39 protein-coding genes and 6 pseudogenes are annotated in these 44,397 nt (G+C 55.5%); 13 read left to right on the top strand and 32 right to left on the bottom strand.

The features are described from left to right. Positions 1-15 precede the first annotated feature (15 nt). A complete protein-coding gene (locus HDF09_RS15430) occupies positions 16-390 on the top strand; it encodes a transposase (protein WP_311719677.1) in 375 nt (124 codons plus the stop codon). 1,326 nt (positions 391-1,716) lie between these two features. Here HDF09_RS15430 and HDF09_RS15425 read toward each other — a convergent pair. From HDF09_RS15425 to HDF09_RS15375, 15 genes and pseudogenes are all read right to left on the bottom strand, one after another. Continuing rightward, positions 1,717-4,272: an MGH1-like glycoside hydrolase domain-containing protein gene (locus tag HDF09_RS15425; protein WP_260181344.1), complete on the bottom strand. Its 2,556-nt coding sequence runs from the start codon at positions 4,270-4,272 to the stop codon at positions 1,717-1,719. Positions 4,273-4,637: 365 nt separating this feature from the next. Then, positions 4,638-5,027 carry a CehA/McbA family metallohydrolase domain-containing protein gene (locus HDF09_RS20520; protein ID WP_221270161.1) on the bottom strand — a complete coding sequence of 130 codons (390 nt, stop codon included), beginning with the start codon at positions 5,025-5,027 and terminating at the stop codon, positions 4,638-4,640. Next, on the bottom strand, positions 5,024-6,100 hold the full coding sequence (locus tag HDF09_RS21170; protein WP_221270160.1) for a CehA/McbA family metallohydrolase: 1,077 nt from the start codon (positions 6,098-6,100) through the stop codon (positions 5,024-5,026). The genes HDF09_RS20520 and HDF09_RS21170 overlap by 4 nt, the downstream gene beginning before the upstream one ends. A 596-nt stretch (positions 6,101-6,696) precedes the next feature. After that, a complete protein-coding gene (locus HDF09_RS15415; RefSeq protein WP_183767867.1) occupies positions 6,697-7,386 on the bottom strand; it encodes a hypothetical protein in 690 nt (229 codons plus the stop codon). A 378-nt stretch (positions 7,387-7,764) separates the two neighbouring features. Further along, a complete protein-coding gene (locus tag HDF09_RS15410) occupies positions 7,765-8,280 on the bottom strand; it encodes an RNA polymerase sigma factor (protein WP_183767865.1) in 516 nt (171 codons plus the stop codon). Between the two features lie 216 nt (positions 8,281-8,496). After that, positions 8,497-9,528, bottom strand: a pseudogene (locus tag HDF09_RS21475) (outer membrane beta-barrel protein). Further along, positions 9,474-9,860 (bottom strand): TonB-dependent receptor plug domain-containing protein, encoded by a 387-nt coding sequence (locus HDF09_RS20900; protein ID WP_260181343.1) that lies wholly within the window; start codon positions 9,858-9,860, stop codon positions 9,474-9,476. The pseudogene HDF09_RS21475 and the gene HDF09_RS20900 overlap by 55 nt, the downstream one beginning before the upstream one ends. Positions 9,861-9,906: 46 nt before the next feature. Then, positions 9,907-10,137, bottom strand: a pseudogene (locus HDF09_RS21385) (carboxypeptidase-like regulatory domain-containing protein); the annotation flags it as partial. 268 nt (positions 10,138-10,405) lie between these two features. Continuing rightward, positions 10,406-11,518 (bottom strand): outer membrane beta-barrel protein, encoded by a 1,113-nt coding sequence (locus HDF09_RS20895; protein ID WP_260181342.1) that lies wholly within the window; start codon positions 11,516-11,518, stop codon positions 10,406-10,408. Positions 11,519-11,549: 31 nt separating this feature from the next. Continuing rightward, positions 11,550-12,434 (bottom strand): TonB-dependent receptor domain-containing protein, encoded by an 885-nt coding sequence (locus tag HDF09_RS20890; protein ID WP_260181341.1) that lies wholly within the window; start codon positions 12,432-12,434, stop codon positions 11,550-11,552. After that, the gene (locus tag HDF09_RS20885; RefSeq protein ID WP_311719665.1) at positions 12,361-12,702 is read right to left on the bottom strand and encodes a Plug domain-containing protein; all 342 of its coding nucleotides are present in this window, start codon (positions 12,700-12,702) and stop codon (positions 12,361-12,363) included. The genes HDF09_RS20890 and HDF09_RS20885 overlap by 74 nt, the downstream gene beginning before the upstream one ends. 65 nt (positions 12,703-12,767) lie before the next feature. Continuing rightward, the gene (locus tag HDF09_RS20880) at positions 12,768-13,055 is read right to left on the bottom strand and encodes a carboxypeptidase-like regulatory domain-containing protein (protein ID WP_260181339.1); all 288 of its coding nucleotides are present in this window, start codon (positions 13,053-13,055) and stop codon (positions 12,768-12,770) included. Positions 13,056-13,447: 392 nt separating this feature from the next. After that, complete coding sequence (locus HDF09_RS15385; protein ID WP_183767857.1) at positions 13,448-14,206, bottom strand: LytR/AlgR family response regulator transcription factor; 759 nt, start codon at positions 14,204-14,206, stop codon at positions 13,448-13,450. After that, positions 14,203-15,300: a sensor histidine kinase gene (locus tag HDF09_RS15380; protein WP_183767855.1), complete on the bottom strand. Its 1,098-nt coding sequence runs from the start codon at positions 15,298-15,300 to the stop codon at positions 14,203-14,205. The genes HDF09_RS15385 and HDF09_RS15380 overlap by 4 nt, the downstream gene beginning before the upstream one ends. Before the next feature lie 116 nt (positions 15,301-15,416). Next, positions 15,417-16,559 carry a tetratricopeptide repeat protein gene (locus HDF09_RS15375; protein WP_183767853.1) on the bottom strand — a complete coding sequence of 381 codons (1,143 nt, stop codon included), beginning with the start codon at positions 16,557-16,559 and terminating at the stop codon, positions 15,417-15,419. An 849-nt stretch (positions 16,560-17,408) separates the two neighbouring features. On the opposite strand from HDF09_RS15375, the gene HDF09_RS15370 reads away from it, so the two are divergent. Beyond that, a complete protein-coding gene (locus HDF09_RS15370; RefSeq protein ID WP_183767851.1) occupies positions 17,409-20,903 on the top strand; it encodes a TonB-dependent receptor in 3,495 nt (1,164 codons plus the stop codon). 118 nt (positions 20,904-21,021) lie between these two features. Here the strand turns inward: HDF09_RS15370 and HDF09_RS15365 are convergent, their stop codons facing one another. Then, positions 21,022-21,549, bottom strand: a complete 528-nt coding sequence (locus HDF09_RS15365) for a TetR/AcrR family transcriptional regulator (protein WP_221270159.1) — start codon at positions 21,547-21,549, stop codon at positions 21,022-21,024. A gap of 127 nt (positions 21,550-21,676) precedes the next feature. Beyond that, the gene (locus tag HDF09_RS15360; protein WP_183767848.1) at positions 21,677-22,006 is read right to left on the bottom strand and encodes a DUF1330 domain-containing protein; all 330 of its coding nucleotides are present in this window, start codon (positions 22,004-22,006) and stop codon (positions 21,677-21,679) included. A gap of 266 nt (positions 22,007-22,272) precedes the next feature. Between HDF09_RS15360 and HDF09_RS20875 the strand changes: the two genes are divergently transcribed. From HDF09_RS20875 to HDF09_RS20860, 4 genes and pseudogenes are all read left to right on the top strand, one after another. Further along, positions 22,273-22,437, top strand: coding sequence for a nuclear transport factor 2 family protein (locus tag HDF09_RS20875; protein ID WP_260181337.1), 165 nt, complete (start codon positions 22,273-22,275; stop codon positions 22,435-22,437). 510 nt (positions 22,438-22,947) lie between these two features. Then, a complete protein-coding gene (locus tag HDF09_RS15350) occupies positions 22,948-24,531 on the top strand; it encodes a SpoIIE family protein phosphatase (RefSeq protein WP_183767846.1) in 1,584 nt (527 codons plus the stop codon). A 102-nt stretch (positions 24,532-24,633) separates the two neighbouring features. Further along, positions 24,634-25,098, top strand: a pseudogene (locus HDF09_RS21165) (Tll0287-like domain-containing protein); the annotation flags it as partial. A 155-nt stretch (positions 25,099-25,253) separates the two neighbouring features. Next, positions 25,254-25,436, top strand: a complete 183-nt coding sequence (locus HDF09_RS20860; RefSeq protein WP_311719658.1) for a HAMP domain-containing protein — start codon at positions 25,254-25,256, stop codon at positions 25,434-25,436. Here HDF09_RS20860 and HDF09_RS15340 read toward each other — a convergent pair. The 4 genes from HDF09_RS15340 to HDF09_RS15325 all read right to left on the bottom strand — a co-directional run bounded on the left by HDF09_RS15340 (position 25,433) and on the right by HDF09_RS15325 (position 29,776). Continuing rightward, entirely contained in the window at positions 25,433-26,065 is a 633-nt protein-coding gene (locus tag HDF09_RS15340; RefSeq protein ID WP_183767844.1) for a serine/threonine protein kinase, read from the bottom strand. The genes HDF09_RS20860 and HDF09_RS15340 overlap by 4 nt on opposite strands. A gap of 215 nt (positions 26,066-26,280) precedes the next feature. Then, a complete protein-coding gene (locus tag HDF09_RS15335) occupies positions 26,281-27,396 on the bottom strand; it encodes a beta propeller repeat protein (protein ID WP_183767843.1) in 1,116 nt (371 codons plus the stop codon). Between the two features lie 806 nt (positions 27,397-28,202). Further along, positions 28,203-28,991 carry a tetratricopeptide repeat protein gene (locus HDF09_RS15330; RefSeq protein ID WP_183767841.1) on the bottom strand — a complete coding sequence of 263 codons (789 nt, stop codon included), beginning with the start codon at positions 28,989-28,991 and terminating at the stop codon, positions 28,203-28,205. A 2-nt stretch (positions 28,992-28,993) separates the two neighbouring features. Beyond that, on the bottom strand, positions 28,994-29,776 hold the full coding sequence (locus tag HDF09_RS15325) for a coiled-coil domain-containing protein (RefSeq protein WP_183767839.1): 783 nt from the start codon (positions 29,774-29,776) through the stop codon (positions 28,994-28,996). 454 nt (positions 29,777-30,230) lie between these two features. On the opposite strand from HDF09_RS15325, the gene HDF09_RS15320 reads away from it, so the two are divergent. Further along, positions 30,231-30,638: an STAS domain-containing protein gene (locus HDF09_RS15320; protein WP_183767837.1), complete on the top strand. Its 408-nt coding sequence runs from the start codon at positions 30,231-30,233 to the stop codon at positions 30,636-30,638. Between the two features lie 23 nt (positions 30,639-30,661). On the opposite strand, the gene HDF09_RS15315 is transcribed toward HDF09_RS15320, so the two are convergent. Both HDF09_RS15315 and HDF09_RS15310 read right to left on the bottom strand, forming a co-directional pair. Continuing rightward, positions 30,662-31,093: a hypothetical protein gene (locus HDF09_RS15315; RefSeq protein ID WP_183767836.1), complete on the bottom strand. Its 432-nt coding sequence runs from the start codon at positions 31,091-31,093 to the stop codon at positions 30,662-30,664. Between the two features lie 262 nt (positions 31,094-31,355). Next, positions 31,356-31,918 (bottom strand): annotated as a pseudogene (locus HDF09_RS15310) (DUF4188 domain-containing protein). Positions 31,919-32,120: 202 nt separating this feature from the next. Between HDF09_RS15310 and HDF09_RS15305 the strand changes: the two are divergent. Continuing rightward, a complete protein-coding gene (locus HDF09_RS15305) occupies positions 32,121-32,414 on the top strand; it encodes a DUF1330 domain-containing protein (RefSeq protein ID WP_183767834.1) in 294 nt (97 codons plus the stop codon). 278 nt (positions 32,415-32,692) lie between these two features. On the opposite strand, the gene HDF09_RS15300 is transcribed toward HDF09_RS15305, so the two are convergent. Beyond that, the gene (locus tag HDF09_RS15300) at positions 32,693-33,232 is read right to left on the bottom strand and encodes a PEP-CTERM sorting domain-containing protein (RefSeq protein WP_183767832.1); all 540 of its coding nucleotides are present in this window, start codon (positions 33,230-33,232) and stop codon (positions 32,693-32,695) included. 128 nt (positions 33,233-33,360) lie between these two features. Here HDF09_RS15300 and HDF09_RS20855 point away from each other — a divergent pair, with 128 nt between their 5' ends. Further along, entirely contained in the window at positions 33,361-33,786 is a 426-nt protein-coding gene (locus HDF09_RS20855) for a hypothetical protein (protein WP_260181335.1), read from the top strand. A gap of 37 nt (positions 33,787-33,823) precedes the next feature. On the opposite strand, the pseudogene HDF09_RS21380 reads toward HDF09_RS20855, so the two are convergent. From HDF09_RS21380 to HDF09_RS15270, 6 genes and pseudogenes are all read right to left on the bottom strand, one after another. Further along, a pseudogene (locus HDF09_RS21380) lies at positions 33,824-34,465 on the bottom strand (HTTM domain-containing protein); the annotation flags it as partial. Between the two features lie 245 nt (positions 34,466-34,710). Further along, a complete protein-coding gene (locus HDF09_RS15290) occupies positions 34,711-35,241 on the bottom strand; it encodes a hypothetical protein (protein ID WP_183767821.1) in 531 nt (176 codons plus the stop codon). A 43-nt stretch (positions 35,242-35,284) separates the two neighbouring features. Continuing rightward, a complete protein-coding gene (locus HDF09_RS15285) occupies positions 35,285-36,085 on the bottom strand; it encodes a hypothetical protein (RefSeq protein ID WP_183767819.1) in 801 nt (266 codons plus the stop codon). Between the two features lie 173 nt (positions 36,086-36,258). Continuing rightward, positions 36,259-36,999: a hypothetical protein gene (locus tag HDF09_RS15280; protein ID WP_183767817.1), complete on the bottom strand. Its 741-nt coding sequence runs from the start codon at positions 36,997-36,999 to the stop codon at positions 36,259-36,261. A 287-nt stretch (positions 37,000-37,286) separates the two neighbouring features. Next, entirely contained in the window at positions 37,287-38,135 is an 849-nt protein-coding gene (locus HDF09_RS15275; RefSeq protein WP_183767815.1) for a hypothetical protein, read from the bottom strand. Between the two features lie 223 nt (positions 38,136-38,358). Then, entirely contained in the window at positions 38,359-38,835 is a 477-nt protein-coding gene (locus tag HDF09_RS15270; RefSeq protein ID WP_183767813.1) for a nuclear transport factor 2 family protein, read from the bottom strand. Between the two features lie 507 nt (positions 38,836-39,342). Here HDF09_RS15270 and HDF09_RS15265 point away from each other — a divergent pair. Then, a complete protein-coding gene (locus HDF09_RS15265; protein ID WP_183767811.1) occupies positions 39,343-39,522 on the top strand; it encodes a hypothetical protein in 180 nt (59 codons plus the stop codon). Between the two features lie 441 nt (positions 39,523-39,963). Here the strand turns inward: HDF09_RS15265 and HDF09_RS15260 are convergent, their stop codons facing one another. Continuing rightward, complete coding sequence (locus tag HDF09_RS15260) at positions 39,964-41,376, bottom strand: ATP-binding protein (RefSeq protein ID WP_183767809.1); 1,413 nt, start codon at positions 41,374-41,376, stop codon at positions 39,964-39,966. Positions 41,377-41,760: 384 nt separating this feature from the next. On the opposite strand from HDF09_RS15260, the gene HDF09_RS15255 reads away from it, so the two are divergent. Beyond that, entirely contained in the window at positions 41,761-42,285 is a 525-nt protein-coding gene (locus HDF09_RS15255; protein ID WP_183767807.1) for a carboxypeptidase-like regulatory domain-containing protein, read from the top strand. 93 nt (positions 42,286-42,378) lie between these two features. Here HDF09_RS15255 and HDF09_RS15250 read toward each other — a convergent pair. Beyond that, a pseudogene (locus HDF09_RS15250) lies at positions 42,379-42,566 on the bottom strand (IS110 family transposase); the annotation flags it as partial. A gap of 174 nt (positions 42,567-42,740) precedes the next feature. On the opposite strand from HDF09_RS15250, the gene HDF09_RS15245 reads away from it, so the two are divergent. Together HDF09_RS15245 and HDF09_RS15240 are read left to right on the top strand one after the other, a co-directional pair. Then, the gene (locus tag HDF09_RS15245) at positions 42,741-43,313 is read left to right on the top strand and encodes a TetR/AcrR family transcriptional regulator (protein WP_183767805.1); all 573 of its coding nucleotides are present in this window, start codon (positions 42,741-42,743) and stop codon (positions 43,311-43,313) included. Between the two features lie 78 nt (positions 43,314-43,391). Beyond that, positions 43,392-44,252, top strand: coding sequence for an SDR family NAD(P)-dependent oxidoreductase (locus tag HDF09_RS15240; protein ID WP_183767803.1), 861 nt, complete (start codon positions 43,392-43,394; stop codon positions 44,250-44,252). Positions 44,253-44,397 lie beyond the last annotated feature (145 nt).

Here is a 44,397-nt window from a genome sequence, read left to right as displayed (position 1 = left end):
CCCTGGCGATAGAAACTGCTGCGCAAGCACACCAATGCCAAAGATCGTTACACCATGTATAAGGCTTCGTCCGTCGACTGCGGCTCCTGCTCGCTAAAGTCACGCTGCACTCAGGCTCCGAGACGTGGCTTGGCTCGACATTTGTACGAAGACGCGTTGAACCGGATGCAGGAGCGGGTGACACCGGAAGTGATGAGACTACGCCGATCCACCGTCGAGCATCCCTTCGCTATTATGAAGTACCGTATTTTTGGACATCCTCGTCTGCTGATGCGTGGGTTGTCCAGTGCAAAAGTCGAAATCGGCCTCGCGACGATGGCATACAACCTCAAGCGCATCACGAACGTGCTCGGCGCAACCAAAGTTCCGGAAGCCCTTCATAACGCCTGATAGAGCGCAGCCACGAAACGTAAATCCCGAATCCTGACCGCTTCAGAGAGAGCATCTGCTTCGCTCCTCTGCGATCTCCTGATCTGAGTTTCGAAACGACCTCGTAAAGCGCCCTCCTCAGGTGACAATCGCGCGCAAGCGCATTGAACTGGCACTAGGAGCGATCCAAGCCGTGAATGGCATACGATGAGTGTATTCAGCTAACACCTCGGCATCTGCCGCATCTGTTTTCGACCGCCGTATGGTGTGAGCACGGTCAGCAAATGGGGCTACCTTGCCCTGCAATCACGCCATTGCTAGACACCTGTTTGGATGACCTTCCAAGTTATTTAGACCGAAAACAGGTTGGAAGTCCATGCCTTAACAGACCGTTTTGCTACTCCCTGTATTTACAAGACTCCGGCCGCTTCAGCCGCCAAATATGCGCGATTCTCCTGTTCGTGACGGAATCTAGGGTGCTGAAGAGGGTGCTGAAAACTGGCTTTTAGATACCGAAGTGTGCTTTTGAGTGCTTTTCTTAGCCAATCGATGCCCATATTTTCAATAAGTTACAAGCCTTCATTTGGTTCGATCCCGATCAGGTCCACCAACTAACCTCAATAAAATTCATAGACTTACGGCAGGTCCCCAACGTCTGCCTCAGACGGTTTGGCGCCAATTGAAATGAGTCGGTTTTTCCGTTCTTGCGGGACTGGCCTTGCGATTACCGAACGCATTGTACGGATGTACGGCGGAAGCGTGAGCGCAACTAATGCCGCGGACGGTGGTCTCATCGTGAATTTGGAATTGCCACTTTCTGAGTGAATAATCCCAGTGCCATGAGTGCCTCGTAAAGTGACCGCTCCGGAGCCGGTTGGGGCTGCGGTTTGTGCGATTGTGGGAGCGTGACGGGCAATCCGGAAATTGACTCATTTGTCGATAACAGGCCGCGTTCTGCTTCGGCAGCCGGGGGGTTCGCCAAACGAGAAGAGTCCCTCGGTCGACAATTTCGGTGCATCTATTTAGGAATCACACCGAGTACCGATGGTATCCCGATGGTTGTATCCATAAACGCGCGCGCACTCTGAGACACGCGCACTCTGGGTGAGCTGTCTTGATACGAGCTCGGTGCCGGTTGGGGTTCGAGAGGAGAGTCGATGCTGCCATCTCTCAGAAACTCGGTGGAGAGCAGCTTGCGGCGCAACACAAACCAGGAGCAAAAACCCTGATAAGAGAAGAGCAGCTATCAATCCTTGACACCAGTGACCTGCTCATAGAAAGCGCGTTTAGCGTTATCCAATCTTGTGGCTCAGAGTTCACCAGGTACCCAGGGAACGGTCGAGAAGTCTACTGCGCGCGGTTACGTATCTCGCGACGTGTGTAGAGGGCATGGATGAGCGTGGCGGCAAGCGCGGTCCAGCCCGTCTGGTGCGAGGCCCCAAGACCGCGTCCCGTGTCACCATCGAAGTACTCGCTGAACAGGATGAGGTCTTTCCAATAGGGATCGGTAGCGTAGCGTTCTTCTCTGCCGTGGCTGGGTCGGCGGCCATCCTTATCGGGCAGAAAGAGGCTCACCAGTCGGCGTGCAATGTCTTCAGCGATCTCGACAAGTGTGTGCTGCTGGCCGCTGCCGGTGGGATATTCAAGCTTGTAGTCATCCCCGTAGACCAGGGAATAGCGCTCCAATGCATTGATCAACAGCATGTTCATAGGGAACCACACGGGACCGCGCCAATTACTGTTGCCGCCAAACATGCCGCTATCTCCCTCCGCCGGCGTGTAACGAACGGTAAAGCGCTGTCCCTGAAGATTGGCTTCGAACGGATTCTGATGATGATGCCGTGACAGTGCGCGTATGCCGTGTGGTGAGAGAAACTCTGACTCATCGAAGACTCGCTGCAGAATGCGCTGGAATCGGTCGTGTGGAGCAATCGCAATCCACTGCGAACCGTTAATCTCGGCGTCGGAAACCTCGGCCTTGCTGACGTACTCGGAGAGCTTCTCTTTGTGCATCAAGAACCAATTCGTGCGCTTCTCAAAATCCGTCAAGCCTTCCACGGTTCTTTTCTTCATGATGCACACCGCAAAGAGTGGAGCGAGGCCAACCATGGAACGCACCTTCAACGAAATGCTGCGCCCGTCGTCGTGCTGCAGCTGATCGAAATAAAATCCATCTTCTTCGTCCCATAAGCCGGTGCCTCCAACGGAGTTGATGGCATCGATGACCGCTATGTAATGCTCGAAGAACTTGCTGGCTATGTCCTCGTAGGCCGTTGACCGCTGCTGGGCGAGCTCGAGTGCAATCTGCAGCATGACGGAGCAATACAGTCCCATCCACGCTGTTCCGTCCGCCTGGTGCATGGACACGCCATTGGGTAGAGTGACGGAGCGATCGAAGACGCCGATATTGTCGAGTCCTAAGAAGCCGCCGCCGAAGAGATTGTGTCCCTTCTCGTCGTTGCGGTTCACCCACCAGGTAAAGTTTAACATGAGCTTCTGGAAGGCGCGCTCGAGAAAGTCTAAGTCCCCAACGCCGTTCTCATCGACACCTAGACGATAAACATGCCACACTGCCCATCCATGCACTGGAGGATTGACATCGCCAAAAGCAAATTCATATGCGGGCATCTGCCCGTTGGGGTGCATGTACCATTCGCGGAGAAGGAGAAGAAGTTGATTTTTCGCAAACTCCGGATCGATTCTTGCCATGGGAATCATGTGAAACGCCGTGTCCCAGGCAGCGAACCACGGGTACTCCCATTTATCGGGCATTGAAAGGATGTCACGACAGAAGAGGTGCCGCCACTCTTCCGACTTTTTCATGCGCTCGGCTGGCGGTGCAATCTGTGTAGGGTCACCCGTCATCCATTGTTCAGCGATGAAATAGTAAAACTGCTTACACCACAGCAGGCCGGCGAAGGCTTGGCGCGAGATGTTGCATTCCTCTGCTGTAGCCTCCTGTGAGATGTGCTTTGCGTAGAAGTCATCTGCCTCCGACTTGCGTGTTGCGAAGACCTCTTCGGCACGGGTAACGTCCATCACCGCTGGTTCGACGTCCAATGAGTGCTCGGCGCCTACGCGAACAAGACGAAGGTAAAGCATCTGGCTGCTACCTGGCTCCAGCATGAAGCGGTATAAAAACGCGCACTTTGTGCCGCTGTTCTCCTTCACCGCGTTCTGGTCGCCATGGACGAGATAGCGATCGAAGCCGTCTTTGCTGAAATGGTCCGGGCCATCATAGTTTGGATCCAGGCGGCGCATGTTGCTGTCGTTTTCAGTGAAGAGAAGACGCTCCGGCAAAATCGCACCACCATCCACCGGTTCAAAACGATAAGCACCCAGAATCTTGTGGGCTGCTTGTACACGGAATGGGCCGGTCTGCGAGATGATGGGTTTTGTCTTTCCGGTCGCCTCCAGATTTGTCCACGACCAGTTGTTACGAAGCGTTAGTTGAGGCAGTATGGTGAGCGGCGCCACATCAGGTCCACGATTGTGTGCGGTGATGCGGATAACCGTATCCTCCACGTCGGCCTTCGCATACTCAATGAAGATGTCGAAGTAGCGGTTGTCGTCGAAAATTCCGGTATCCAGCAGTTCATATTCCGGCTGGTCGTAACCACGCCGCTTGTTCTCCTCACGAAGCTGGTCGTAAGGGAAAGCAGTCTGCGGGTATTTATAGAGCGCTTTACAGTAGCTATGTGTCGGAAGTGCGTCCAAATAGTAGAACTGCTCTTTGACGTCTTCACCATGATTCCCTTCGGGGTTGCCGAGGCCAAAGAGGCGCTCCTTTAGTGTGAGGTCTCGCCCGTTCCATAGAACGGTGCTAAAGCAGAGACGGCACTGGCGGTCAGTCCATCCGAGCAGGCCATCCTCACCCCAGCGGTAGGTTCGGTACTGAGCCATCTCATAAGGGAACGAGTTCCACACATCGCCGTTGTAAGAGTAATCCTCACGAACGGTTCCCCACTGACGCTCCGGCAGATACGTACCCCATCGCTGCCAGTTCTTGGTGCGAGACTTATTTTCAATAAGGCGCTGGCCTTCTGCGGTCCTCGGGGATGTATCGCGCATAATCCACCTTACTTCAGGAGCGTTGCCGATAAAAGCTCGCCCCGAGCTAGAGTCTCACGGAAAGCAACGAATAAGCGGTGGGCTTCAAAAAAATGGGGACCACACTAACTCAAGGACATACATCTCCGCTATACGGAATCGCTTCACGACGTATCAACAGAATAAGTCCAACTAAATGGAATGAGAAGGGTGCCTCCCTAAAAGTTCAAGTAAATAGGATTTCCCAAGACCAATAGAGTTCCATCCGCTGATCGGATATTCACTCGAAGCCAGTGGCGCTTGCCATCGCTTACATAGTCGAAACTACGCGTCTCTTCTGTTGTCGATATCGGAGAAGCGCCGACGAGCACGGCGAGGTCACCATCGCGGATGATTTCGGGATGAGCATTTTCGAGACCGAGCATCCTGACGGTGAAATGAATCTGTTGACCTATGGGAGAAGCTAGAGAGTCGCCCATCGATGCGGTCGTTCCGCCGGCGTTCGCGGAGAATTCGAGTGTGCGGTCAGGTGTCCCCTGTATGTCGATGAAGACGTGTCCGGCTCGGATGCCGTTCAGGATCGCCTCTTCTGTAAGGGTTACCGTCACTGCGGCGTCTCCGCTTTTGCAAGCTGAGGACGCGTCAATCGGGCAGACGATCGGTCACCAGACCTTGGACCGTCGAGTGAACCGCCGTTGATGGCTTCGATTGCGTTGACGCGGCTGAAGTCGGTGTCGGGGGCCGTCCAGCCGCAGCCCATGCAGGCAGCGCCAGATGGTGAACCTGGATGATTGAGAGAGATGACGCCGTGAAGGTCCTGCACTTGTTGTAGCAGTTTGTTCACCGTGGGGACGTGGGGGCTGGTGAGTCTGAAGTCGATGAAGGCGGTTGTGCCAAAGACGTTGGCGTGTCCCTGAAAAGTTGTGACCTCACGTCCGGGCATGAGCAGAAGCTTGTCGAAGTATGGTTGCAGCTCCCGCATATCGTTGTACTGTGACATCGTGTTGTGAGCGGTGATTGCGATGAAGTCGAGTTTTCTGTTTGCTGCGTCCTCTACGGTCTTGTAGAGTGGGCACGGAACCTTCTCCCCGGATTGGCTCTTGCAGGAGCCATCGCTGTGCGCGTTGTGCATGTGCAGGTCTCCTCGATACCATGCAGCTCCGTCGCGCAGAAGCTTCTGGCTGAAGGTCGAGCCTTCGAGAGGATCGTTCCGATGAGAGAAATAGATCTTCGCTTCATAGTCGGAGCGCACACCTTTTTCGATGTTCGGGAAGCCAAGGATCAACTTCCACTTTCCGGGGACAATCACACCGGGGAGATAGGAGGGTGTCGCGTCGGTCTCGGAGATAGTGAAGAAGCTTTTGTTGCCTCCGCTCCAGCCACGGAACCGTTCGGTATCGAAGACGCCCAGATCAATATTGGTGTGCTTGTCGCGTTGCGTGTACGAAAGCTCCACGGAGAGTCGAGTGACATCCTTGCCGACCGCGAAAGGTAACTCGAGATAGGTCTGTCGATCGGCGTAGGTCACTGTTCCACGTAAAACGAGATCAGGTTTTCCCTGTTGGGCATGTCCATAGGTGCTCGTGAAGGCGCAGAGGAGCAGAACGGAGATGATGGTCAACCGAAGGAGCCTGGACGAAACATGACGCAGCGCGGACAGAACGATCACAATACCTGGCACTCGAAAATTTCCACTGGGCAACGCTGAATTTTGTCGTTCCCACTTTTGCTCCGCTGGGACGGATGGGAGACGCATTGCCCTGAATTGAAGACAGAGGGATCGTGCCCGAGTTGTCAACGCCGGATGAATTTACTTCTTCGACAGGAGAGAGCGAATGTGCTTCTGTGTCTGCTCGAGGCTTGCGGTCCGTTCAGGCGCAGCGTTGACGAGCGATAGAACCGCCGCATCTAGCTGCCGGGCCTCAGCGTAGTCCAATGGTACGTGGGAGACACGGCTTTGCCCAGGTTCGAGTATCGGTTCAAGCAGGTCAGACAACCGTGCGGTTGCCGCCAAGACGTCAGCTCGTTCCTCTTCAATGAGAGGAGTGAGTCCGTGCGCGGAAGCGCTGTTCTGAAAGGCATTGCGGCGTGCAATGAGCTGGTCGCACAAGAATGCTCTTCCGACGATCGCTCGCGAGGCATCGGCTATCTCAGTGACTCGTTCGCCTCTTTGATGAGAATCTGGAATCAGTCGTTCTAAGGTTCTTTCAGCCAACGGCTGGCCTTCTCCGTTGCTTCCCCTTTTCGGTAGAACCTCCGGCCGTTTTAGATCGGAGCTCACACCATGGAGAGCAGAGAATGCTCCTCGAACTTGTCTCTTCGAGACTCGTCATCGATAAAGCCTACCACCTGCACCTCAGCACCTTTTCGCGTGATCGTAGCCTCCCATCCCGAGTCGCCGCCCAAGGTGCGCAACAGGGTCCAGGCTTGCGCTTCAATTGCGTCTTCAGGTTGATCGACATGCTGGAGACTCTCAGTCTTTACCGACATGTCAGTTTCCACGGCGGGCACGTATACATGCCGCTCCGTTGGTTCGTTTTCTACCACGGAGACTGACTCCAGCGCTGCAAACTCAAGCGTCAGCCGGACCGGGCGATAGTCCGAGGAGCGAACCCTTAGACTGGCGGAGCGAAGAAGTCCCTCGTCGGTATCGGTCTTAACTGTCCAATACGGCTCCTGATGTGAGACGGAGTCTCTGCGCAGTGAGAGCGAATCGTGCCACTGCCGATAGCTTCGCGCAGACAACATTCGCCGATCATCCCAATGCGTCTTAAGGAGTTGACCGTGCAGTCGGCCACACAGACCCGGCCGCGACCAGGTTGCATCCGTCGTAAGGCAGGTAGCCGCTCCCACCTTCAACCGGTAAGAGTGCTGACTGGCATCCGCGGTTTCCTGCGCCGCCTCCGCCCGTGAGAGGAGTTCGGCCGCACTGACCGTCTGAATGTGTCTCGGCCACGCAGAGATCATGATGAGCACGATCGCGGCAATCGCGACAATCGCGATCCTGGCTGCAATTGCCTTCGCAGTCGCTCTCTTGGGAAAAGCCAGCGACTTGGGTTTAGCTTGCGTCTGCTTTGATGGAAGAGAGAGCTTGCTACACGCGCCGAGTTCCCGAAGCAATAGGCCGTGGCGCTCGGAGACAACACTGCACCGAGGGCAGACTGCGATGTGCTCTGAAACCGCTCTCCGTTCGGCTCCGTCAGCAGTCCCGTTGAGTACCGAGAGGATCGATGCTTGAGCATGGATGTTGTTTGAAGGGCATGAGCGTCTATCCTTGGCGCGCCGGAATCTGTTTTCGTAGCTTCCTGAGAGACCGACGAACCACATCCACTGCGACCCCGTAGGTCAAGTCTTTCTGAAGAGCGATTTCTTTGTAACTTGGCCTTCCGCAAACATCAAAACGCACTCCCGCTCAAGCGGCCCCAGGCTGGATAACACATGACGCATCCGATTCTGCGATTCCTTCGCAATATATAATTGTTCCGCGGAAGGCTTAGCGTCCGGCGCAACATTGATCTGGGATTGGGAGTCAGGCTCGACAATACGGAGAGAGACTTTTCGATGTTCAAGATGATTCAGGGCCAGATTGCGGAGGACAGTGCTTGTCCACCTTACCGCGCTCTGAATGCGTCCGCCGCTCTTGACCTCGACGATCAGTTTCGCAAAGGCTTCCTGCGTGAGATCTTCGGCAAGTGCGCGGTTTCGGACCAGTGCAAATGCCTGTCCGAACAAACTCTGCCGGCGAGAATTGTAAAACTCCGCCACATCCTCCAGAACGAGTACTCCTGAACTTTCTTCGGAAGGAAGATATTCCTTCCCTCTGGTGTAGCCGTCTGGATGTTTCGTGGTTCCGGATTCCATGAACGAAAGAGTCTCTGCCAGCAGAGCCGGCGCAATGCAGAACTAGTGTGAGGTTTGAAGCGTAATCGGAAAGCTGCTGTCTCTATGCTAAATGGCAGCGCAAAGCACGCCTTCCTTGGCCAGCAGCGTTCACAGAAATTTAACTCGCGAGGAGGAGAGCAGATGTGTCCCCGGATCTTCTCCGAGGACACGTCTCCATTGTTTGACCGCAGCGCTTTAGAAGGAAAGTTTCAGAGCGAACTGCATTAGTCGCGGCGTGTTTCTCAATGCAGTGATCGAGCTGAAGTTTTCGGGGTTGAGGTAGTTCAGATTTCCAGGCTGAGCGAACTGCGGGTTGTTGAGCGTATTGAAGGATTCGGCCCGGAATTGCAAACTCGTTGTGTCGTGAATCTCGAAGTTCTTGAAGACCGAGGCATCGAGGTTATACCAGCTGGGACCGCGGACCTGCTGTGGGCGCCCGCCTAACACGGAGTAGTCGAGTTGGCCGATCTGAGTTGCAGCGGCCGGCTGAAGAAATGCATTTGGATTCAGCCATTGGGTCGGGTTGCGCGACGGAGCATATAGACTTTGCCCCGTGGTGACGGGAGCGAAACAACCGAAGTCCGACGTCGTCGCTGTGGCGCAGCTGATGGTCAAGGGCTGACCGCTCTGGTAGGTGTAGATGTAGTTAGTGCTCCAGCCTCCGATGACCGCATCGGTGAAACGGTTCACGCTGCTGAAGAACTGTCTCTGACGTCCGATTGGCAGAGCATAGGTTCCGGAGATGTGGGCCACGTTGGTCGCGTCCGTATCGCAGAGACCGTAGTCACCTGAGATTCCGAATCCGGGAAGCCATTGCGCTCTGTATGCCGAAGTCGCTGTACCCTGTGTTCGTTGATTGCTGAAGCATTTGCTCCAGGTATAGTTCGCGAGAAGCTATAGACCATAGCTGGTCTGGTGCTGGTAGGTCGTCTGCAATGAGTTGTAGGAGCTGCCTGCATTCGTCGTCTCGTAGATCGCGTTTGGTGCGAAGTTCGGAAACGGGATGAAGCTCTGGTTGCCGTTGCTAGCTGAAGGCAATTGAGAGATGTTCGTACCAACAGGAAGAATCTGAGATGGCGAATTATTCGCTCCCAGGACGTCGAGGTGACGACCCACCGTTCCAACATAGGCGAGCTGGAATGAATCATGCTGAGTGAACTGATTCTGAGTCGTCAGGTTGTACGTCTGAACGTACGGCGTTTGACTCCGCCGGTCGAGTGTCCGAATTCGGCGTTGTAGTCGCCGGTCTGTAGTTTGAATTCCTGGATCGCATCAGGAGGAGGGGTGATGGTGGCATCAGTCCCTACCGAACTGTCCCCAAAAAACTCGATGTTGTTATTGATGCCATTTAACCGGAAGTCATTCTGGTACAACTGAACGCCATTGACAGAGTAAAATGTGTTCTCCGGGGTTCCACCGTTTTGTCCGATCGGAGCCGTCGCCACGCCGGCTGCGAGTTGTCCTAAAGAGCCCCAATTGCGCGTCTCGAGAGGCAGATCGTTGATGGTCTGGTGACCGATCGTCTGCCCGATTGACGCCAGGCGCCAGCGAGATATCAATCGCTGCCGTCTGCTGTACGTGCACCTCGACTCCGTGGACCACACGTGTTTCGAATCCCGCGAGCGATGTCGTAATGGTGTAGGTGCCGGGGTTCATTCCGGTGAAGGTGTAGGTACCAACGGATGCGGACTTTGCCTTAGAACTAATTCCGGTGAGATCGTTCCTTAGCGTAATCACGGCGCCGGATACAGTTGCTCCGGATTGATCCTTGACGGCGCCGGTAATTCCACCTGTATCAATTTGTGCAAGGGCTGGCTTTAGTCCGAAGATCGCCATGAATAGAAGCCAGACAAGCGACAACGTGATTTTTTTTACGCGCGGATGCATCATACTTTCCCCCTGAAAACTTTGTTGTAGAAAACTCTCAATTCCCTTTTGAGCGCGCACGTCCGCCGAGACCTGAAGCAGGTCGTGTGGCGGCCATGAACCTGCGTCATTGCATGGCGTCCGCGGTCCGTCTCGATTCTGTGGCGCTTACTGAGGAAGACAGAAAGGGGGGGGAGAATTTATCAACGCAGGATGAATTGATTTTGCTGCGTGAAGCCTATTCAAAACGAGAGACGTAACGCGAACTGCATCGTTCTCTGATCGCCCGAGAGAGTGGTAATCTGTCCGGCGACTCCACTGCTGAAGTCGCTGTTGGGTTGTCCGAAGAGCGGAGTATTGGCCACGTTGAAGACCTCCCAGCGAAACGCCAGATTCGCTCGGTCCATAGGGATCTCACGCAACAGCGCGGCGTCAAAATCGTTGGTATGCGGTCCCTGCAGTGTGTTCCTTCCGAGATTTCCAATTGAACCTGGACTGGGAAGGCTATAGCTGTCTGTAAAGTTGGGTTCGTCGGTTCTGCAGGCTGATTTTGACTGGTATAGAACCAGCAGTCCACCTTCCCAACCGCATGAGGCTTGCCGATAACGTTGGGCACATTCGTCGCCGCGCCATAGGCATCGATTGAGTTAGCGAGAGCGCTGCCGGCGTTCACCTGATAGGGGATTCCGCTGTAGAAGGTGTACACGCCCGAGGTACGGAAGTCTCCGAGCAACCAGGCAAGGGGCCCTCGATGGAGCATCGTCTTGCCGTGTCCGAACGGTAGCTCATAGATGAAGTTGCCAGAGATCCGGAGGGGGATATTGAAATCACTGGGCCCACACCAGGCACCTAAATTTCGTCCGTTCGGCGCTCCTCCAGAGCTGGTCTCCAACTCTTCGGGAGTATCGTCGAGGCTGCGGGAGTATGTAAGACCGGCTCGTAGAGTGAGTCCTTGCGACGTCCTGCGCGACACGCTTCCCTGAAGTCCATTGTAGTTCCCGAAGCCGGCCGGAGTCGTGTATTCGATGTAGCCGAAGTTAGGATAGGGAGTTATGCCGGTGGACTTGTTGGCGACGACGAACCGCTGATTGTAGTCATAGATCAAGTCTAGATGGGTGGATTTAGTTCCTACGTAATCGAGCTGCATGGTCCAACGATTGCCGAACTCCCTTTGCAGACCGAAGCTCCACTGTTGCACTGTGGGGGATGGCGCATGCGGGTTCACGGCGCGAATGTGGAAGCCTTGCAGGTTGCTGTAATCGATCATGTTTGGATTCAGGAAGTTGGACGAAAAACCGTCTCTCGCGACGAGAGCGGGAACGCCGGCAGCAGCCGTGACCTGTCGATTCACCAGAAATGGCGGGTTCAGCGCCAGTTCATCTTCACTCCAAAGCGCTCGAAGGACGTGTAGTAAATTCCGTATCCGCCACGAAGCACTGAGCGGCCACCCAACGAATAAGCGACGCCACTCTCGGACCAAAGTTCGTGGTGTTTGGGTTCACCAGAGCGCGACTCGCCAGTGAGCCAGGGTGCGCGAATACCAATGACCCGTTTCCATCAGGATCAAAGTTCGCGATGTGGTTTCGTCCCTCGGTTGGTGGCGTAGAAAATTCGTACCGTAGTCCGAGATTCAACGTAAGCTGCGGAAGGATTCTCCAGTCATCCTGGAGAAAGCCGGCAGCCAGCCACAGGCGCTGGTCGACCACGTCGCTATTAGTCAGTTGCACTTGGTTCGCCAGCCCAAGCAATCCGTCAGCATAAGCAAAGTGTGTAAAGGTCGCTTCGAAATCCAGCGAGCCTCGCACGGCGGCTTCGTCCTGAAAGAGATTCCGCATCGGCGCCGACGCAGCCACTCCAAACTTGAGATTGTGTTTGCCCGCTGAGACGACGAGCGTGTCGTTGTATTGAAACTGTTGCGGAATCTGCTCCTTGGGCAGATAAATGGGCGATCCAAGGAAGGCATACGAGGTGCTGAACTTCACTAGGGGCAAACCGCCGCCCGACGTAGGAACATTAGGTATCCCGGAAATGTACTCGCTTGCTGTCTGTGGGAGAGAAAACGGAAGTTGTTCACTCAACGCATGATCCCGGATAAATCCCAGGCGGAGATCGTTCAGAACGGACCGACGAAAGACATGCGTCCAACCGATCACGAAGCTATTGGAGTCGAGAAGGAGATGCCCCCATGCCGAGTTAGTCGCCCCATCCGCCAGCCCGTCCAGATAGCCCGGCACGATGCGGTTGCGGTTCGAGCAGCTCCTGGACATTTTCAGAGAACGTATTGTTATCGACGCCGTCGAGAATGAAATTATTCTGCAGCGAGTGGACGCCGTTGACATTGAAGTCGCCAGTGCGTCCGGGGGCGCTGCTCCCTGCCTGTTCCGTATAGCGGCTGATCTGCACTCCGGGAACAGTGCGAAGCAGGTCGTCCCAGTTGCGAAGATAGAGCGGCGTGTTGGCAATAGTGTTCTGGTCGATGACAGTGCTGAGTGATGTGTCATCGCGCGACAGATCGCTGTTGCCGTTCTCGTTCACGGTGATCGCCTGCTGAAGTGGTTTGATCCGCAACGTAAAGTCGCGCCGCGCTTTGCTGCCAACGCTCAGTTCGACGCTTTCCTCCGTCTTGGCAACCCTTCCCCTTGCACCGCTACGGCGTAGCTGCCAATCGGCATGCTCGGTAACGTGTAATAACCTGAGTGATCTGTGGCAACCTCTCGGGAGTATCCTGTCGATCGATTTAGAGACCTCACCTGAACGCCTGCCATCGCCGATCCGGACGAGTCCGTAACGAGACCGCTGAGACTGGCCGTATTAACCTGCCCCAAAAGGTTCCTGGAGCTGTAACAGAGAACAACAAACAGATAAAGGAAACCAAGGGCACGTCGCATACATTTTCCTAATGATGTTGCCCTCTCAACGAGCCGAGGCTATCGGGACCGAAGTTTTCACCGATTTCTTCTTACGCTTAGCATACGGACAGGAAGAGAATGAGCTTGAGGATCGTCCATTCCAATCACACATTGAATGTGGCGAGAAAGTGTCAATCTGAGGTAAATTAGTCGACCTCAGGAAAAGTTTCTCCGTCGCGGGTCGAAATCCTCTCTGCGTTCCTTCTGTCCCACAGCTTCCGTTTCCCAAGAGTTACAGTTCCACGAGCGGGTTCCTCCGCTATCAGTCGAGCAGGCTGGGACGAACAGACGGGAAGGCTAAATGCGTGATGTCTATCGGTAACTTAATTCGAGCGAAACGTCGTCCGGTACATCAAATCCGGATTGTCCACTCAACTACGAGCCAGCCAATCGCTGATTCGAGCATGATAGCTGCGACTCATGGCAATTTTCTGGCCATTTACCAGCACAACCGTGAATTCGCCGCTGGGTTCCGTACGCACTTCCTTCAAGTACTGCAAATTGACGATGGCGGAACGATGCACGCGCAGGAACATTTGTGGGTCAAGCTTTTCTTCCAGATGACTCATTGTCTCCCGCAGCAGGTGCTTTTCCGTTTCCGTGCAAATGCGCACATAATTTTCTTCCGCTCCAATCCATCGGATGTCGGAGACGGGGAGAAAGAGGATGCGCCCACGAGACTTGAAGACAATACGTGTTGTATAGCTCGCGTTCTGGCTACTGCGCCCATTGCTGCGTCCGGCATCTTGCTTTGTAGCGTAGATCTGCTCACGGGCACGCTGCACCGCCGAATGCAAGCGCTCGGAGGTAAACGGTTTGAGTAGGTAGTCTACTGCGTGTATCTCAAACGCACGTAACGCATAGCAGTCGTACGCGGTCGTGAAGATGATGCGGGGAACGACGGAGTCGCTACCGACAGAGAGCTTGCCGATGATATCGAAGCCGTCCATTCCTGGCATGCGGATATCGAGAAAAAGTAACTCCGGTCCAGTAGCACGCACCAGGTCGATCGTTTCAGAAGCTGATGCTCCTTCACCGACAATTTCGATCTCAGGCTCGTCGCGAAGCAACTGGCGCAGCTTCTGTCTCGCTAAGACTTCATCGTCGGCCAGGATAGCGTGGATCATCATGCACCAAACCTTGTCAGTGTCTCTGCGGGACTAGAAGAGAACTGTAGCGGGAGCGTTATTGTTACCTCGACCTGATCTCGTGCGACCTCGCGTATACAAAATGTGTGTTGATCTCCGTAGTGCAGCTGCAGGCGGCTCCTAATATTGGCCAGCCCAACCCCTTGACCGTCTGAGGCTTTGGGCGGATTCGAATTCAAGCCTGCGCCGTTGTTGAGAACACTCAGCGTCAGGCGCGAGTCTTTTCTTGTTGCCTCGATGTGGAGCAGGCCATTGCTGTCGAGCCTGGAGAGGCCATGAGTGTAGGCGTTCTCGATGAGCGGCTGGAGAATCATTGCAGGCACAAGAGCATCATGCAACTCCGGATGTACCCATAGTTGCTGGTGTACACGGCCCGTGAATCTGCGCTCCTGCATCGCGAGATACATCTCCACAAACTCCATTTCGTCATTGAGACGAATGAACTGCACTTCGCCGCGCTCGAGGGTAATACGCAAGAGGCTGCCGAGTTGTTCCAGCATTGTGTCGGCGGCAGCGATGTCGGTCCGCATGAGGCTGGAGATGCTGTTCATGGTGTTGAAGAGGAAATGCGGATTCAATTGCATACGGAGAGCGGCTATCTGGGCCTGAGCCAGTTCCACCGACAATTGAGCGGCCGCAGCCTCTTTTTCACGGAATTTCTGGTAGTAGCCTATCCCGCGAAAGAGGACAAACGCACACCAGAAAATGACCAAGTTGTCGACGAACTCCGCATCCAAATGAAACGCCAGCCTGTGCCAATAGGTCATATGCGGGCGGTTGAGCGGAAGACGCGGAAAGCAAGCGACCCAGATCATCTCTTCAACGACACTGGTAACTATGCTGAGCGGAAGCACTTGCGCGAAGATGCGAAATGCGTTTGCCCGCTGAATCCAGGGCCCGCACCATCTCCACAGCAACCAGCAGATGACGCCCCACAAAAAATATTGCACACACCATGCTGCAAAAAGGAGGCCTATGCTCATGCGGTAACTCCACAGGCGCATGGTCATCCACTCCTGCAGGGCGAACAAGGTGCCCAGCAGGACCGACGCGCTCACAAAGATTGCCGGATGCATGAAGAATGGTTGTGCGCGTGTGCGACTTATCGGCGGAAGGTTCAGGGAATCATCCTCGCCCTTCTTCCTTTATGGACGAAATAGGAATGCAACCATACATTCTATTCCTCGTGTCGTCAGGAAGCTGGCACGTAAAGCAGTTGACCAGCGTACAGACCATCTGTCGAGACTGCAAGTGCCGATGCGGGAAAGCGTTGCCGCTTGTCACCGTCTTTAAAGACGAAGAGAAGAGGCGTGCGGTGTTGCTGATACCAGTTATTTGCGTCCGAGTCCAGCGCTCCGGCCTGCTGAGTGCCCAGCTTTTTTGTGAGTGCTGTGATGTCGTATCTGACCAGGCTCATCGCGGATTCTCCACCCTGCAGAATGGCCATACGGAAGTGGAGGTAGGCGGCTTTGCTGTCTGCGGGGACGCGTTTGCCGTCCCGTGCAAGGGCTCCTAGCACGACTGAAGATTTCCAGTAACCTGCGCTCGCTGAGGTTTCCAGGAGGGATGGTCCCTCCTTTGGAGACGTTGCAAGCTCGGGATGGTTGACCAGGAGCAGTCCCAGCGAGTGAATGGCTGGTATGTATCCGTCGGCGGCAGATGAGCGCAAAAAAGCCTCGGCTTTGCGAAGATCGTGCGGATGGTCCGCATTCACCGAGAAGAGTGTGCCGAGATTGTAGGCGGCGACAGGATCGTGCAGCTTCACACCGGTTTTGTACCAGGTCTCGGCGGCGGCTTTGTCCTGCTTCACGCCGATCCCGAAGTAGTAGAGGTCGCCCAGATAACTGGCAGCGACTCCGTCTCCCCTGCTGGCCGCTTCGTGAAAGAATTGCACGGCCAGCTCCTCATCTTTGGCAACGCCGAGGCCCCACACGTACAACACGCCCAGATTCACTTTTGCTCTTGTAAGGCCGGAGGCGGCGGCGAGTTGGTACCAGTGCAAGGCACGCGCCCGATCGACCGAAACACCTATGCCAGCCTGATAGAAGAAGCCGATCTCATTTTCCGCCTCAAGATCTCCGGCTTCAGCGGCTTTTTGGTACCAGTACGCGGCCTGCTTCGCATCCTGCGTTACTCCGTTGCCTGTAAAGTAAGCCGCGGCCAGTTCAATTTGTTGAGAAGCGTAGCCCTTTTGAGCATCTGCCTTTAGCTGAGTGATATCTGTTCCCTCCGCTGAAGGCACATAACCTGCAAGTAGGATTACACCGATAGCGAGTAACAGGGCTCTAACGAGTTTTACGGAGACTAGGAGAGGGTCGCGAGTTATTCGAACCATGATTTTCCTCCAGTAGTGAGATCTGGCCATGTCTCCGGGTCTTTTCAACTAACTACATCCCATGAAGCGTAGCCGGCGCTACCTAGACTTGCGGGATTACGGCAGATAATCAGCGAAGTTCCACGGTTATGGGGTGTCTCGTCACGTGTAAAGAAGGCTCTAACTACCCCAGTGTGCTGTTGGTCACCACAAGGAGCAACTCGTCACATAATTGGAACTATGTAATCGCGCCGCTCTAGCCTCCTTGATGATTTCGCTGCGAGAGACGGAACTGTAGTTATCGGTTCCGCTGAATTATTTTGCTAACAATACGTCACTGGCCTCGACACAGGAGCTTACTGTGCAACCATACATCCGGAATATGTGCTGGCTAGCTCACATGTGACGGATAGCGGGGCGGAGTGACGAAGCTGGCCAAGCCCGGGAAGAACATGAGTCGACGATGAGAAGATGAACTCTCGAATCCTCTCTTCCGGCGACGCCTCCCATCGATCGTCAGTCATCAGTCCTCACCGCGCGGAGATTCGTCACCTGTAAATCAACCCACGGATTCTGCCGTTTGTCACATTCTGTGCGGCACTCGTCACAAGGCTGTTGTTGACCGCGGAAGTGTCGCACATAATGCACTGCACCGGGCTGCGGGTTGCAAATCTGTTTACTTTGCAAGACGATCCATGCTCCCGGAGAGTGCAGAACAGCACGTGGCACGAGCAGTAACTGCCTTCGCTATGAGTGACTCAAGTGTTACTTGAAGTCAACGGGACGAAGGCCTTCAGGCCTCCCGATGTCGATGATTCGGAGTCGGAACGGAAGACCGCCTGCGCACCAACACTTGAATGGAGTCCAGCTATGTTCAGAAATATCTCAGTTCACGCGTCGATTCTTTTCGTCCTGCTTTTTCTGTCCGTTTCTCCAGCTCTGCTAACTGCGCAGACCGATTCCGGCATTGTGTCGGGATTAGCGGTCGATCAAAGCGGAGCCCTCGTCTCCGATGCGACCGTAACGCTCACCAATACAGGGACAAACGCTGAACGAACGGTAACTACGAATCACAGCGGCGAGTACACCTTTCCCCCTGTGGCGGCAGGCATTTATACAGTTAGGGCGGACGCTCCGGGCTTTCAGCGGTTCGAGGCACGGGTCGAAGTCACTGTTGGCGGGCACGCAACGGTTCCGATAAAGTTCGCTCTCAGTGGTGCGCAACAGACAGTGACCGTGATCGATCAGGGCGGGACTACTGTCAATACGCAGACTCAGGAAGTGTCGCAGATCGTGAGCAGTGTCCAAGTCTCAGAGCTGCCCAGCCTCACTCGCAATCCCTACGATTTTGTCTCGATCTCCGGCAACATCAGCTCTGGAGATAAGGTAGCGCAGAGTGGCGCGACAAAGACTACCGGAGACCAAAACGACACAACTCGCGGCGTTGGATATTCGCTCAACGGCCAACGGTCCAGTGGCACTGAGATTCTGTTGGATGGGGTTGAGAATGTTGACTCCTACATTACCGGGCCCGAGGTCACGGTGCCGATCGATGCGGTGCAGGAGTACCGCATTACGACCAGCAACTTTGAGCCACAGTACGGTCGCGCGTCAGGCGGCGTCGTCAGCGTCGTAACCAAATCGGGGACCAATCGATTTCATGGGGGAGCATGGGAGTTCAACCGCCTGGCGGCCTATACCGCCAATACGGTTCAGAATGCGCAAAGCGGCGTACCGAAGGGCGGCTACACGCGCAACCAGTTTGGCTACGATGTAGGTGGACCAATCTTGAAAGACCGGCTGTTCTTCTTCCAGAGTACTGAGTGGGTGAGGGTGCGTAGCGCGGGCAACCAGATCTCGCTGGTGCCGACGCCGCAGTTTTTGGCTGCATCCAATTCGGCGACTCAGGCCTTCTTCACGCAGTATGGGTCTCCGGCTCCGGCTTTTACCCAGACCTTGAGCAAGGACGACGTGGTGGCTTCGGGTGTGAATCCAACTCCGGGTGGACCGTTTGATCTTTTGCCTGGAAGCACGCCGGTATTCGGTGTAGCGCAGTTTACATCTCCCACCAATGCCGGAGGCGGCGATCCGCAGAACACGTATTACTTGATTGGACGTGTGGATTTCAACGCGACTCCAAGAACTCAGATGTACGGGCGGTATGTCTTTTACAACGAGCTCGATGAAAACGGTTCGATGTTCAGTACGCCGTACTCGCAATATAACGTTGGTGCTTCCGAGCGGGACAACGCCGCACTCTTCGGCCTGACCCACGAGTTTTCCGGCTCCCTGGTGTCCAGCACGAAGTTGAGCTTTACTCGTCACACGCTGAGTCAACCCTTCGATACGTCGCAGCAGAACGCCCCTACCCTGTTTCTTTATAACAATGCGACGATCGGCGGGAATCTGGTTCAGTTTCCTGGCTTCTACAGTCAGTTTGAAGGAACTGGGGGACTTCCATCTGGAGGACCACAGAATACTGCTCAGATCAGCGAGGACATTGACTGGACGAAGGGTCAACACTCCTTCAAGGCCGGTACTCAATTGCTTTATATCCAGAACAACATCCTGTATGGCGCCTATGCGCAGGCAGTTGAGGGGATCGGCACAAGTGCTCCAACGGGCCTGGATAACTTTTTGAATGGAACACTTTCGATCTTTGAGGGCGCTGTTGACCCGAAAGGCGCGCTGCCCTGTGAGCGCAACTACGCGACTGGCAATCTCGTCCAGACACCGCAATGTCAGATCACTCTACCCGCCTCGCAACCGAACTTTGCCCGTAGCGACCGGTTCAAAGACTGGGCAGTGTACGCGCAGGATGCGTGGAAGATCACTCCGCGCTTCACGCTCAACTATGGTGTGCGCTATGAGTACTACGGGATCCAGCACAATAATAAGCAGAACCTCGATGCCAACTTCTACTACGGCCCAGGTGCGACGCTTCAAGAGCAGATTCGCAATGGCCAGGTGTTCACGGCTCCTGATAGTCCCATCGGTAAATTGTGGAATCCGCAGTACGGCACTGTTGGACCTCGTGTCGGCTTTGCCTATGACATCAACGGCGATGGCAAAACAAGTCTGCGTGGTGGATACGGAATAGCCTACGAGAGGAACTTTGGAAATGTAACCTTTAATGTCATCCAGAATCCACCCAACTACGCTGTGGTCCAGATCACGACACCCTCGCCCATAACGACGAACAACGCTGGTCCCATTGGCGGCTCCAGTGGAACGGTTCCGCTTCCGCCAACCAGCTTGAGAAACGTAGATGAAAACATTCGCACGGCGGCAACGCAGTTCTACAGCCTGACAGTAGAGAGGCAGCTCGCGAATAACGTGGTTGCATCCATCGCTTACGTTGGTTCACGCGGGACACATCTTTACGACGTCAAGGGCTACAACTTGCGTGGTGCCGGCAACGTCTATCTCGGCGACCCTGTTCAGGACGCTAGCGGCAACTTCATCTACTCGCGCCTCAACAATCAATACGGGTCGATCAACAACCGTGGCAGCGAGGGAGATTCTTACTACAACGGCTTGAACCTCGGTTTTCAGATGACAGATCTCGAGCGCACGGGGCTCATTATCACAGCAAACTATACTGTCGCGCACTCGACTGACAATCTGAGCTCGACGTTCTCTGAGAGCAATAGCTCGGTCAACGGCATTGGCAATCTTGGCTATCTCGATCCGTTCAACCCTGGGCTGGACCATGGGGCCTCGGACTTCGACATTCGGCAGCGATTCGTCTTGGCGCCGATTTACAGAACCCAGTGGTTTAAGAATAATCACTCCCTCACGGGGAGACTCCTTGGAGGATATGAGGTCACTGGTATTTACACTGTCCGCACTGGGACGCCATTCACGGTCTCCGATAGCAGCAACTCGCTGAATCGCAGCGCCGGGGTCGGCATACCTCGCTACACGCCTGGTACAACCATCTCGAACTACAGTTTCACTAAAGCAAAAGATCAGAACGGCTCCGGCGCGAACCTCTACGACCTTGTCTCTTTACCCGCAGCCGTAAGCTACGGCAATCCGGCGCTCGGTGGAATATCCGACTTCGGGCCATATCCCTCTGCGATGACCCATCGGAACGCGTTTTCCGGGCCAGGCGCTTGGAACTTCGATCTTGCGGCAAGTAAAAGTCTTCTGATCAGAGAAGGTATCGAGGTTGAATTGAGAGCAGAAGGATTTGATATCTTCAACCACCATAATCTTTACATCACCGAGTCCAATAATGACGTCGCCAACTACGGCTATGATGGCGCAACCATCCCTATCCAGGCAAAGAAAGGTGGCGTCAATGGTGGTGCGAACGATGAGCGCCGCTTCGGTCAGTTTGCCCTGAAGGTTAAGTTCTGAGTTATCTCCTCGGAGAGAACGCCTTTGCCTCCACGGCAATCCCCAGCACCCCAGGCAGAGCCGAATTGACTCGTACGGTAGACATGGCACTTCAGTTTTTCTCATGTACTTCAGCCGTTTAATGCGCTTTCGCGGGTTTGTTCAAACCGATTAACTGATCACGAGTGCGTTGGAGAATCTCTAGTGAAAGGTCTGGGTCTGACACGGCACGAGACAGGTTGATCGCTCCTAGCATCGCACTAATCATCAGAATCGAACGGGCGCGCCGATCGGGGGCTGCATTTGGCGGAACAAGGCCCGTCGAGTATGCCAAGCTGCGCTTGAGTCGGGCGGTATACACGGCTTTCGCCGATCGACTCGCCCGAGGCATGTCACCGAGCAAAGCGCCCAAAGCGCAGCCTGTTCCCGGAGCATCCCGATGTCCTTCGGACAAATAATTCTCTAGAAGTTTCGCTAAAGTGTCAGTGTGTTCCTCCCAGCGATCAAGGTCCTGGAATGCGGTGGCCAGCGCCTCAACCACCAGTTCATCGCGTGAATCGAAATGTTTGTAGAAGCCGCCGACAGTAACACCGGCTTCCTTCATTACATCGGCAACGCCGATGCCTTCGAGACCGAGTTCACGAAACCTCTTGGCAGCAACGCTCACGATCCGAGTGTGTGTCTCCGCCTTATCTCTCTTCGAATAACCCATCTACCATCACCATTTCTTCCCCGAGTCCGCATGGCTCGCTCCAATCGCTAACCTCCGCAACGTGCGGGTTTCTATCGGGGTTTCAACTACCTTCCGGAGGAACCCTCTCGTGAGAGTCTTTCGCCCTTCGACGTTCATTGACAAGGCGGAAACGGCAATCGAAGGCGGCAGCGCGGATTTCCAGGAGGCTTTGATAGGCGGGCGATTGATACCAAGCCGAGGCAGTTTCATTGTCCGGAAACCGAATAATCATGCCGTCGTTGAACGCGGGCTCACCGGATAGGACTTGCCACGGCCCAAAGGCAATCACCTCGGCACCGACTTCCCGCAAAAGCGGCTCGGCCTGGGAGGCATAGCGGCGGCGAGATTCTTCGTCAACAACTGTTGCTTCGACAATTACGTAGGCGCTCATAGCTTCCTCGTGATCTCTCTCGCCAAGGGTAGCAAGAACTTCTAGAGTATTATCATAATCTACGCTACTTCGATGAAAACCGCTTAGTCTGGGGTGCAACAAAATCGTCACCTTGATAATAAGCAGCAAATACTTCGCTCTCTTGAATGGAGCGCGATAAATGTTCTAAAGAAGGTTTCCACAAAATACTTTGCAACTTCTGGATTATGTTAATACTCTTATGGAGTGAAAGCGCAGATCAGTCCCTCACAAGTACAGGAGAAACAATGAGCAACTCGTCCCCAGAGCGGAATAAGGCAATCGTGCTCGAAGCATTCGACACTCTCTTCAACAAGCGTGACTACGCGGCAGCGAAACGCTTCTGGTCACCGAACTACATTCAGCACAGCGCACACATCCCCCAGGTCGTGAAGGTCTACTCGGGCTGGTAAAGAGCCTACCCTCAACGGCCAAGTACGAGCCTGGGGTAATCCTGGCCGAAAGAGACTACGTGATCGCGCACGGACGTTACTCGGGTTTGGGGTTTCCGGCGAACTGGATCATAACGGACATCGTCCGAATGGAAGACGGTGTTTTCGTCGAACACTGGGATGTCATTCAGGACGAGGCTACAAAGGAACAGTCCAGGAGCGGGCATCCCATGTTCGGCGACACGTTCCCCAAGTGACAGCCGAAAATAACGCAATCGTCCTGAAGGTGTTCGACAACCTTTTTAACAGGTCAAGGAGGTACTAGCTATGGTTGCGCCTGGGTGCAGCCGAAATGCGAAGTATCCCCGGCCTTGACCATGCGCTCAGCTGGCCCTCAATCAACAACTTTGCCCGGTCGTCTATTACTTCCGAACAACCGTCCGCCTCGGTTCTGGTGTTAGACTTCATCCACTAGCGTTTGGCGCCGTACTACGATTAAATGAGGGTGTCCGATCAATACGTTACTTCGTTATGGAGACCATCAAACATCCAGCCCGCCTGGTAGTTCGTGAAATAGACCAGACGCAAACGGTAACCATCAACTCCCTGCCTTTCACGATCGGCCGTCAGGCGGATCGTGATCTCTATCTCACCAACTCGCAGGTCTCACGCGAACACGCCAACATTTACGAGGACGCAGAAGGGTTCTTCATTCAGGACCTCGGCAGTCGCCACGGAACCTTCGTTAACGACATCCGCAAGGACACTGCGCGCCTTCGTTCCGGAGATCACATCAAGCTCGGCCCATCCGGCGCCACCCTCCTCTTTGTCACCTCTGCTGGCCACACGTCCACCATCGCTCTATTCCTCCAGATGGCATCCGGAGTCTCCACTTCCGAGCTTCAGAAGCTCTCCCTCTTCCTCCAGGCTGCGCAGAGCTTCAACAACGCCAGCGTGTTAGAAGACATTTTCAGCACGATGATTGAGTACACACTGCGACTCACCCAAGCCGAGCGCGGCTTTGTCTTCCTTGGCGATGGTCCCGCTAGCCTTTCCTTTGAGTGTGGCTTCGATCGCGACGGCCAGCAAATCTTCGACGATACGAAGATCTCGCGCTCAATCGTCCGCGATGCAGCCGAGTCCGGACAGGAGTATATTCTCGGCGACGTCAGTGGCGAAGGGCAGCCCGTCGGTCGCGAGAGCGTCATCGCCCACGAGCTCCGCAGCGTCATCGCCATTCCCCTGCGTGGTCGCAACTCCGGCCGTCTTCTCGGCCTCCTCTACCTCGACAGCCGCCTCCGGAGTAGCACTCTCAACAGCGTCGGCCGCGATATCCTCCTCGCCATCGCGACCGAGGCAGCAACTCTTGTTGAACATGCCCGCTTAGTTCAGGCCGAGCGCGCCGCCGAACTTCTCCGCAAGGAGATGGAAATCGCTGCCTCTATCCAACAGAGCATCATAGCTCGCCATCTTCCTACCTTTCCTTACGCCAAGATCGCAGCGAAGACCATCCCTTGTACAGAAGTCGGCGGCGATTTCTACGATGTCATTCCTTTGGAGAACGGCTTCGTCGCCATCGTCGCCGATGTTTCCGGCAAAGGCGTGCCTGCTGCCTTGCTCGCTTCGATTATCCAAGGCATGATGTACGCTCAGGCCCGAAGCCACATATCCCTGGTCGACACCGTCACCACCGTCCAATCCTTTCTGTGCTCCCGAGTTTACGGCCAGAAGTATGTAACCCTCGTTGCCCTCCACTACAAACAAAATGGCGAGGTCGAATTAGTCAACGGCGGGCACGTCTCTCCTCTTCTCATTCTTGAAGACGGAACGATCACTCCCATTCTCGGCGGCGACGTCCCCGTTGGCCTTCTCCACAACGCTACTTTCCACTCCATCTCCTTTACTCTGCCTCTTCACGCACGTCTCGTGCTCCAGAGCGATGGTGTCAGCGAAGCCGAAAACCCCAAAGGTGTGCAATTCGGCTCCATCGAACGCCAGCGCGAGTTTTCGGCCCCAGACCCCATCCAGACCACCTTTGCTGCCATGTTCCGCTTCTGCGAGGGTGCCCCTACGCAAGACGACTGCACCCTCCTGGTCATCGACAGAACCGCCTGACGCCCTAAGCAACAACGCGTCTGTTGGAGAAACCATGAAACTTCTGCTGAAATTCAATCTGATTGTCCTCGCCGTTGTCGCCATCGGTCTCGCCATTGTCTCGTGGGTCGCTCACTCCTTCCTCATCGACAATGCGCGAGCCCAGGTCCTGCAGCAAGCCGAACTTATAATCCGGAGCGCAAGCTCCACACGCGACTACACTACGGAAGAACTCACACCAATCATCGTCACCGCCCCAGCCATGCGACACACCTTTCTCCCGCAGGCCATTCCGTTTTATGGGGCGACGGTCACCTTCGCTCACCTCCGCCAAAAGTTTCCCGAGTACATGTACAGGAAGCCACGCTCAACCCTACAAACCTTCAGGACCGTGCCGTCGATTGGGAGGCCGATGTCATTGATGCCTTTCGCAACAAGCCCGACGTGAAGGAGTTCGTCGGCGAGCGTGAAACCGCTACTGGCCCCTCGCTCTATCTAGCTCACCCTATCAAGACGGAGGCAAGCTGTCGGGAGTGCCACTCACTGCCCTCTGCTGCTCCAAAAACCATGATCCAAAAGTACGGATCAACGAACGGTTTTGGGTGGAAACTAAACGAAATCGTTGGTGCCCAGATCGTCTCCGTGCCCATGGCCTCCCTATCCAGATTGCGTCAAGGGCCTTCAAGACCCTCATTTGGTCTCTCGCCACGACGTTCGCTGCAATTCTGCTCGCTATCGATCTTGTGCTTTACTTCCTTATCATCCTGCCCCTGCGCAAGCTTTCTGCCGTCGCCGACCGTGTCAGTCTTGGCCAGGTCGACCAGGCCGGACTACCCGTTCGCGGCAAGGATGAGATGGCACAGCTCACGGCATCCTTCAATCGCCTGGTAGTCACCGTCGTGAAGGCTTTGCGAATGCTCGGCTAGCTATACAACACGCCGCTCTTGCGAAACCTTCCGCTAACCGAGGAGAGAAATCTCTGCCTCGCATCCTTCTCCTCAATCTCCTGCGCGACCAGCTCCACCAGCGACTGGAGATCATTCGAACTGCTTGAAGCGCGTTTTACCAACACGCCCGCGATAGGACCGACATAGTGGGCGAGCTTCAGCGTAATCTCGCTCAACTGATCTGGCTCGTACTTCGATGTCTCACCAATCACTCCTCCCTGTGCGGCACCAGTCACCTCGCGCGTCGAAAGCGAAACAACCCTGAACTCCGAAGCGTGGCCCAGGTGTGACGCATCCAGCGCTGCGAGAAACTCTCTCGCGTTCTGCCACCGCTCTCGCTTCTCTTTAGCGAGCGCCTTCATCACTATGGCGGAAAACTCTAGTGGTATCAGCGGGTTAGTCTGGCTTGGCGATACCGGGCGGTGCTGCAGAAGCCCCCCGATCACCTGCGCGTAATTCGTGCCTTCAATCGGTAGTCTGCCCGTAATCATCTCGTACAGAGTCACACCCACCGCATACATATCCGACCGCGCATCGTGCCCTTCGCCCGATAGTTGCTCCGGCGCTATGTAGTGCATCGATCCCACCAGCGCCCAGGTCATCGTCAACCGCGCGTCGGAGGCTGCTAGCGCCAGCCCTCACTTATGTGATGAAAACACCATAATGCAACCCCAACGCGACTGGGCCGAGGTTCGTAAAAAAAGAGACGCGGCTTCCTAAAACGAGTGGAGCCGAACTCAGATGGAACTCCGCGAAAAGGAGAGCGGACACCATACAGTTGAAAGCTAAGCACCATTGTCTTCGTGGGAAAGAGATCAGGACACTAGAAGCTAATCTTCAAAATCTGCCCGTTGTTGCCGACGAACCATCCAGCTTCTGGATTTGCAAAAGCGACCGCCCAATAACCGCTCACATCCGGCAATTTGATCCAGGTTTGTCCTTCGTCCGGACTCCAGGCTGCTGCGCCGGAGGTGAAGTTAGGCTGAGTCTCTGTCGTGATCACCACACTTCGGTCGTGTTCACGGCCGAAGTCGTCGCGATGGCGCCAATCGTCCCGATGTTCAACGCCACGCACATAGGCGAGACAGAAGATCGCTCCTGGAATCGGGGGCTTGGTGGTTAGCGTCCATCTTTGGCCGCCATTATCCGAGGTTGCCGCCTGAGCAGCGCTGTCCGTGGTCAAGTCGCCGCCACCCACAATGCCGTGCCAGGGATCGCGGAACGCTACCGAGAAGCCGCCCGCATTAGCATTGCTCACCAGCGGAGTGTCATACGCATTCCAGGTGTAGCCGCCATCCCGAGTCGCCAGTATCCGAGCTATGCTTGAGCCGCCGGTGGCGATCCAGGCGTTTTGCCATCCTTCTGTAGTGATGCAGGTTCCGCTGGACGAGAACGATGCTTCGCCTGGCAACGCAGGTGGCATACTGCGGGCGATCGACTGCCAGGTCGAACCATCGCTGGTGCGAATGTCAGGAAATACTCCGTTAACTGAGTCGCTGTGCGCGATGCCGCGATCCGGCCCCCAGAACGCAAAGCAGTCATAGAAGGCATTCGCCGTCTTATTCGTAAACTGAATGGTCCAGTGCGCGCCGGCGTCTTCCGTCTTGTAGATGCGAAAATCTCCGGTGTCGTTCCCGATCGACATGAGATAAGCAACCCGATCGCTAACGCCTTGGACATCGCGGAATTGCAGACCTTCAGCTCCTGGCACGACTCCGGACTTCCAGGTCGAACCGCCATCGGTCGTAACCACGTACGTACCACTGGCTCCCGCTGCCCACACTACGCGGGAGTTCACTGGACTGACGGCAATCAGCAGTTGCGTCGTGCCGCTCTGCTGAGGAACAAGAGTGGGTTGATGACCTTTCCATGCTTCTTGTGCATACACGCCAGTAGCGGCGGCAATCAAGAGAACGAACAACAGCAAACGCTTTGACATGGACTTCCCTCCTTGAACCGCCGTTTCGAGCGTGATGAAGTATAGGAACGCCGCGGAAGCCGCGTCAAATCAGGGCACCTGATTACTGCGACTGGGCGGAGCCGGTGCAGATCATCGAGTGTTGAAGCTACAAGAGGATATCTGGGATCACTTACCGAGAATCCGATTTTCCGGTACAAATCCGAGTTCTGTAGGTGAATCGGTGATATGTGGCGACTGACCGATCTGAATTGCGGGGCCCGACTGGACACTACGCTCCGTCTCAGCGGTCTTGTTTGATGCGGTCTCGGTCTAAGGTTCGGATACAGTGACCGCGAGTGTAACGGTTTCGTCTGCGAGAAAAACGATCGTTCCCTCTATGTTGAACGACGAGCCTGTGCCGCTAGCCGCAGGCCATTGAGTAACCTGAAATGAGAGGCTGTACGAAGAACTCATCACTGATCCATAACTGACTACGAGGTCCTGCGGCTTTAGGGATATACCTTCAGCGATCTCCACGGCCGGGTGCACAACTCCCTCTCCGTTGATCCGACTCAGCTCAATTTGGACCAGTCCTGCTACCGACGCATCCAATTTGTCTGCGTTGACGTAGAACCCGAGGATGCAGAAAGGTCCTCCGCTGGATGTCAGGGTAAATGCTGTGTTAGACGGAGTGGCGCCTGCGGGTGCGGCTGCAACCGCAATTGATCCGAAAGATTGCGTTGAGAGTCTCATCGCCATTTCGCCACCCCTAGGATAGTGCCGAGATAAGAGTACAGCCTAGAAGAACGTTGTGCTTTGGTCCGAGCAACTAAAGGTTACGTGAGTTATGGATCGCGGTACTCTCGGCGCTTGAGTTCGCGGAGTGCCTGCTCGTGGCCTTGGAGTGCAGCCTGACGAATCCAGTGACGGGACTGGCTGTAGTCGTGCTCTACGCCCTGGCCGATGGCGTACAGGTGGCCAAGCTGGAACTGGGCTTCGGCGTTTCCATGATCGGCGGCTTTGCGATACCACGCGGCGGCCTGAGTGTAGCTGAGCGGGACGCCTTGGCCGGTGTAGTAGAGGTCGGCCAGCTTCTGCTGGGCTTCGGGAAAGTTCTGGGTGGCGGCCAGGCGATACCAGTGGGCAGCTTCAGTATTGCTTTGTGCGGCTCCCTCACCTTTGCGATACATGAGGCCGAGGTTGTATTGCGCCCAGGCGAGGTTACTGTGAGCGGCGCGCTGGCACCATGCGAAAGCTTCAGAGAAGTCGTCAGCTGCGTAGAAGCGGAAGCTAAGGTTGGCCTGCGCGTAAGCGTGGCCTTGCTCGGCGGACTTGCGCTCCCAATATGCGGCCTGAGTGTCGTCTTGCGGCAGACCCTGACCCGCGTCGTACAGAGTGCTGAGGAGGTACTGCGACTCGGCATGGCCTTGCTCGGCAGCAAGTCGGAAGCCGGCTGCGGCTTCGCTGAAGCTGCCAGAGTTGTAGTCGGTGACAGCCTGCCGGTAGTGCGGGTTGGAGGCTGCGTTGGCGGCATCGCGGCGGCCGCGGGCGATGATGCTGGAGCGCGTGGAATGGAGCGACAATGTGGCGCCCGTAGGGATGTGCTGCAGGCCAGATTTGGCTTTATCTTCCATCTTTATCTTCCATGCGCGCTGATCTGGCGGTCGATAAGCTCGAAGCGGCGGCGGGCATCGGCGATCTGCTCGCGAAGGCTGGCGGCAAGCTCGGTGAGGAGATCGCGGTGTTCGGCGGCGACGGCTTCGGCGGCGAGGTGCAGTTGGGCGAGTTCGCCGGCGAGCAACGTGTGCCGCTCGGCATCGAGCGTTGCGATATCTCGCTCGGCGTGCTGGATCTGGCGCGTGATGCGAAGAAGCTCGGCAGCGGCGCCTTCGCCGGCGATGGAGGCGTTGATTTCGCGGTGATCGTCCAGCAGACGCTGCAGGGTTTCTGTGTCGCCGCGGTTGTAAGCCTGATTGGCGCGAGCCATTAGCAGAGTGAAGTGTTTCTGCTCCGCGTCGTCGCGCGCGAAGTCGGGATGGATGCGCTTGGCGACGTCGCGGAAGAGAGTCTTAAGGCTGGGCGGTGGGTCGAACTCTTCGGCTTCACGAGCATCACCGAATGCGGCATCGTGGGTCTCCTGCGCGCGCTGGCGGGTCTCCTCGGCTCGGCGACGGGCGGAGTCGGAGTCGTAGAGATCGACCTCGCGCTCGGCGATGCGCGCTTCGAGGTCGTCGAGTTCGGCGTAGAGAATGCCGACCTGGCGGAGGTAACGACCTTCAAAGGTCTTGAGTTGGGCTCGGATTTGAGCAAGCTCGGATTCGCGCTCGGCAAGCATCGTGCGGACAGTAGCAAGTTGCTCGCGCTTGTCGAGGAGCGCGGCGTCGTCAGGAGTTTGCTGGAGGATGATTTCGGCTGGCATACGGCTTCCCGTAAGGGCAAGCTCTAGTTTAGCGGAGCGGAGCCGTCAACGACCGGATTGGGCTAGAACCGGAGCCTCACAGCTGACTCGAAGGAAAAGAAGTTTGTCGCCAAAGCGACGGGCAACCCGGCGTATGCCGTCCAGAGGTTTCTACTTTTTTTGCCGTTGTACCGGCAAAGATTCGACGCGAACAAACTAGAGACGTCAGGCGAGGCAGTTCCGCTGCTCACAGACGTGTCGTACCTTCCGCGCATCCTGCATAACGCGTACGCCGCGTCGGATACGGGTGCGCTGGTCGCCCTGCGTGGCACCGAGATTTCGCTCTCAACCCACTCATTCAGCCAAACTTGGCAGCCGCGGCAGCGATAGGTAACGATGAGACTGTGCGAAGATGGGGAGCCAAGTTCAGCCTGGTCCATCCGTTCGGTCTGGATGAAGAGGAGCCACGATCCCGATGACAGTAGCTCAGGTGTGGAAGAGTTCGAAGTTCACGATTGAACGCAATCAAGGCAAGACGCCCGGGACAGTCATCTTTCGCTTGTCAGGGCCGTTTACGGCGCGGGACATGTACGGCGCCCTCTCACCGAACGCGCTTCGCAACACGTTCGAATCGGAGGTGGACAACGCTCAACACGCTCTCCATATTTTGGACCTGACGGAGGTCCCCTACATGGATTCCGCGGGGCTTGGGCTGATCGTCAGCCACTATGTTCCGTGCCAGGGCAGAGGAGTTCGGCTAGTTGTGGCCGGAGTAAGTCCGCGCGTGCTTCAACTGTTCGAGATGACTACGGTAGACAAATTCTTTCCCAGGGTCGCTACGGTTGAAGAGGTTGTGAAGGCACGGGTGCTGAGTCGGGTTTAGATCTGGGGCACCCAGCTTCGGCTTTAGTTTTGTGGGTTGGGCGGAGTGCTGTTCTCGTCGTGATGGCCGTGGTGGAAGATTTTGCCGATGCCGCGGCCTGTGCCCTTGGCAACTTTGCCGGTGCCCTTGGCGGCACCGACGCCTACGTCCTTTCCAGCTACGCCTGCGCCTTTGCCGACATTGCCTGCGGCGTCGATGGGGTGGAGGGTGACCAGATCGCCGGCGCCTTTGCCTACACCCTCGGCTGCGGATCCGGTTCCCTTGGCGGTACCCTTGCCGATGTCGCCGGCTCCGCTGCCCACGTCACCGCCGGGGCTGCGGGGCTGGGTTTGGGATGGAGCGGGAGTGGTTTGGGTGGGCGTCGTCTGGGTGTTCTGGGCGGAGACGCTCTGGCTGGAGATGGCGAAGGCTAAGGTGAGGAGCACGAGGGATGGGGTGGGGAATGTGTGGCGCACGAATGAGCCCTCCTGCGCATTTAGATGCGTCGGGGAGGGGGTTGGAAGCGTGTTGCACGGACGGGAGGAGGGTTCGAGCATTCCCAAACCGGGAAACCCAGAAAATAAATCCGGAATCCGTGTCACTTTTTTATTCACCACAAACTATGACTGCTTAATCACCACGTTCACCATGCAAAACACCACAACTTCACCACAAAAACACCACGTCGAAACACCCTTGTTTCTCAAAAAACCCAACAAAACACCATAAACTCATCCGTCAGAAAAACTTCTGCCGGGTGCCATATCTCAATTCTGAGTTGTGGGTATTCGAGCGAAGCGAACGCTGGTTTCGGGAGCCGACAGAGAGGTCACGGCTGCATGCGGGAGCGGGCGTCGCGGGGGTGGCCGGTCGCGGGTTCGTGGGTGCCGGCGAGGGAGAGGCCGAAGCGGGCATGTTGGCGTAGATCGACTCATACTTGCCGGCGGCGACCTGGTAGGTTTCGTGCCAGATGCCGACGGAGCCGTCGTCGCCGACGCTCTGGTTGAAGGCCTTCCAGGCGGGGAGGTGGGCGGCGTTGCGGGACTGGGCGTAGTCGACGAGTTGGTCGAAGCTGCGCCAGTACTGGATCATCGTGATGCCGGGCCAGTAGAGGGAGGTCTGGGCGGCGAGGAAGCCGAGATGGGGTTGGTGTAGAGTTCCTGGAGCATGGGGCCCATGGCTTTGGCAACGGGGATCCACTTGTTGAAGGCGAGCGGGCGGTTGATGCGAAAGCCGATGAGGAAGATGACGAAGGGGCCTTCGATGCGGGTGGAGTAGCGGCCTGCGTGGATGGTGGGCATATGGGCAGAAGTTTATAACCTGATCGGATGATCTCGTTTGGGGATGCCGTGAGGGGTTTGAGCTTCGCTCGAATGCTCATTTATGGGATGAAACTGCAGGAATGGGCCGCGGCTTGAGTTCCTCTATGGCCTGCCGTCGGAGAGATGAGTCGTATTCTCGGTGGTCGCATCCAACTTGCGAACGGATCGGAGAGAGGGCGATATGAAGAAGGGCTATTGGGTGGTTGCGTACCATACGGTTGGTGACGAGGCGACGATGAAGAGCTATGTGGAGTTGGCTGGAGCGGCGTTGGCGCCATTTGGGGCGCGGGTTCTGGTGTCGCCGAAGAGTGAGGTTACGGCTTTGGAGGCCGGGTTGAAGCAGATGACGGTGGTGGTGGAGTTTGACAGCTATGCGGATGCTTTGGCTGCGTATGAGAGCACGGATTATAAGAAGGCTCTAGATGTGCTTGGGTCGGGCGTGAAGAGAGATTTTCGGATTGCTGAGGGAGCTTGATCGGATGAGAAGTTTTTTTGAGGGGTGAGTTTGTGGTGTTTTGTTGGGGTTTTTGAGAAAAACCGGGTGCAAGACGTGGTGTTTTTGTAGTGCCGTTGTGGTGTTTTGCGTGGTAAACGTGGTGATTAAGCAGTCATCGTTTGTGGTGATGAAAGATGTGACACGGATTCTGGGTTTATTTTTGGGTTTCCCGTTTTGGGAATGAACCGTTGGGGAGAGGGACTGACTCGCTCGATGGCAGTAGCCTAGGTGTGGAAGAGGTCGAGGTTCGAGATTGTTCAGGGAGTTGGCGGCGTTATGCGGGTGGCGAGGAGAAGAGCCAGAGCGCCGGTGGTTAGGAGAAGGAGGGTGGAGGGCTCGGGGACGGCGGGTGGGGTTGGCGGGGTTGTCGCAGGGGTGATGGTGAGGTGGTAGTAGTCAGGGCCTTTGATGGAGTTGGCGTAGTCGATCAACTGGTAGGAGCCGGAGTCGATGGCGGCGGTGTCGAAGTTGCCGGAGGAGGAGACGAAGGAGATGAGTGGGGGGCCGGCGAGGGTGATTCCGTTGAAGCTCAGGCTCTCGCCCGTGTTGCCGATGGTGGTGAAGAAGGTGACATCGAAGGTTTTGCCGCCGACTCCGTCGATGGTTCCGGTGGTGGTGAGGGACGGAATGGTGACGAGGTGGAGAGGGACGGCGAAGGTGAACTGTTCCGGAAGGGTGAAGGTGTAGGTGTTGGAGTCGCCGGTGATGGTGAAGAGGTCGCTGGTGTCGGCGTGGGCGGCGCGGGGGAGGATCAGGGCAGAGGCTAGGAGCGGGAGTGCGAAGAGAGCGTTGCGCATGGAGGGATTCCCTTCTCGGATTGGTGTGAGGTAAGGGTGCGCTCGCTTTTGGGGGCGTCAAGTGAATTTATGTGTGCGGTGCTGGGAGTGAGTGTAAGCTTGGTGTCTCGTAAAGACGGGAGATTTCGATGCACTATGCTTCCACGCGCCGGACGTTTCTTGCTCAGTCGGCTCTAGGTGTTCTTGCGGCTGGTGTGCCGTTGTTTGGCCAGGCTGCACCACCTGCCAGTTCGGGTCAGTCGCCTGCGCCGGTTCCGCCGCCGGCCAAGCGCACGCCGATGCCGCGCACCGCGCCGCCGTATGACAAGGCGACGATCAACATGATCGGGCCGAGGCCCGGGTATACCCCGCAGATCGGCACGATGGTGTCGATGCTGACCTGGATGGAGGGCGCTGTGCTGGGGCCGACTCGCGACCTCACGCAGGATCAGCTCGACTACCTGTTCGACAAGAATGCGAACACGATCGGTGCGCTGATGCTTCACCTGGCGGCAAGGATGATCGACGTGGATAACCTCGAGCAAAAGCAGCGAGGTACGCGAGCGCTCGATTGAGGTATTCCGATCCAAAGGCAGAGACGCTGAGCACGATCATGATCGCTGCAAACAGATGCAGCCCCATAAAGAGGCCGATGCCGAGGTGTAGTGCGATGATGGCGCAAAGCCATATCGGCCGCATTTTAGGAATCCAAATTAGAATGCAATACAAACCTTCGACCAGCAGGGTTGACCACCCAGCCAAGACGGCGAACACAGGAAAGTGCGCCAGCCACTGAAACGATACAATTCCACCAAATTGAGGCTGCATGACGGCACGCCAGATTGATTCTCCGGTCCACCAATCACGTCCTCGAGACTTTTCAATGGCTGCAGAGAGATACACGAGGCAAAGATGAATCTGCAATGTGCGCAGCCAAAGCGTGGCTCTGAGTGCAGCATAGCTCCGCTTACGAAGGCGGTTATCCAGCGAATGGCAGTGGCCCGAAGGCCCAACAAAGCAATAAAAGAGAGCGATATTAGTGAATACATCGACACCATAGACGCTTGTGTAGCTTGTGGCGATAAAAGCGAGATGCAGAAACCAGGATGACAACGCGGCGAGTCGAGTTTCAAGGCCAAGCAACAAACAGAATAGAGAGAGGACGTACACGCCAAAAATCAGGAAGACAGATGAGTCGGAAGATAGATGAAGGTAGGTGAGGTAATGTGCAATCGCGCTAAGCCTTGGGAGCATGGGATATGCGACATAGTCTCCGATCTGCCAGGGCAGGAGACCATGCTCGCCGTAGAGGCGCAAAAGGCTTCCGGACTCGCCGAAGCATTGTGTCAGCAGGACCAGGGAGGTACCGATTCGAAGGTAGGCGAATGCGGACTTTTCTGTCGATTTCAGAAATGCCTTGCCGGCTTTGGTCAAGCCTCGTCGGAGGATAAGAACAAACGCAGAAACAATCGAGTGATCGCGAGCGACGCCAAGGGTAATCATGGGCCTATCCCGGTTCGGGCGTAATCTCCCCGATAGAGAACGAGGAATTGCGGACTTTGAGTTTTGCTCTCGCGCAGGGGACGAACCTGCCAGAAGCCTAGTTTTACCTCGACCCGATCCACCGCGGGGTCTGTCTTTATGGCATCTTCGGCCAGTGCATAACCAAGCAGGGTATAGCGCTGTTTCTGCATGAGGCCCAGGCTAAATGCGATTATTCTGAAGTCCACGTCGTTGCGAACGCGTCTGTAGCGGGTGAAGTGCGTGACCGCTCCCGAGCTATAGCTGGTTACCTCTGCGATAGCCTGGCTGGCAACGTGAGGTGCAAAGAATTTGAAGGTGCTGTCAGTACCGGTGAGTTCCATGTAGGCATGGAGCCAATGAAGCGCAGTGGGATACCTTGTCCCGAGCGAAATGGCGAAGGTGCTGGTGAAGACACAAAAGACCTGTAGCAAACCCAATGCCGCAACGCCTATGTTCCTGAGGGTAGATAGGCCTATGGAGACACGCGATTGATCATAGACTGGCATCAGAACTATGCGTCCTCGAGATCGAAGAAGGTTCGTAACCCGATTACTGATTTCCGAAATGAATGTCTTCTTTCGACATGAGGCGTCCCTGCAGATCAAAGACCTGCCCCTTCGCATTGATCAGGTAAGCGTTGTAGAGACCGCGATCTACCGAGGCTATTACATCGACATACTGCTCAAGGACAGAGCTGAAGCGGCCGGCGAGACAACTGTGACCAGTCTCGTTCGTGTCGTTGGTTCCGTTGGTGTCGTTGGTGCTGCTCGTACCGTTGGTCTCGTTGGTGCTATTCGTATCGACAGTACTGGTCGTATCGGTTGTGCTGTTGGTCGAACTCGTGCTGTTGGTCGCACTCGTGCTGTTGGTGGCACTCGTGCTGTTGGTGGCATTTGTACTGTTGGTCTGATTTGTACTGTTTGTGCCATTGATAATGTACGTCGAAAATACAAAGTTGGTGGTGAAATAGTCCGTTATGATTGCGCCCTTCGTTCCTATGAAGGCGGATTTTGAAGAGTTCAACACCATGCCGGTCTGTACGACGTCAGCGAATGCCAACCTGCCCATCAGGACAGGGCGATCAGACTCGCGATCCTTAGCCGAGAAGAGATAGCTGGAGGAGGGCGTCTTCTTTGCGATGTCAAGCATCTCGCGTTTGAGCTTTGGATCAGTGGTGTTGAAGACGATGCCAGTTGCTCGGGTTTTGGCAACGACTCCCTTGGCTCCCGGATATTTTCCGGTCTGACTGCCTCCATACCTGATTACCGTCACGCATACGGTGAATACGACGCACCAGAGAACGGAGCGTCTCAGGATGGCATATTGGCAACTTCGTAGTTCAGAGGACATGATCTACCTCCACTGAGTGTTGGGACTCCTTGATCGGAGTCGGGCCCGGGGCCGGTAGTAATCCGTTGAGACACTAAAATGAAAGTTCCCAGGCCCGAACTGAGGCCACCACCTCAGCATACTGGTAAACTGCCTGACGGTTTACTGCATGTCAAGGTTTATTTTGCCATTTTTCATGGCTGCTGACTGCGGAAGCGAATGTCATCTTTTTTCATGAGGTGACCGTCGAGGTCGAAGATCTGACCTTTTCCGTCGACCAAATAAGCATTATAGAGTCCGTGATCGACCGAAGCGATGACATCAACATACTGTTCCAATGCGATTCTAGAACGGTTGTCCAAGCTGAAACGGGTGTCCAAACCGTCTCCTAGAGAGCTGCCTGCGGAGCTGATGGCAGTGGTATTCGTGGTGCTGTTATCTCCGGTAATGGTTGCGTCGCCCGTAGTACTCGCATCGCTTTTGCCATCGATCGCGCTGATGCTGTGTATGGTGTTGATAACAACCGTGGAGAATATGGAATTGATGGCGAAGTAATCAGTTATGAGTGCGCCCTTTGTTCCTATCAGCGCCGATCTGGAGGAGTTGACAGCCATCCCGGTCTGGACGACATCGGAGAATGCAAGTCGGCCCGTCAGGACGGGGCGATCCGATTCATGATCCTTCGCGGAAAATAAATAACTTGAGGCTGGCGTCTTCTTCGAGATGGCAAGCATCTCTCGTTTGAGCTTCGGGTCGGTGGTGTTGAAGACGATGCCGGTGGCATGGATTCTGGCGACGATACTCTTGGTTTCCGGAGCTTTGCCGGTCTGGCTGCTCCCATACCGGATTATGCTCACGCATATTGTGAAGACGAGACCCCAGGTGATTGATTGTCTGAGGACGACACGATGGTGATTGCCATGATGAAATATCAAGATCCACCTCACGGAGTTAACAGACGTCATCAGTGGGAGCCCGGGACCGTTGGGTAATTAGCATCGCGGAGGAAGACTAGACAGCTAAGTCAATCTGAGGCCACCACCTCAGCGTGTAACACACTGCCTGATACTTTATTGCCCTGTCAATGCATTTTTTGGGAAGAAGCACCATAGCATTAAACGTGCTCGTTTTATCGTGCGCGAAAGCAAAGTGAAGGAGTAGTGTCGCTCCGGTTGAGCACCCGAGATGCAAAGACGGTGCGGCGTCGCGGAGGGTTCTTGGGTCACTCCGGAATTCTGAAATCGTAGATCCTTCCGGCGGCGGCGCCTCCCGACCTGGCTCCTCCTGTGGAACCTCCGGCCATGGTTGCCTGCTGGCCTGTGCCCATGAAGAAGGCGTATTCTCCCGGCTTCATGGCTGCGTCCAGTTTGATCTTGTAGGTCCTGATTCCTGCGTGCTCGGCGGTGAAGGCGACCTCCTTGTCCCGCTTGACGCCTGATTTGCCGCCAGTGATACCACCGAAGCTTCCTATCTGGAACTCCCTGCGGTTCCCTTTCTTTTCGAGGATGATCAGGATGAAGTCGGATGCGCTGGCGCCATCAGGGACGTAGAGATAGAAGACGGGCTGACGGTCATTGATGACGTTCTTCGATTGCGGTCCGTTAAGATAAGCGTCCCAATGTTCGTTTCGCATGCCGTAGGTGAACATGCTGCCGGCCTTGCCGCCGACCTTTGCCTGGCTGATTGCCTGTCCCTCGATGAGAACGAATGCGTTGCTGTTCTTCCAGTAGACGCCGACCTCCGGAGGTGGGAGGCCAGGATCGTTCGAGATGGGTGTGGCGGCGACTACGACCGGGGCGGCGGGGGGAGCGGGATTAATCATCACCTTGATGACTTCGTCGGAGACCTTGGCGGCCTTGAGCTCCTTGAGGCTGTCGACGCTGGTGTCGAACTGCAGGGTTCCTCCCGCAGCGGCGGAGCGGATTTTAGTGATGATGATGTCGTCGGAGAGGCCGAGGCCCACCATGTCGATGACGTCTTTGTTTGTGATCCTTTTGCCAAGTTGCTGGCTCCACGTTGCTGGGAGGATTGGAAGGAAGAGAGCCGCAAATAGAAAGGTGCGTCGTTTCATGGGACCTCCTGACAAACTTCAGGTCGTGGCCCGGAGCCCATTGTGTGTAGGCCTAGAAATTTAGCACAGTCGTGATTAGTGGAGGCGGAGGAGGACGTCGGGAGGATGACGGAGAGCGGTTCGAGCTTCGCTCGAAGACCCACTCATGCGATGAAACTGCATGAATGGGGCACCCAATGGTATGGCGTGAGAAACTCTCTCTATTTCGTGCGTTTTGTCTTGCTTATCGTCCCGAGTCGACGTGTGCGCCCGTATTCACCCACTGGCCCTCTCTCTTGTGAAATATCTCGGTCGAGCGGCAGCTGAGAGATTCCCGCTTGCCGTCGCTCTCCATCGTGATGCGTACGAGGGAGTAGAGGACGGCGACGTCTCCGAACTCCTGGATCTCGGTCTTCGGGAAGTCCAAGGACACGAGCTTGCCATGATGTTCGGCGAAGTGCTGAGCTCCAGTCAAGAACTCTTCTTTGTCCTGCCAGTGTTCCTCTCCAGGGTTGATCGTCAGGAAGTCATCACCGATCAGCTTCTTCAATTGCTTTTGATCGTTGTCGAAGTAGCTGTCCCACACGAGCAAGCGAACAGTGAGCAACTCCTTGCGCTCGCTCTCGGTCGGCTTGGTGTGGGTTTGACCATAGCCTGATAAGGGAAGCACTCCCAACGCAAAGATCGCGACTGCGCAGAAAAGGACCTTCGTGAGTTTCAAGGGATCATCTCCTATCTGATATCTGGCTGGTGTGAGCGGAAGGGATGCTGTCGCAATCAGCATCCCTTCCGTGTTGACGGTATCCCCACAACCAGTGTGCGGTGACGTTTAAAGTGAAAGTTTCGCTTCCTCGAATTCAACAACTTGCAATGGAGAGGTTCACTCCGATGAAAGTACATGTCCAGTTACGATGAAAGTTTCGATGCATATTTGCGCTTAGTGTGAAAGTTTCCTCGATCGTTTAGTTGGCGGAGTCATATAGAGTTTAGTTTCAGCATCTTAACCCATCAACAATATTTGCATCAGAGTCACGGAAGTTGCGTACTCGGAACGCTTAATCGCGCTCAAACTGAGTCGATCCATATCACGTCACGACCGGATTTTTCCCAAACGGCGAATTGCTGGCTCAGGGCGCTGCTCGAGCAAGGCACGGCGCACCTTGAGGGTAGGAGTCATGATTCCATTTTCGGGTGTCCATGGCTACTTGCACAGGACGATAAAGCGCAGATGTTCATGGTGCTCAAGCTGGGCATTGGTGCGCTCGACGGCGGTTCTGACTTCGGTTGTGATGGATTGCTGTTGCGCTGGGGACTCGGATTCCTCGCGCTTGTTCGGAACGAGAACGGTAATGGCAAAAGGTCAAGTCATGCCGGAGCCGAAGACCGCGACGGATTCAAAGATGGTTGAAAGGGCAAGCACGTTTTCGATCTGCGATGGTGCGACGTACTTGCCTTTGGAGGTCTTGAACTCCCTCTTTAGGCGCCCCACCAGGCGGAGTCGGCCTTGCTCGTCAATCTCACCGCGATTCAGACGCATCTGTGGTGCACCCCGAGCGCTTGAACGAGGAACAAATGCACTGCACAGGACTTATCGAGCGACCATTGTCTGACCTTCATGGAACCCTCCTAGAGTTCTATTGTGGGGAGGGGAATAACAAGGCGCCGTCAAGAACAGTTAGATCCTTGTAAGGATTTGTATGGGAAGCACATCAGTCAACATAGGCACTGAAGCGCGTGGAGGCGCAGCTCCAGTTGATCAAGCATTGTCCGTAGGATGTTTAGGCGAGGAAACCCTATGTTCATGGCCTGTCGACTGACGGCCTAGGCCGCCACGGGTTGGTCGAAACTCTTAGCTTTTGCTGTTATGCTCGGGCTGCGGAAGCTCATATCGGCGGGATGCGACATCGAAAGCAATCGGCAATCGAATCGTTATTTCAAGGCCTGTCGGCCGAAGATTCGCGGCGCTGATCGTACCGCGATGCAAACGAATCGCCTCTGAGGCAATAGCTAGACCGAGACCGTTCCCTTCCGTCCCTTGCGTGTCGCCGCTAATTCGATAGAAGGGTTGAAAGATTACTTCGAGTGACTCTTCCGGAACTCCCGGACCATGATCTCGGACGGAGAGAACCCCCGTCAGTTCCGGGGTGTTCCTGTCAATCTCTAAGACGACCTCGACATCGGTTCCCGGCCGGGTAAACCGGACCGCGTTTCGAATGACATTCTCACAAGCGCTTCGAAGAGCATGTGGATCGGCGTTCTCGAGAATAATTGGCCCCTCTGTACGGAGGCTCACTGACTTGCCCGACGCGTCAGCTTCGAAGTGACTGTCGGCTGCTGTTTCCTCGACGAGCTGAGCCAAATTTACATCTTCTCTCTCTGCAGAGGATAGCCCGGCTTCAAGGCGTGAGAGCGTCAGTAGTTGTCCCATCAACCCATCGATCCTCGCGACATCACGATCCAGTCGTTGAAACATGTCGTCGGCGTCTGCCGAGTAACGCTTTTTCAAAAGAGCCACTGAGAGATTGATACGTGCCAGAGGAGAACGCAGTTCATGTGACACCGAATTCAGAAGGTTCTTTTGCGTCTGAATCAGCACGTCCAGACGACCCACCATCGAGTCAAAGTCTTTTGCCAGAGCTGACAACTCGTCAAAGCGCCTGGACACCCGAGGCGGCACCCGCGCCTTGAGATCTCCTTGCGCGACTCTTCTAGCCGTCGACTGAATGCTGTGGATCGGTGAGGCTATATGATACGCAAGCGCGAAACAGAGTAATGTCACCAGGAAGATCAGGGAGATGGTATACGGGAGGCCCTCTCCCAACAGCGCCTCCGCTATCTCACGCAGACCGGATTTCAGGTAGAGCAGCAGAACATACGGATGCCCCGAGGAAGAGACAAACCTGTAGCCAGCGATATGGGCTCGAAGTACTACGATTTGACCATTCTTCGCTGCATGCGCAACACGAAGGCCGTCGTTTGTCAGTGGCCGCGACAGCACATCTTTGTAGAATCCGTCGAGCAGGAAGAGTTGCCGCGCGCGGCCCTCATCATCGCTTTGCGAGAAACGAGCAAACGCCTCAGGACCACCCGATTCGTATGCCTTGGCAGCCTGATCCGCCAGGATAGGCGCGACGGTCGCATACATGTTGGGAGCTGAGACCTGCCTGATGCCAGTCAGGCGACTGCCGAGAAACACAATAGCGAGCATGCCCCAGGTGGTCAGCCAAAACCATAAGAAGATCGTCAGGAAGAGCCGGTACATGGGCACTCTGGCTCTAGCCCTGAGAAACCTGGCTTGAAGATTAAGAGGCAAATGTTCTCCCTTCCCAATTAGCGATTCTTGCTTTGATGTATACGATACAACTCTGCCTGAAGACAGGTTCCTAGCCAAATCTATACAAATCCTTACAGACGCTCACATTTCCTGACGGCGCGCCCTGCCCCGGAAACATACCTTTCGAATATGGATGTTCGTCTGCTGGAACTCTATGGGTTGCAGAGAAGAACGCTTCCCAACCATTCGCAAGTATCACTGGATGAAAGCTTTTGAGGGCACATCACTATGCAACTGTTTATACGCAGCATCTCCATGCTGGGCCTGACTGTGCCTCGCGCTGTGGTTCTCTCTCTGGTCTGGAGGCGAGCCTTGACAAAGGCCACGTGGCTCCGGCCACCTGCTGTTCTTACCTACGCTTCACTTGTGCTGCTGGGCGCGATCACTGCTACCACAAATGCTCAGCAACGAACTACCGAGCCAGGGACCAGCAGCAGTTCCCTTCCGGATGCACCTCAGCCCCAGTCGGGCCAGCAGAGTTCGGCTGAGCAAACACCCGCCGTGGAGGGTTCAGCGAGCGTCTCCGGCGTCGTACTGGACGTAAGTGGAGCCGCTGTTCCCGGCGCACAGGTTAGCTTGACGCATAGGGACGGAACACAATTGCGCACGCTGATCTCTGGGGGCAACGGTGAATTTGCTTTTACCAAGCTTCCCGCCGGTTCCTATCTCGTCATAGTCAACGTTAAGGGTTTTGCACCCTTCACATCTACAGAGTTCGTCGTCACGGCGCAACAGTCCTACGAGGTTCCTAATATCTCACTATCGGTTGCAACGGCAGACACGGAGGTGACGATCCGTCCCACCGACATGAGCCGTGAGCCTGTGTGGCAGGGATGACCAGGAGTAGAAAAGGCGCCTTCGGCTTGGAAGCGCTGCGCGCTCCCCACTTTCCCACACCACCGCCACGACGGCTTGAAGCTTGGCTGGCGTGCCGCGTTCGAGCAGAAACGCCCTTAGCTGGTTGATCACTGCCGTACGCCGATGAGCCAGTCGCGCACTCGATGGATCGCCTGCAAATCCAGCTGATCGTCCGTCTTGATCGGAACAAAGCGCATGTTCTTGCGTTCAACGGCCTCGGCGATCGCCTCCGCGTCGATGAAGTCGTTCTTGTCCTCCTTCACAGGAACTGCCACCACGATCCAACTGCTAACCCAAGTGAATCAAGCGGCGGACCATCTCATTAGCTCTTTGCTCTAACGAAGGTCATCGCTGATCCAACATTCCGAGTAGCTGACCATCCTCCTCTAGCACGTTTCTATCCTTGCCAGGAACTGCATACACTATGGATAGCCATGCCGCGACCGAAGACCGGAGACAAGCGTGCTGCCATCCTCCGTGCAGCCACTAAGACGATTGCTGAAGATGGCGTTGGCGCGTCCACTGCTGGTATTGCAAAGGCTGCGGCCGTGGCTGAGGGATCGCTGTTCCGGTACTTCCCGGATAAGGATAGGCTGCTCAACGAGCTCTACCGCGAACTTAAACTAGACATGCGAAGCGCTATGATCGCGGGTTTTCCCGTGACTGGCTCGCTCCGGAAGCGAATACAACATATCTGGAACGCCTACGTCACCTGGGGTATGGAGTCGCCGGCGAAGCGTAGGGCAATGATGCAGCTTACCGTTTCTGAGCGCATCACCGACCAAACCAGACAGGAGGGGCAGTCGGGCTTCGAAGACGCCACCGAAGCCATGCAGCAGTTTGTTGCGCGGGGCAAATTGAGCGATCTGCCTCCAGCTTTTGCGTCAGACCTCCTGCTCGCAATGGCTGAGACGACCATGGCGTCCATGGTGGCCAATCCAGCTAAAGCGGATCACTACCGAAGCGCAGGTTTCGAGGCCTTTTGGAGCGCGGCAGCCAAGAAGTAGCCTGGCAGGAATTTCCCACCGAATTAATGAGTATTCACTCCGTTACGCTGCATCCAATCGTCAGAATGGAGGTTTTTGATGTCCAAAGTATGGTTGGTAACAGGTAGCGCAAGTGGTTTGGGTCGCGACATCGCGGAGGCAGTTCTTGCTTCGGGAGATCGCCTCCTGGCGACTGCCCGCGATCCACACCGGTTGAACGATCTGGTGGAGCGATATGGCGAGCGGGTGCATACAGCGTCCCTCAATGTGGCAGATGAGGCGGCGGCAAAGGCCGCGGTCGCAAAGGCTGTTGAGGTCTTCGGACGGCTGGACGTTGTCGTCAATAATGCGGGGTACGGAGCTGTTGCCCCTTTTGAGCAGCTAGGTTCAGAGAGCTTTCGCGATTTAGTCGACACGAACTTCTTCGGCGTCGTCTTTATGACACGAGCGGCGATCCCGGTCATGCGGAAGCAGAAGAGTGGTTGCATCCTTCAGATCTCTTCCGTCGGTGGCAGGTTGGGGGTTCCTGGAAACGCAGCCTATCACGCGGCAAAATGGGCTGTAGGTGGCTTCACAGAATCCCTTGCCCCAGAGCTGGCGCCATTCGGTGTTAAGGTGTGCGCACTCGAGCCAGGTGGTATGCGGACCAACTGGGGCAAGCGGGCAAGCGCTGGCACACCGGAGCTTTTACCCGACTACGAGGCCTCTGTAGGCACTTTTATCAAGATGTTGGCGGGGCACTGGGGGCATGAGATGAGCGCTCCAGAAAAGGTCGCACAAGTCATTCTGCAACTAGCCTCCAGAGAGCAGCTCCCTGCACACCTTTTGCTCGGCAGCGATGCCGTGCAGTATGCCCGCTTTGCCGAGGAAAAGCGGGAATCCGAAGCCAAGGCATGGCACAACATCAGCGTCTCAACCGACTCGGAGGATGTAAAAGGGTTGCCCGATTTGAAGTTCTGAAATTAGTGCTAGCGTGGCTGTGGAGATCTGTGGCACGCGCCAGCATTCTACTATAGATGTCACGTAATTCCCTTATGATAGGCAAACGGGAAGTGACCCTCTGGATTGTGGTTATTTCCTGTTTGCCGACAACACAGCCGGAACT

Origin of the sequence: Edaphobacter lichenicola (assembly GCF_014201315.1) — a bacterium.
GTDB classification, from domain to species: Bacteria; Acidobacteriota; Terriglobia; order Terriglobales; family Acidobacteriaceae; genus Edaphobacter; species Edaphobacter lichenicola_B.
This window is presented reverse-complemented; position numbering and strand designations above follow the sequence as displayed.

Bases quoted from the DNA above. Each gene is read 5' to 3' on its own strand.
- HDF09_RS15300 (WP_183767832.1), bottom strand. From the start codon at position 33,232: ATGCGCAACGCTCTCTTCGCACTCCCGCTCCTAGCCTCTGCCCTGATC.
- HDF09_RS15335 (WP_183767843.1), bottom strand. From the start codon at position 27,396: ATGTCAAAGCGTTTGCTGTTGTTCGTTCTCTTGATTGCCGCCGCTACT.
- HDF09_RS15320 (WP_183767837.1), top strand. From the start codon at position 30,231: ATGACAGTAGCTCAGGTGTGGAAGAGTTCGAAGTTCACGATTGAACGC.
- HDF09_RS15380 (WP_183767855.1), bottom strand. From the start codon at position 15,300: ATGCATCCGGCAATCTTTGTGAGCGCGTCGGTCCTGCTGGGCACCTTG.
- HDF09_RS15415 (WP_183767867.1), bottom strand. From the start codon at position 7,386: ATGATCTCTGCGTGGCCGAGACACATTCAGACGGTCAGTGCGGCCGAA.
- HDF09_RS15350 (WP_183767846.1), top strand. From the start codon at position 22,948: ATGGAGACCATCAAACATCCAGCCCGCCTGGTAGTTCGTGAAATAGAC.
- HDF09_RS20855 (WP_260181335.1), top strand. From the start codon at position 33,361: ATGCACTATGCTTCCACGCGCCGGACGTTTCTTGCTCAGTCGGCTCTA.
- HDF09_RS15375 (WP_183767853.1), bottom strand. From the start codon at position 16,559: ATGGTTCGAATAACTCGCGACCCTCTCCTAGTCTCCGTAAAACTCGTT.
- HDF09_RS15305 (WP_183767834.1), top strand. From the start codon at position 32,121: ATGAAGAAGGGCTATTGGGTGGTTGCGTACCATACGGTTGGTGACGAG.
- HDF09_RS15265 (WP_183767811.1), top strand. From the start codon at position 39,343: ATGTTCATGGTGCTCAAGCTGGGCATTGGTGCGCTCGACGGCGGTTCT.
- HDF09_RS15240 (WP_183767803.1), top strand. From the start codon at position 43,392: ATGTCCAAAGTATGGTTGGTAACAGGTAGCGCAAGTGGTTTGGGTCGC.
- HDF09_RS15360 (WP_183767848.1), bottom strand. From the start codon at position 22,006: ATGAGCGCCTACGTAATTGTCGAAGCAACAGTTGTTGACGAAGAATCT.
- HDF09_RS20875 (WP_260181337.1), top strand. From the start codon at position 22,273: ATGAGCAACTCGTCCCCAGAGCGGAATAAGGCAATCGTGCTCGAAGCA.
- HDF09_RS15275 (WP_183767815.1), bottom strand. From the start codon at position 38,135: ATGAAACGACGCACCTTTCTATTTGCGGCTCTCTTCCTTCCAATCCTC.
- HDF09_RS15325 (WP_183767839.1), bottom strand. From the start codon at position 29,776: ATGCCAGCCGAAATCATCCTCCAGCAAACTCCTGACGACGCCGCGCTC.
- HDF09_RS15385 (WP_183767857.1), bottom strand. From the start codon at position 14,206: ATGATGATCCACGCTATCCTGGCCGACGATGAAGTCTTAGCGAGACAG.
- HDF09_RS15370 (WP_183767851.1), top strand. From the start codon at position 17,409: ATGTTCAGAAATATCTCAGTTCACGCGTCGATTCTTTTCGTCCTGCTT.
- HDF09_RS20880 (WP_260181339.1), bottom strand. From the start codon at position 13,055: ATGCGACGTGCCCTTGGTTTCCTTTATCTGTTTGTTGTTCTCTGTTAC.
- HDF09_RS15330 (WP_183767841.1), bottom strand. From the start codon at position 28,991: ATGGAAGATAAAGCCAAATCTGGCCTGCAGCACATCCCTACGGGCGCC.
- HDF09_RS20890 (WP_260181341.1), bottom strand. From the start codon at position 12,434: ATGTCCAGGAGCTGCTCGAACCGCAACCGCATCGTGCCGGGCTATCTG.
- HDF09_RS15290 (WP_183767821.1), bottom strand. From the start codon at position 35,241: ATGCCAGTCTATGATCAATCGCGTGTCTCCATAGGCCTATCTACCCTC.
- HDF09_RS15425 (WP_260181344.1), bottom strand. From the start codon at position 4,272: ATGGCTCAGTACCGAACCTACCGCTGGGGTGAGGATGGCCTGCTCGGA.
- HDF09_RS15245 (WP_183767805.1), top strand. From the start codon at position 42,741: ATGCCGCGACCGAAGACCGGAGACAAGCGTGCTGCCATCCTCCGTGCA.
- HDF09_RS15410 (WP_183767865.1), bottom strand. From the start codon at position 8,280: ATGGAATCCGGAACCACGAAACATCCAGACGGCTACACCAGAGGGAAG.
- HDF09_RS15260 (WP_183767809.1), bottom strand. From the start codon at position 41,376: ATGTACCGGCTCTTCCTGACGATCTTCTTATGGTTTTGGCTGACCACC.
- HDF09_RS15285 (WP_183767819.1), bottom strand. From the start codon at position 36,085: ATGTCCTCTGAACTACGAAGTTGCCAATATGCCATCCTGAGACGCTCC.